Origin of the sequence: Sphingomonas pseudosanguinis (assembly GCF_014196255.1) — a bacterium.
In the GTDB taxonomy this organism is placed as follows: domain Bacteria; phylum Pseudomonadota; class Alphaproteobacteria; order Sphingomonadales; family Sphingomonadaceae; genus Sphingomonas; species Sphingomonas pseudosanguinis.
Genome location: NZ_JACIDH010000024.1, coordinates 1 through 42409, shown reverse-complemented (window position 1 = coordinate 42409; position 42409 = coordinate 1). Strand labels below are relative to the sequence as shown.

At 63.0% G+C, this 42409-nt stretch carries 44 protein-coding genes, 1 pseudogene and 1 other annotated feature; of the genes and pseudogenes, 28 read left to right on the top strand and 17 right to left on the bottom strand.

Annotated features, from left to right (window positions below; translation table 11 throughout):
- The first annotated feature begins 105 nt into the window (after positions 1 to 105).
- On the top strand, positions 106 to 300 hold the full coding sequence (locus GGR48_RS16625; RefSeq protein ID WP_183952954.1) for a hypothetical protein: 195 nt from the start codon (positions 106 to 108) through the stop codon (positions 298 to 300).
- 121 nt (positions 301 to 421) lie between these two features.
- On the opposite strand, the pseudogene GGR48_RS16620 reads toward GGR48_RS16625, so the two are convergent.
- The 5 genes and pseudogenes from GGR48_RS16620 to GGR48_RS16600 form a co-directional block, all read right to left on the bottom strand.
- Positions 422 to 1173: pseudogene (locus GGR48_RS16620) on the bottom strand (IS5 family transposase).
- 340 nt (positions 1174 to 1513) lie between these two features.
- Positions 1514 to 2320, bottom strand: a complete 807-nt coding sequence (locus GGR48_RS16615; RefSeq protein ID WP_183952952.1) for a hypothetical protein — start codon at positions 2318 to 2320, stop codon at positions 1514 to 1516.
- Positions 2317 to 4887, bottom strand: a complete 2571-nt coding sequence (locus GGR48_RS16610) for a S8 family peptidase (protein WP_183952951.1) — start codon at positions 4885 to 4887, stop codon at positions 2317 to 2319. Before GGR48_RS16610 ends, GGR48_RS16615 begins: the two co-directional genes overlap by 4 nt.
- A 65-nt stretch (positions 4888 to 4952) precedes the next feature.
- Positions 4953 to 5945: an AAA family ATPase gene (locus tag GGR48_RS16605; protein WP_183952950.1), complete on the bottom strand. Its 993-nt coding sequence runs from the start codon at positions 5943 to 5945 to the stop codon at positions 4953 to 4955.
- 1308 nt (positions 5946 to 7253) lie between these two features.
- Positions 7254 to 7661, bottom strand: a complete 408-nt coding sequence (locus GGR48_RS16600) for a MerR family transcriptional regulator (protein WP_183952949.1) — start codon at positions 7659 to 7661, stop codon at positions 7254 to 7256.
- Between the two features lie 180 nt (positions 7662 to 7841).
- On the opposite strand from GGR48_RS16600, the gene GGR48_RS16595 reads away from it, so the two are divergent.
- From GGR48_RS16595 to copM, 16 genes are all read left to right on the top strand, one after another.
- Positions 7842 to 8171 carry a hypothetical protein gene (locus GGR48_RS16595; RefSeq protein ID WP_240455943.1) on the top strand — a complete coding sequence of 110 codons (330 nt, stop codon included), beginning with the start codon at positions 7842 to 7844 and terminating at the stop codon, positions 8169 to 8171.
- Between the two features lie 53 nt (positions 8172 to 8224).
- Complete coding sequence (locus tag GGR48_RS16590; RefSeq protein ID WP_183952948.1) at positions 8225 to 9502, top strand: TolC family protein; 1278 nt, start codon at positions 8225 to 8227, stop codon at positions 9500 to 9502.
- On the top strand, positions 9502 to 10668 hold the full coding sequence (locus tag GGR48_RS16585) for an efflux RND transporter periplasmic adaptor subunit (RefSeq protein WP_183952947.1): 1167 nt from the start codon (positions 9502 to 9504) through the stop codon (positions 10666 to 10668). Before GGR48_RS16590 ends, GGR48_RS16585 begins: the two co-directional genes overlap by 1 nt.
- 3 nt (positions 10669 to 10671) lie before the next feature.
- The gene (locus GGR48_RS16580; RefSeq protein ID WP_183952946.1) at positions 10672 to 13917 is read left to right on the top strand and encodes an efflux RND transporter permease subunit; all 3246 of its coding nucleotides are present in this window, start codon (positions 10672 to 10674) and stop codon (positions 13915 to 13917) included.
- A gap of 54 nt (positions 13918 to 13971) precedes the next feature.
- Positions 13972 to 14460 carry an SRPBCC family protein gene (locus GGR48_RS16575; protein WP_183952945.1) on the top strand — a complete coding sequence of 163 codons (489 nt, stop codon included), beginning with the start codon at positions 13972 to 13974 and terminating at the stop codon, positions 14458 to 14460.
- Positions 14457 to 14831, top strand: a complete 375-nt coding sequence (locus tag GGR48_RS16570) for a hypothetical protein (protein ID WP_183952944.1) — start codon at positions 14457 to 14459, stop codon at positions 14829 to 14831. Before GGR48_RS16575 ends, GGR48_RS16570 begins: the two co-directional genes overlap by 4 nt.
- A gap of 45 nt (positions 14832 to 14876) precedes the next feature.
- Positions 14877 to 15218, top strand: a complete 342-nt coding sequence (fliE, locus tag GGR48_RS16565; protein ID WP_183952943.1) for a flagellar hook-basal body complex protein FliE — start codon at positions 14877 to 14879, stop codon at positions 15216 to 15218.
- 31 nt (positions 15219 to 15249) lie between these two features.
- Complete coding sequence (locus GGR48_RS16560) at positions 15250 to 16134, top strand: bestrophin family protein (RefSeq protein WP_183952942.1); 885 nt, start codon at positions 15250 to 15252, stop codon at positions 16132 to 16134.
- Between the two features lie 53 nt (positions 16135 to 16187).
- Positions 16188 to 16526, top strand: coding sequence for a hypothetical protein (locus GGR48_RS16555; RefSeq protein ID WP_338110487.1), 339 nt, complete (start codon positions 16188 to 16190; stop codon positions 16524 to 16526).
- A 3-nt stretch (positions 16527 to 16529) separates the two neighbouring features.
- Positions 16530 to 17216, top strand: a complete 687-nt coding sequence (locus GGR48_RS16550) for a ZIP family metal transporter (protein WP_183952941.1) — start codon at positions 16530 to 16532, stop codon at positions 17214 to 17216.
- A complete protein-coding gene (locus GGR48_RS16545; protein ID WP_183952940.1) occupies positions 17213 to 17821 on the top strand; it encodes a cation efflux transmembrane domain-containing protein in 609 nt (202 codons plus the stop codon). The genes GGR48_RS16550 and GGR48_RS16545 overlap by 4 nt, the downstream gene beginning before the upstream one ends.
- The gene (locus GGR48_RS16540; protein ID WP_183952939.1) at positions 17818 to 20319 is read left to right on the top strand and encodes a heavy metal translocating P-type ATPase; all 2502 of its coding nucleotides are present in this window, start codon (positions 17818 to 17820) and stop codon (positions 20317 to 20319) included. Before GGR48_RS16545 ends, GGR48_RS16540 begins: the two co-directional genes overlap by 4 nt.
- Entirely contained in the window at positions 20316 to 21236 is a 921-nt protein-coding gene (locus GGR48_RS16535) for an NAD(P)/FAD-dependent oxidoreductase (RefSeq protein WP_183952938.1), read from the top strand. Before GGR48_RS16540 ends, GGR48_RS16535 begins: the two co-directional genes overlap by 4 nt.
- Positions 21233 to 21985 carry an HAD-IIB family hydrolase gene (locus tag GGR48_RS16530; RefSeq protein WP_183952937.1) on the top strand — a complete coding sequence of 251 codons (753 nt, stop codon included), beginning with the start codon at positions 21233 to 21235 and terminating at the stop codon, positions 21983 to 21985. The genes GGR48_RS16535 and GGR48_RS16530 overlap by 4 nt, the downstream gene beginning before the upstream one ends.
- A 15-nt stretch (positions 21986 to 22000) precedes the next feature.
- Positions 22001 to 22597, top strand: a complete 597-nt coding sequence (locus tag GGR48_RS16525; RefSeq protein WP_183952936.1) for a VTT domain-containing protein — start codon at positions 22001 to 22003, stop codon at positions 22595 to 22597.
- Positions 22598 to 22927: 330 nt separating this feature from the next.
- Entirely contained in the window at positions 22928 to 23308 is a 381-nt protein-coding gene (copM, locus tag GGR48_RS16520) for a CopM family metallochaperone (RefSeq protein ID WP_240455946.1), read from the top strand.
- A 364-nt stretch (positions 23309 to 23672) separates the two neighbouring features.
- Here copM and GGR48_RS16515 read toward each other — a convergent pair whose 3' ends face one another.
- From GGR48_RS16515 to GGR48_RS16485, 7 genes are read right to left on the bottom strand one after another with little or no spacing between them, the layout of a single operon-like run.
- Positions 23673 to 24140: a RidA family protein gene (locus tag GGR48_RS16515; protein ID WP_183952935.1), complete on the bottom strand. Its 468-nt coding sequence runs from the start codon at positions 24138 to 24140 to the stop codon at positions 23673 to 23675.
- An 11-nt stretch (positions 24141 to 24151) separates the two neighbouring features.
- The gene (locus tag GGR48_RS16510) at positions 24152 to 24883 is read right to left on the bottom strand and encodes an amino acid ABC transporter ATP-binding protein (RefSeq protein WP_183952934.1); all 732 of its coding nucleotides are present in this window, start codon (positions 24881 to 24883) and stop codon (positions 24152 to 24154) included.
- A complete protein-coding gene (locus tag GGR48_RS16505; RefSeq protein ID WP_183952933.1) occupies positions 24880 to 25962 on the bottom strand; it encodes an amino acid ABC transporter permease in 1083 nt (360 codons plus the stop codon). The genes GGR48_RS16510 and GGR48_RS16505 overlap by 4 nt, the downstream gene beginning before the upstream one ends.
- Entirely contained in the window at positions 25959 to 27071 is a 1113-nt protein-coding gene (locus tag GGR48_RS16500; RefSeq protein ID WP_183952932.1) for an amino acid ABC transporter permease, read from the bottom strand. Before GGR48_RS16500 ends, GGR48_RS16505 begins: the two co-directional genes overlap by 4 nt.
- Positions 27071 to 28096 carry an amino acid ABC transporter substrate-binding protein gene (locus GGR48_RS16495; RefSeq protein WP_244954872.1) on the bottom strand — a complete coding sequence of 342 codons (1026 nt, stop codon included), beginning with the start codon at positions 28094 to 28096 and terminating at the stop codon, positions 27071 to 27073. The genes GGR48_RS16500 and GGR48_RS16495 overlap by 1 nt, the downstream gene beginning before the upstream one ends.
- Before the next feature lie 22 nt (positions 28097 to 28118).
- Positions 28119 to 29354 carry a cystathionine beta-lyase gene (metC, locus tag GGR48_RS16490; protein ID WP_338110488.1) on the bottom strand — a complete coding sequence of 412 codons (1236 nt, stop codon included), beginning with the start codon at positions 29352 to 29354 and terminating at the stop codon, positions 28119 to 28121.
- Between the two features lie 23 nt (positions 29355 to 29377).
- Complete coding sequence (locus GGR48_RS16485) at positions 29378 to 30271, bottom strand: LysR substrate-binding domain-containing protein (protein WP_183952930.1); 894 nt, start codon at positions 30269 to 30271, stop codon at positions 29378 to 29380.
- 178 nt (positions 30272 to 30449) lie between these two features.
- Between GGR48_RS16485 and GGR48_RS17985 the strand changes: the two genes are divergently transcribed.
- Positions 30450 to 31247, top strand: coding sequence for a TonB-dependent receptor plug domain-containing protein (locus tag GGR48_RS17985; RefSeq protein ID WP_206362444.1), 798 nt, complete (start codon positions 30450 to 30452; stop codon positions 31245 to 31247).
- Positions 31244 to 33079: a TonB-dependent receptor plug domain-containing protein gene (locus GGR48_RS16480; protein ID WP_206362445.1), complete on the top strand. Its 1836-nt coding sequence runs from the start codon at positions 31244 to 31246 to the stop codon at positions 33077 to 33079. The genes GGR48_RS17985 and GGR48_RS16480 overlap by 4 nt, the downstream gene beginning before the upstream one ends.
- 687 nt (positions 33080 to 33766) lie before the next feature.
- Here GGR48_RS16480 and GGR48_RS16475 read toward each other — a convergent pair.
- Positions 33767 to 34429: a hypothetical protein gene (locus tag GGR48_RS16475; protein ID WP_183952929.1), complete on the bottom strand. Its 663-nt coding sequence runs from the start codon at positions 34427 to 34429 to the stop codon at positions 33767 to 33769.
- Entirely contained in the window at positions 34426 to 34713 is a 288-nt protein-coding gene (locus GGR48_RS18345; protein WP_183952928.1) for a zincin-like metallopeptidase domain-containing protein, read from the bottom strand. The genes GGR48_RS16475 and GGR48_RS18345 overlap by 4 nt, the downstream gene beginning before the upstream one ends.
- Between GGR48_RS18345 and GGR48_RS16465 the strand changes: the two genes are divergently transcribed.
- Positions 34629 to 35857, top strand: a protein-coding gene (locus GGR48_RS16465) for an IS3 family transposase (RefSeq protein ID WP_183952927.1) whose coding sequence is annotated in 2 segments (ribosomal slippage) — positions 34629 to 34917 and positions 34917 to 35857 — 1230 coding nt in all. Because the reading frame shifts where the segments join, the coding sequence is not laid out codon by codon here. The genes GGR48_RS18345 and GGR48_RS16465 overlap by 85 nt on opposite strands.
- Positions 34910 to 35026, top strand: a sequence feature (AL1L pseudoknot). Its footprint overlaps the gene before it by 117 nt.
- Positions 35858 to 35918: 61 nt before the next feature.
- On the opposite strand, the gene GGR48_RS16460 is transcribed toward GGR48_RS16465, so the two are convergent.
- Together GGR48_RS16460 and GGR48_RS18340 are read right to left on the bottom strand one after the other, a co-directional pair.
- A complete protein-coding gene (locus GGR48_RS16460) occupies positions 35919 to 36305 on the bottom strand; it encodes a type II toxin-antitoxin system VapC family toxin (RefSeq protein WP_183952926.1) in 387 nt (128 codons plus the stop codon).
- Positions 36305 to 36595: an AbrB/MazE/SpoVT family DNA-binding domain-containing protein gene (locus tag GGR48_RS18340; RefSeq protein WP_183952925.1), complete on the bottom strand. Its 291-nt coding sequence runs from the start codon at positions 36593 to 36595 to the stop codon at positions 36305 to 36307. Before GGR48_RS18340 ends, GGR48_RS16460 begins: the two co-directional genes overlap by 1 nt.
- A 233-nt stretch (positions 36596 to 36828) precedes the next feature.
- Between GGR48_RS18340 and GGR48_RS16450 the strand changes: the two genes are divergently transcribed.
- The 8 genes from GGR48_RS16450 (at position 36829) to GGR48_RS16415 (ending at position 41580) form a co-directional block, all read left to right on the top strand.
- Positions 36829 to 37446: a recombinase family protein gene (locus GGR48_RS16450; RefSeq protein WP_183952924.1), complete on the top strand. Its 618-nt coding sequence runs from the start codon at positions 36829 to 36831 to the stop codon at positions 37444 to 37446.
- Entirely contained in the window at positions 37430 to 37990 is a 561-nt protein-coding gene (locus GGR48_RS16445) for a hypothetical protein (RefSeq protein WP_240455944.1), read from the top strand. Before GGR48_RS16450 ends, GGR48_RS16445 begins: the two co-directional genes overlap by 17 nt.
- A gap of 70 nt (positions 37991 to 38060) precedes the next feature.
- Positions 38061 to 38741, top strand: coding sequence for a DUF805 domain-containing protein (locus GGR48_RS16440; protein WP_206362446.1), 681 nt, complete (start codon positions 38061 to 38063; stop codon positions 38739 to 38741).
- Positions 38738 to 39364, top strand: coding sequence for a hypothetical protein (locus GGR48_RS16435; RefSeq protein ID WP_183952922.1), 627 nt, complete (start codon positions 38738 to 38740; stop codon positions 39362 to 39364). Before GGR48_RS16440 ends, GGR48_RS16435 begins: the two co-directional genes overlap by 4 nt.
- Positions 39365 to 39382: 18 nt before the next feature.
- Positions 39383 to 39709 (top strand): hypothetical protein, encoded by a 327-nt coding sequence (locus tag GGR48_RS16430; RefSeq protein ID WP_183952921.1) that lies wholly within the window; start codon positions 39383 to 39385, stop codon positions 39707 to 39709.
- 134 nt (positions 39710 to 39843) lie between these two features.
- Entirely contained in the window at positions 39844 to 40461 is a 618-nt protein-coding gene (locus GGR48_RS16425) for a recombinase family protein (RefSeq protein WP_183952920.1), read from the top strand.
- A 166-nt stretch (positions 40462 to 40627) separates the two neighbouring features.
- Positions 40628 to 40801 carry a hypothetical protein gene (locus GGR48_RS16420; protein WP_183952919.1) on the top strand — a complete coding sequence of 58 codons (174 nt, stop codon included), beginning with the start codon at positions 40628 to 40630 and terminating at the stop codon, positions 40799 to 40801.
- 5 nt (positions 40802 to 40806) lie between these two features.
- Positions 40807 to 41580 carry a hypothetical protein gene (locus GGR48_RS16415; protein ID WP_183952918.1) on the top strand — a complete coding sequence of 258 codons (774 nt, stop codon included), beginning with the start codon at positions 40807 to 40809 and terminating at the stop codon, positions 41578 to 41580.
- 133 nt (positions 41581 to 41713) lie between these two features.
- Here GGR48_RS16415 and GGR48_RS16410 read toward each other — a convergent pair whose 3' ends face one another.
- Positions 41714 to 42256 carry a hypothetical protein gene (locus GGR48_RS16410; protein WP_183952917.1) on the bottom strand — a complete coding sequence of 181 codons (543 nt, stop codon included), beginning with the start codon at positions 42254 to 42256 and terminating at the stop codon, positions 41714 to 41716.
- Positions 42257 to 42409 lie beyond the last annotated feature (153 nt).

Here is a 42409-nt window from a genome sequence, read left to right as displayed (position 1 = left end):
CGCGAACGGTGCACCCGTCATACCCGTCACGCTGCTCGACGAAGGGGGTCCCTTTTGGACGCCGATAGGGGGTCCTTTTTGGACGCCGATTGACAGAGCATGGGCATGGAGCACGATCTTCAACTGCGGGCCGCCCCGCGCGCGAGCGAGGACGGGGCGCCGGTCGGGTTCGACGACGCTGAGAGGTTCGGTACGGTCCGCTATCGGCAGGCGGTGGGCGACGCGCAGAAGGAGCGCGTTCTGCTGGCGCATCGGCCGGTGCAGCCCAGGCTGTTCCTGATGGATGCGTTGTATGCATGACACGATGACGTGATCGAGAAGATGAAGTGGCTCACGCGTCCGCACCCGGCCGGAGGGACGAGGTGCTGTCGCTCGGCCTCGTCGCCGTGCCGGCGCGCGAGAGCCTAGGGCTGAGACTCAATCAGAGCCAGAATGCGAGCGCGGTTGCAATGGCGACGCCTGACAGGAAGTTGGCGGCGAGTTTGTCGTAGCGGGTGGCGACACGGCGGAAGTCCTTGAGGCGGCAGAAGGCGTTCTCGATCAGGTGGCGGCCACGGTATCTGTCCTTGTCGTAGCGGATGGTGCGTTTGCGGTTTCGACGGCCGGGAATGACAGGGACGGCTCCAGCATCGCGGAGCGAGCGGCGCAGCCGGTCTGCATCATAGCCCTTGTCAGCAAGGAGGTAGCGCATGCGGCCAGCCCGTTCGAGAAGCGCAGGCGCCTCCTTCACGTCGCTGACATTGCCGGCCGTCAGCATCAGCGCATAGGGGCGGCCGATGACATCGGTGAGCGCGTGGATCTTGGTCGTCCAGCCACCGCGCGAGCGACCGATCGCCTGGATCTGGCGCCCCCTTTTGCGCCGAAGGCCGCGCGTTGCGCCTTGATGTAGGTGCTGTCGATCGCGGTACTTCTGGTGACCACGCCGGCATCCACCAGCGCGTCGAGCAGGTTGAGCCAGAAGCCACGGCGCGACCAGCGGTTGAACCGGTTGTAGATCGTCGTGGATGGCCCGTAATCGGCTGGGCAGTCGCACCAGCGGCAGCCGATCTTCAGCACATGCACGATCCCGGAGATAACCCGCCGGTCGTCTACCCGTCGGGCACCGGGCTGGTTCTTGGGCAGATGCGGCTCGATCGCCGCCCACGCTTCATCCGACAACCAGAACAGCGCCATGCCTCACCTCTCCTGATCCACACCCCAATGAATCAGGAAACCTGTCATCCCTCAAGATGCTGATTGGGTTTGAACCCTAGGGTTGTGGCTATCCTCGACCAATTCAAGTCGTCCACATCCGCGCTGGTGAACGTCCGGTTCTGACGAAAGTTGCCGTTCGGTTTGATCGAAGCAGACGATCCGCAACGGGCCCTGCTTGCATTCCGAACTGCTTGACCGATCCTGAAAGCTGCCTTTCTTTCGCTCGCCTGTGAGCCCGTCGGGATTAGCGACTTTGCTGCCTGTCAGCGTCCAAAGAAGAATCGAGGAAACTTGCCGCTCGATCTGCTAGTCGTCGCGATCACGGCGTTAGGCGTTGCGTCAACATGCGCATGAACGCGCGGGTGTTGTCGAAGATCATCTTCGCTTCCTCCGCCGAGAAGGTACGCTCGGGATGCATTGCCGGATTGCGGAAGGCGTCCTTGACGAAATTGAGATATGTCCCGGTTTCCGATGCCCATGCGCGCAGCTGAGCATCGCCCCTGATCCGTGCTGCATCCTTCAGCGCCTCATTGATGTTGGCGATCGTTCCGCCCCAGGTGGTGCCGCGTTTTACCGAAAGATGATCGGCGAGCGCGCCCACTCCAGTTTCCGCGACGCGCATCATGTGCATAACGCATGCGGTCCAGAGCTCATACGCAAGACACGCCGCGCCGGCCGAGATATCCACGCGGGTGTCGGGAAATGTCTGGACAACCTCCAGCCCGAACAAGCTGATGCCATTGTCGATCAGCGCGCCTTCACGCGGTGCCACTACATAGGTGTGATGGCGCCCGAGTTCATCGCCAAGCGAGGTTGTGATCTGATAGCAGGTGCCGCTGAGCTGCTCTCCGCGCTCGCGGTTTATCAAAATGCGTTCGCCTTGGAGCCAATAGCGGACCAGTCCATGGCACCGATCGCACGCTGCAGCGGTCGCCGGGAGATCGAGCCACTTCGCGGTATCCGACACATAGGCCAAGCTCGCCATGAACGTGCTGATCATCCGGTCTGGCGGAAGCTCGGCATGACCATGCGTGCCGAGCCCGCGCGTCTGCATGACTAGCTTCTCCGCAAACATGGCGATGTTCGTGGCGGAGGACAGCAGATTGGCGAGATCAATCCGCTTCACGCCGCTGCACCTCCCGCGCCAGCCTCCACGGCCACCTCGGCAGCGATACGCGCTTCGATTTCAGCCGTGATTTCGGCGTAGAGATCGACATCCTGTTCAGGGGCGGTGATCGAGATCCCCAGCGCATAGCGTGCAACGTCATTCATGCGGCGCTGCCCGACATGAGACTTCCACCAGCCGCCGACCGGATAGATCGCGATCTGGTCATGCCGTGCGAGATCGATCGCGGGCCCGCGCCACAGATCGCAGTGCAACGATCCTGCTTGGACCGCCTGTGGCCCGAGCAACCAGTAATCCGTCTCTTGTCCAACTTCCTCCCGCTCGCCGGCGAGAGCACTCAGCCGGCGGCGAAACTCGTTCGCGGTCTCCTGGCGCTTCTTCATCGCAAACCGCAGGCCGAAGGAGCGGTATGTATCCGGGCGCGTGCCCGCCCTTCCGGTCAGGTTTGGCTCGACGAAATAGGAGAGCGTCACGCGCATCACGACCAAGGCATTTTCTAGAGCCTCCAACGCCGCGCGAGGCCAAGGCAGCGCGTAGAAATGAACCTCATTGAAGACGGCTGATCGCCCGTCGGCAGACGCTGCATAGGGCTGGATATTGGACTCGACGAACAGCGTCACATCGTTTTTGGCGGATGCGATCGCTTTGCCGAGATTCGGGACACCGTAGCCGACGTCGCGCAGGAGCCGCTGCTTCTTGCCCTTCGTCAGCGTTTTCCAGCTTCGTCCGCGCCCGATCAGCTTCGAGCGGATCGGCATCGGCCACTCCGCCGAATGCACGGTCAACGCACGGTACGTCTCAGGCCATAGATTCGGTAGTGCCGCGTTCAGCCGGCCGACGAAGTTTCCGGCCATGCCCGACGCGGCGCTGGTCGCCCAGAACGGCGTCAGCGGTTCATTGACCACATCCTTGCCGGTGGTCACCAACGAAACGGCGGTATGCCAGTCGCAATTGTCGGCCGCATCGACCATCATATTGCCGGCTTCGAACAGAACTTCTGGTTTGATCGGCGTGAGGTCGGGAGGTAGCAGTTGCGAGCCGCAGCTGAACGGGCTTTTCTCATTGGCGGCGGCCAACGGCACGAGATGTGGCTCTGCGGCCGACAAATCCACTTTCGCCGTATACCCTCCGATCGAGAGGGCATTCCAGCTCTGTGAGGGGTCTTCCAGCGAGTGATGCTGGAGAACATCGGCCTTCGGCCCACCTATCATATTGCCGGTGGCGATCACGACCAGCCGCTTCGGATGGTCCTTGGCCGCTACGTTGTTCTGGCGCTCTCCGAGCATCGACCCCGCACAGATTTGATCGAGAGCGCCGCTCCAGCTGGAGGGCGCTTCCGGGCTGAAGTGCGCCGATGACGTTGCCATGCAGAAGGAGCGGGGAACATTTGGCCGCTCCGTCTCGGCCACCGCCACCGCCGCCTGCGTGATGATGCCCCATCGTGCCGGTTCGGTCGCCGGAAAGCCGAGAGGCGGAAGGAGCTTGACCGACTCCGCGGCATGACCGAGTGCGACCTTGCGATCGTCGCTGAGTGGGCCGACGAGATCGCCATGAAGGACAAGGCCGGCCATGCCGGTTCCGTGTCCGCCATGGGGGGCATGGTCGTCGCTGTTCCAGGCGGCATTGACCGCCCATGCGCCGGCGAGACCCGGCGCGATCAGTGGATGCGCACTGGAGACGCCAGTGTCGAGGATACACACGACCGGCGCATCATCTTCAGCAGCGGTCAGGCGACCGGCATAATGATCAACCAGTTCCTGCTGCCCCAGACCGCCTTTGTCGGTCAGAAGCAGTTCGATATTCCCTGCCGCTTGGCGAATGTCCGTGATCGTGCCGCGCACCCGGTCGGCGATCGCAAGCAGGTTCGCCAAGTTCGCGTGAACGAACAGGATTGCCGTATCCGGGAACCGCAGGCGATCACTGTGCACCTGCAAGCCGGCCTGAGTGAAGATCGCGACGACGGCATCGGCAATCGCATCTGGATGTTGGCCGTTCGAACGACGGAGCCAAAGCTCCCACCAGAATTCAGCGTCGGCATCGCTCAATCCGGTCGAAAGCAACGCGCGGCTGTCGGCGGGTTGAAAATGCTCAATCACCTCGAACCGGTCAATATCGGGGCGGGGCTGGTTTCCCAGATTTTCACTGCCGTAGGCAGTCAGCTTGTCGTTAAGAAAATTGCGCGCATCATCGGGGACGAAAACGATCGCCTTCTCGGTACGATCTTCAAGCCGCTCGGACTTGAGAACCGCGATCCCATGACCCGGAAAATCGAGCGCCGGAACCTTGGTCGCCTTTGCGCGCTCGCCGGGCGTTATTGTATCGAGTTCAACCAGCACACCCCGTTTCAACCCATTGATCGCGATACGATTATCGGCGTTAGGGGCGGGCACGTCGCCAAGCGCCGTTGCGAGCTGCTGCAACAAGCCTTCGGCATGAGCATGATAATCGTCACGCCGCTCACGGCGTTCGCGACGCGTCTTGGGATAGGTATACTGTGCGCTCTCGCGCCAGCGATGGATCGGAATATGCGGCAGATCGCGCGCCGCGCCTGGATTATTCTCGGGCATGCCCCCTCACACTCTTCTCACCGCTACCCCGAGCGGTCCTCTTGGTTCGCTCGTCTCCCAGGACACTAGCGATGGAAGCGCTGACGAAATGCCTGCCGATCTTCAAGCGCCTGGATTAGGCGATCCGCAGACGGTGCCTTCGCGTCTTCGAGAATGGCGTCTTTCACGACCATATCGGCGGCACGGACCAACTCACCTTGGCTTAGCCCCTCGGCAAGCGGCGCCACGCGCTGCCAAGCTTTGACCGTGAGTTTGAATTTGCCCATCCGCCGCGACAAGAGCGACCGCGCGGCATCGGCGCCGGGCGGTGCATATTCGATCACTTCGTCGAAGCGACGCGCCAGTGCCTTGTCGAGAATCTCGACATGGTTGGTCGCCGCGATGACCAGGCTATCCGACGCGTTGGGCTCCTCCATGAAGGCGAGAACCGAGTTCAGTACCCGCCGGATTTCGCCAACGTCATTGGGGTCACCACGCCGCGCGCCGATCGCGTCGAACTCGTCAAGCAAATAGACGCCGCGGGTTTGTGCGATCTGGTCGAACAGTACGCGCAGCTTGCCTGCAGTCTCGCCGAAGAACCGGCTGAAAAGGGAGTCCAGGCGAACCGTAAACAACGGCAACCGCAATTCGCCCGCCAGCGCGGACGCGGTCATCGTCTTACCTGTCCCTGGAGGGCCTATCAGCAGAAGATGCGTGGCCGGAACCTGGCCGTGCTCGCGCAAGCGCGCACGTTCGGATTGCTGACGCACTACGCGGAAAAGACGCTCGCGGATGCCATCGGCGAGCTCCATCGTATCCAGCTTGATTTTGGGATAGCCGCTCTCGACTAATCCCTGAAGTTCGGACCGGGGCCGAGCCAGCGGCACAGGCGATTGCACGGCGGAGGAACCCACGATGCGGTCGCGTGCCTTCTGAACCAGGCGCTTGAGCTTGGTAGCCTCCTCGGCATGGCCTTGGCGCGCCTGCTGCGCCGCATATTGCAGGGCTATGGAGAGGAACTGCTCTTCGTCCCCCTCGATGTGCGAGTTGAGGAGAGCGACAATCTGATTTGTGGACATCAGCCCTCCTTTCCAGTTACGTACATTGGGCCTTGTCCGACAGATCCTCGAACTTTTTCCCCTTCGACAGCCTACAGGAGGGTGCGCGATGGTGCCAGATTTTATTGGCACCGATGGTGCAGGCCGACAGCACAGACCCGAGTTGATCACAGCCAGCGCGCCGTGATTGATCGAGGTTTGAGCCGTCAGGCCGCTCTGGAGCGTTCCGTAACCTTGCCTTCACGGCGCTCTACGAACGACCGGTTTCGGCGTAGCCGGACGTTCCCATTCGCGTCGGCGACCGGCAGTAATGTCCCAATCTCGTCCGGTCAGCATCGGGAACGGCCTGGGCCTTCGAACCCGATTCAGAACATGAATGAATGGCAGGAGTTTGGGAGCGGGGATGGCGGTCTGAACGGCCGAGTTTGGGTCGTCGGAGACGAGCCCTGCCCGTAACGCCAGGCAAGTGCAAACACGCACAATCGCACGTGTGCACAAGGCCCCTCGCACAAGATCGTGCTTTCAAGCGGAAAACTCACATCATCAGACGTATACACCTACCTGAGAAGCAACGGCTTGGATCGTAAGGTGAGTTTAGTGCGCCGTCAGCGTGAACGCTTCTCACAAGTTGGAGCGTAAAACGTGGCAGGAGAAGACCGCCAATCGGTCTTTCGACCGTGGTCCTCTTGAAGTATAGCTAACCAGCACGCTCTCGGTCGTCCTTTGCGCTCATACCCCGACGTTGAGAAGCGTTGGTTGGGGTGACGTGTTACCATGGGATGTGACCACAGCAAAGTGAAGTCCGCCTTGAGAAAGAGACGGACAGATGAAGAGGAGCAGACTTCGGACGAGCAGGTCACCGCGATCGTGAAGGAGCAGGAGGCCGGCGCGAAGACGCCGACGTATGCCGGAAGCATGGCAAAGGCGACGTGATCTTTCTACAGTGGAAGGTCAAGTAAGGCCTGGAGATTGCCGAAGCGCGATAGCTGAAGGTGCTGTAGGACGATAACGTATGCCTGAAGCGATCCTGGGCGGATTCCATGCTCAACGCTGCCGCGATGAAGGAGATCGCGGGAATAATTGGTGATGCCCGACGCGAAGCGCCGAGCGGTCCATCTCATCCGTGAGCGGCTTGGGCTCAGCGGGCGGCGTGCCTGCGACATTGGCGGCTCTGCGCTTGGGGCGTCCGGTATGAGGCGGTGCGGCTCGACGACGGCACCCCGCGTCAGCGCTTGCGAGAGCTGGCCGGGGAGCGCCGTCGGCTCAGCCCGTGTCCGGCAGGTTCGCACGCGCCTGCTTCGACTCAAGCCCAATCTGGCGAGATAGGCTTCAGGTCGTTACACTCGCTCTGGAGGATGTCAGCGCGTCCATCACCTTGCATTCGGCGATTGAAGAAGCCTTGCACGATCCGCCCCATGTGACGATCTCGCTGCGCAAGGCGTTCAGGTCGGCGAGCTTACGATCGATGACCGCGATGTGCTCTTCGGCGATGGCGTCGACTTCGTCGCACGATGCCCTTGGATCGTCCGACAGTCGCAGGAGGGCCCGCACTTGATCCAGGGTGAAGCCAAGATCCCGCGAACGCTTAATGAAGGAAAGACGGTCCAGGTGGGACCGACCGTAAAGCCGGTAATTGCCTCCGCTGCGAAGCGGAGGATCGATCAAGCCTTCGGCCTCGTAGAAACGAACGGTTTCGACCTTCAATCCGGTTTGCTTGGCGATTTCGCCGATCTTCATGGAAATGCCTTGACCCTCTAGTGGGATGAGGGTTCATATAGCATGGCGAACGCTCGAATCGAGAGAGCTATGTCAGCGAACGGGTTTCCAGGACAGTGCGACACGCCCGCCGGCTTCGGCGACCGTCAACGCGTGTTCGTCAATGACCTCGTAGCAAAATTGCGCTAGGGCGTCCCCACCTTGAGCCGTCTCATCCGCCTCTTCCTCGTGCTGATCGCGTCATCGCTGGTGATGTCGGCGACCGTGCACGCGCGCGAGCTGCCGGGTGTGACGACGATCGAATGCAGCGGGGCGGTGCACAGCGATGGCGACGCCGATCAGTCGCAAGGCGACAGTGACAAGGCGATGCCGCATCATCACGGCACCTGCCACAGCTCGGCGATGCAGATACCCTCGACCGACGAGCTGCCACCCTCGCTGGACGGTGCGCGGATGCGTCCGCTGGCGGGTGCCGATCAGGTTCTCGCGTCCAGCACGGTCGCGCCAGGACTGAGGCCGCCGAACGCCTGACGAACGCCGCTGGCCGGATTCCGGCCTGATGCTGTTTGTCAGGATGATCCATAATGAAAATGTTGCTCGCGGCCCTGTTGGCCGCGGCGTCGTGCGCCACGGTTGCGCAGGCGCAAACGGGCGTGCCGGTGCAAAATGCGCCGACCGGCCCGGTCTACACGCTCGATCAAGCCGTCGCAGCGGCTGGCGGATCGGCACCGGCATCGGAGGCGGCGACTGCTGCGGTTCAGGCCGCGCAAGCCGGTCGCACCGTCGCTGGGCTGCGCCCTAATCCAGTCGTCCAGGGCCAGATTGAGAATATTATCGGCTCTGGACCCTATCGTGGGCTGCGCAGTGCCGAGTCCACAGTCGGGTTCGCGGTGCCAATCGAACTAGGCGGCAAGCGTGGCGCGCGTGTGGCGGTCGCCAACGCGCAGTTAAGCCGTGCCGAAATCCAGGCAGCGATCATTGCCGCTGACGTGCGGCTGCAGGTGACACAGCTCTATGTCGAAGCGGTCGCAGCCGAACGGCGCGTCGTGACGGCACGCGACCAGGCGAGGATCGCCAGCGATGCGCTGCGCGGTGCCAGCGTTCGCGTACAAGCTGGACGGGCATCACCGCTCGAACAGCAGCGAGCCGATGTGGCGAGGATCAACGCAGATGCGAACGTAGAGCGTCAGCTTCGCTTGGCTGAAGCGGCCCGCGCAAACCTCGCCCGCAGGATCGGACGACCGGTCGATGGTACGCTGGATGACACGCTTCTCGACCAGCTTCCCGGAGCGACGGTCTACGGCCCGATGGCACCAGTAGAGACGGCGGGCACGCTAGCGTTGGCGGCGGCTAACGCCGACTTCACGATCGCGGAAGCGGGTGTCCGGCTTGCACGGGCCAACCGCGTACCCGACCTCAACGTAGGCCCGGCGCTGCGCCGGCTCGAGGCCACCAACGATACGGCGGCCGTATTCACCGTCTCAATCCCGATTCCGCTGTTCAACAATGGCCGGGCCGCGATCGCACAGGCGACCGCGCAGCGGACGCAAGCGGACGCGCAGCGCCGCGTTACCGCGCTCGACATCGAACAGGCGATCACGGACGCACAAGCGCAGGCGGCGAATGCCGCGACGACGGCGCGGGCCGCATCGGGTCCGGCGCTGGCGGCGGCGCAGGAGGCGGCGCGGATCGCGCGCATCGGCTACCGGGAGGGCAAGTTCGGCCAGCTCGAATTGCTCGATGCCGAACGGACGCTGGCAGAAACTCGCGTCGCCGCGATCGACGCTCTCGCCAATTATCAAAATGCCCGCGCGCAAGTGGAGCGGTTGACCGCCCGTGCGCCAAATGGGGGGAACCAGTGATGAAGAGCTTTTATCTCGCGGGCGCAGCGTCGCTCGCTCTCCTGCTGACGGCCTGCGGTGGCGGCAGCGATGCCGGCAACGAAGCGGCGGCAAATGAATCGGCCGCCGGTGCGGAGAAGGCCGGCAACGAGGCCGCTCATGCCGAGGAAGGTGCTGTGACGCTCACCGCAGAGCAGATCGCCGCGGCGGGCGTTCAGGTCGGACGCCCGATCGTCGGCGGTGCTGGCACCATCGAACTGCCCGCGATCATCGAAGGCGATCCGCAAGGGACACAGGTGGTCTCGGCGGCGATCGCTGGTCGAGTGGTCGCGCTCACGCGCAATTTAGGCCAGTCGGTTGGTCGCGGGCAGACCATCGCGGTGATCGAGAGCCGCGAAGCGGCGCAGATCAAGGGCGAAGTTGAGGCGGCACGTGCCCGGCTCCAGCTCGCCAACTCCAATCTCGCGCGCGAGCAGCGGCTGTTTTCCCAGCGTGTTTCGCCCGAGCAGGATCTTATCGCAGCCCGCACGGCCGCGACCGAGGCGCGAATCGCACTGACGCAAGCGCAAAGCACAGTATCGGCCGCTGGTATGGGCGGCGGCGGGCTCAATCGGCTAGGCATTGCCGCGCCGATCTCCGGGCAGATCATCGCTCGTCCGGTGACGCTCGGCCAGACGGTGGCGGCTGATGCGGAACTCTACCGTATTGCCAATCTCGGACAGGTCTCGATTGCGCTCAACCTGAAACCGGAGGACGCCGGGCGTATCCGGCCCGGCAATGTGGTGACGGTGAAGGCAGCAGGCCGTCAGGCGACCGCGCGGGTGACGTTCGTGTCCCCCGCGCTCGATCCACAGACGCGGCTCGTACCGTCGATCGCGACGCTCGACAATCGCGGCGGTCAGTGGCGCGTCGGCGAGCCGGTCACGGCCGCGGTCGAGCTTTCGGGCAGCGGCGGCAGCGGAGCGATCCGGGTCCCGACGACGGCGGTCCAGACGAACGAGGGCAAGTCGGTCGTGTTCGTGCGGACGCCCAAAGGCTTCCAGGCGACGCCGGTCGAGCTCGGTGATGCGTCGGGCGACACCGTCATCATCCGCTCGGGCCTGAAGGGCACCGAACAGATCGCCACCACTGGCAGCTTCACGCTCAAGGCCGAACTCGGCAAGGGCGAAGCCGAGCATGAGGACTAAGCCATGATCGCCCGCATCGTCACATGGGCGGTCGAGAAGCGCTGGCTCGTCCTGCTGCTCACCGCCATCGCCGGCGTCATCGGCGCCTATTCGCTTTACCGGCTGCCGATCGACGCTGTTCCGGACATTACCAACAACCAGGTTCAGATCAACGTGCGCGCACCTGCGCTTTCGCCCGAGCTGGTCGAAAAGCAGGTGTCGTTCCCGATCGAGACCGCGCTCGCCGGGACGCCGGGTCTCGAATATACCCGATCGCTCAGCCGCAACGGCTTCGCACAGGTCACGGCGGTCTTTTCTGACGCGACTGACATCTATTTCGCCCGCCAGCAGGTTGGCGAACGCCTGCAGGGCGTGCAGGAGAACCTGCCCGACGGCGTGAACCCGGAAATGGGGCCGATCGCGACGGGCCTGGGCGAAGTGTACATGTACACCGTTCGGCTCGAACATCGGAACGACGACAACCACAAACCGGGCGAGCCCGGTGTCCAGCCTGACGGCAGTTATATCACGCCGGAAGGCGAACGCCTGACGACGATGGAAGACAAGGCGACCTACCTGCGTACCGCGCAGGACTGGATCGTGACGCCGCTCCTGAAGAACACGCCCGGACTGGCGGGCGTCGACTCGATCGGCGGCTATGCCAAGCAATTCCTCGTCGTGCCCGACGTGCAGAAGCTCGCTTCGCTCGGCATTACACTAACCGAGTTGGGTACGGCGCTGGAGCGCAATAACACCAGCGTCGGCGGCGGTTTCGTCAATCGCAATGGTGAGGGTCTGGCTGTTCGCTCGGATGCGCTGGTGCGCAATGCCGGCGAGCTTGCCAGGACCGTGATCGCGACACGTAACGGCGTGCCGATCACGGTCGAACAGGTTGCGACCGTAAAGACCGGCCAGGCGATCCGCATGGGCTCGGCTTCGGAGAATGGCACCGAAGTCGTCGTCGGCACCGCTATCATGCGGATCGGTGAGAACAGCCGCAACGTTGCGACCGCGGTTGCTGACAAGCTGAAATCGATCAACGCCTCACTGCCGCCCGACGTGGTGGTGCAGCCCGTTCTCGACCGCACCGAGCTGGTCAACTCGACGATCAAGACGGTCGCCAAGAACCTCAGCGAGGGCGCGGTTCTCGTCATCGTCGTCCTGTTCCTGCTGCTCGGCAACTTCCGGGCAGCGCTGATCGCGGCACTGGTCATCCCGATCACCATGATGCTGACCGGCTTCGGGATGCTAAGGGCAGGCGTATCGGCCAATTTGATGAGCCTGGGCGCCTTGGACTTCGGGCTGATCGTCGATGGCGCGGTCATCATCGTCGAGAATGCGCTGCGCCGGCTCGCCGAACAGCAGCACCATGAAGGGCGCCTGCTGACCGTACAGGAACGCCTCAAGACGGTCGCATCGGCCGCGCGGGAGATGATCCGTCCCTCGGTCTACGGGCAGGCGATCATCATCCTTGTCTATGTCCCTCTGCTCACGCTGACTGGCGTGGAAGGCAAAACGTTCGTGCCGATGGCGCTCACCGTCATCATCGCGCTCGTCTTCGCTTTCATTCTCTCGCTGACCTTCGTGCCCGCCATGATCGCGATCTGGCTGTCGAAGAAGGTGGAGGAGAAGGATGGCCGCATCATCACCTGGTTGAAGAAGCGCTACGAGCCGGGCCTCGATCGGGCGATGAAGCGGCCGACGGTCACGATCGGCGCGGGCGTGGTCAGCCTCGTCCTCGCGGCGGCCGCCTTCACCACGCTCGGACAGGTATTCCTACCCCAGCTCGACGAAGGAGACCTGCTGATCCAGTCGCTGCGCATCCCCGCCACCTCGGTTCAGCAGAGCCAGGCGATGCAGGTGCCGATCGAACGGATGATGTCGAAGCAGCCGGAGGTGGAGTTCGTCTATTCGAAGACGGGCACCGCCGAGCTGGCATCTGACCCGATGCCGCCCAACGCGACCGACATGTTCGTCGTCCTCAAGCCGCGCAAATCGTGGCCGGACCCCGAATTGCCCAAGGAAGAGCTGGTGAGCCGCATCGAGGGTGAGTTGGCGAAGATCCCGGGCAATGCCTACGAGATCACCCAGCCTATCCAGATGCGCTTCAACGAGCTGATCGCGGGCGTCCGCGGCGACATCGCCGTGAAGGTGTTCGGTGACGACTTCGCCTCCATGAACCGGACGGCGGAGCAGATCGCGAGCGTGCTGCGCAAGACGCAGGGCGCGGCCGACGTGAAGGTCGAACAAACTACGGGCCTTCCAATGCTCGACATCCGCGTCAATCGCGACGCGATGGCCCGTCTCGGCGTCACTGCACAGGACGTGCAGGACACCGTGACCGCCACGCTGGGTGGACGAACGTCTGGCCAGATCTTCGAGGGTGATCGCCGCTTTCCCGTGGTGATCCGCCTGTCGGAGGCACAGCGTGCCGATCTCGGCCTGCTCGAACAGGTGCAGGTGCCGGTGGCGGGCGGGTCCTATGTGCCGCTTTCCAGCGTCGCCGACATCAAGGTCGTGGATGGTCCGAACCAGATCAGTCGCGAGAATGGCAAACGTCGCGTCGTCGTGCAGGCGAACGTGCGTGGCCGTGACGTCGGTTCGGTCGTGGCGGATGCGCAGGCGACGATCGGGAACCAGGTCCGGCTTCCTTCGGGCAGCTATCTCGAATGGGGTGGCCAGTTCGAGAACCTGCAATCGGCGAGCGAGCGGCTGAAGCTGGTCATTCCGGCCTGTTTCATCCTCATCCTGTTCCTCCTCTATGGAGCGCTGGGGTCGGTTCGGGATGCCGCGATCGTGTTCACCGGCGTGCCGTTCGCACTGGTCGGTGGCGTGCTGCTGCTGTTCCTGCGCGGAATGGACTTCTCGATTTCGGCGGCGGTGGGCTTCATCGCCCTGTCGGGCATCGCGGTCCTCAACGGCCTCGTCATGGTCAGCTCGATCCACGACCTGATCCGATCAGGCATGTCTCGCGAGGAAGCTGCGCATGTCGGCGCCATGCAGCGTTTGCGCCCCGTCGTGATGACAGCGCTGGTCGCCTCGCTCGGTTTCGTGCCGATGGCGCTCGGCGAGGGCGCGGGTGCGGAGGTGCAGAAGCCGCTCGCAACCGTCGTCATCGGCGGGCTCATCTCGGCCACCTTGCTGACGCTGTTCGTGCTGCCGACGCTCTATGCACGCTTTGGACAGAGGGTGATCGGAAAGGCTGAGCACTACAACGAGGAGCACGAAGGGGACGACCATGGTCAGACCTTCGCGAACCACGCAGTCTGATGGGGAGGGGCGGCCCACGGCCGCCCCTCCGCCTCTTGCAGGTGGGGAAAGTCCATGCCTCAAACCGTGACCCGCATAACTCTGCACGGCGGCCCGCTCCGCATCTGGTCGGCCTTGACCGATCCCGGTCATCGTAAGGCTTGGAGCCCGCTCGTCCTTCTGGATGCCTCCGACGAACTCGGCGATACTGAGTGCGCATTCGCAATTACCGGTTGGTCGAAACCGGTACGAACGCCTGCGCGCGTAGATCGGCTCGATAAGCCGGACAGCTACGCTTGGTCGTGCGGCATCCCGTACCTTTTTGAATTTGAGGAGCGGTTCGACCTGTCCGGCGACGACGGCGGGACGCAACTCACGCACACCGTCACCCTGCGGGGCGCACTCTCGTACCCGATGGGGACGGTGATGCTGCGCCGTCTGCGCACGCTCATGGTCGAGGCTGACGATCGCCTCGCCACCTACCTGCGCTGGCGGGTGGGCCATTCTGTCCGTGGGACCAACCGTCAGCGGGTTCCTCAGCGCTACAGGAGTGAAGCTCGATGACGACATGGATAGGGGCTTTGCCCGTCGCCGTCCTGGCCGCGATGTTGGCAGCTTGTTCCGAGAGCAAGAGGGATGTCCCGCCGACAGAACAGCAAGTCCATTCGTCTGATAGCGGCGTGGCCAGCGGTGAGCTGGGGCGTCATCCCTATCGGTGCAGAGACGGCACCAAGCTCTTCGTAGACTATAAAGATAACGGCCTACAGATCGACTTGCGGCGCACTGCCGATGGTCCGCCGACAACCCTGACCGCGCCTGCGCAGGGCCTCCAGTATGTTGGCGATACGGCCTCTGCGACCTTCAAGGGGCCACAGCTCATGATCGAGGAAGGCGATGGGCGAACCCAGACCTGTGTGAAGGAGGGGAGCCAATGACGCGCGCTGCCCTTTCGCGGTCCAGCCTGCGTCTGGAGAAGGCCGATGTCTGACGCTTCGATCACGAACGTGATGGCGATCCGAGCACAGGTGATCGCGCGCAGCCGTGCCCTGCAGGAGGTACAGCCTAGTGCGCCGCCAGGCGTCACACCGAGCGCGCCTGCGGGCAGCTTCAGCGACACGCTCAATGCCGTAGTTGCAAAGGTAAACGCGACCCAGGAACAGGAGGATGTCGCCACGGAAGCCTACGAGCGTGGAGAAACTACAGACATCGCCACGGTCGCTTTGATTCAAAACCGGGCTTCGGTCACATTCGAAGCGACACTTCAGGTCCGTAACAAGCTTCTGTCCGCCTACAAGGACATTATGAACATGCCGCTGGGCTAGGAATAGCCGAGCGAAGAAGGACATAGTTTCGATGATTGTTGGTGCAACGCCGCGATTCAGGCAGATCATTCTGGAGGTTTGGAAGCCGCTCACGATCCTGTTCGTGTGGGACGTGGCCGTGACGGTGTTCCACTTCAGCTTTCCCATCAAGGAACCCCCATTGCCGACGGCACTGTTCGGCACGGCGATCGCGCTGTTCATGGGGTTTCGCACCAATGCTGCCTATGCGCGCTGGTGGGAAGCACGCACGCTTTGGGGTGCCCTCATCAACGCGTCGCGAAGCCTCGCCCGCATTACGCGTACCCTGACGAAGTCCGAACCGGACAGCGAGATGCGGCATGGCGTGATCCTGCGGCAAATCGCGTTTGCCCATTCGATCCGCCATCAGCTTCGACGCGACGCGCCTTACGAAGACATCGCACGTCTTGCGGGTCAGGATGTCGCCGATCGGGCAGTGGCCCGACAGAACCCGGCCAACCTCCTGCTTGAGGAAATAGCTGAGATATTCGGCGATGCACAAGCCGAGGGGCGGATCGATGCCATCCAGCAGGCGACGGTCGAGCGCGTCCTCATCGACATATCCAATGCGCAGGGCGGCATGGAGCGGATCAAGAACACGCCGCTCCCGAATGGCTTCCGGTTCTTCCCTAACCTGTTCACCCGGCTCTTCTGCATTCTACTGCCCATCGCGCTCGTGGAATCGCTGGGCATCGCCACGCCGATCGGCTCGACCCTGATCGGCCTCGTATTCCTGGCGGTGTTGAGCATCGGCGAGGACCTGACCGACCCATTCGCCAACAGCGTCCACGACGTGCCGCTGACCGCGATGTGCCGGACGATCGAGATCGATCTTCTCCAGACCGCCGATCTCCCGGCGCCGGAACCGCTCAAGCCGGTCCACGGGGTTCTCTGGTGACAGGGGCAGGCACCTCCCGGAGTCGGCGAGGCTATCCGCGCAGACGCGCTGGCGTGATCGCGCTGGCGAGCCTCGTGGTTGGTGCCTGCAATGTTGCGCCCAGCCCACCTGCCGAAGCCGTCCACAACGAAGGGGACATGCCCGGGCTCATCGCCCAACGAATGATGTACTGCGACGACGGCTCCCGGGTCGATGTCGACTTCATGGGCGATGGCCTGCGGATGGCGGTGACCTGGTTGCCGAAGGGCAAAACCGAGTTGCTGAGCGCTGGCACGACCGGCGACGAATACCGCGGCACCACCTTGCGAGCGGTCGTCGCCGGAGGTTCGATCGCATTCACCCGCGCGGGCGGTGACATCCGCATCTGCCATCGTAATGCGGAGGGGAAATAAGACATGCGAGCATTGCTCTACACGCTTGCGCCCGTCATCGCCGTCATCCTCGGTGCGATCATCGCGAGCCGCACCAAGCTGAAGCCGGGCATCGTCGCCGGATTGCAGCATTTGGCCGCCGGCGTTGTCTTCGCGGCAGCCGCAACCGAGATCTTGCCACAGGTCAAGCATGAGGCGTCGCCGAGCGCGACGCTGATCGGCGGGGCGGCGGGCGTCGCCACAATGCTGGCGCTCAAGGCCTTTGAGGCGCGTTTCAAGGGGCCGGTTGCGCTACTGGCGGCGATCGGCATAGACATCCTCGTCGACGGCCTAGTGCTCGGCCTCGCTTTCGTGGCGGGCGAGAAAGCCGGTTTCCTGCTGACGATCGCGCTGACGCTCGAAGTTCTGTTCCTCGGCCTGACGCTGACCGACGAGCTTGCGGAGACCTATCGCTCGCGGCTGCGCATCGTCGTGATTGTCTCGGCGCTGGCGCTGCTTCTTCCGGTGGGGGCGCTGGCCGCCATTCCGGTCGCGACCCTGTCGCCGGTTATGATCGCGGGATTCCTGAGCTTCGGCCTGATGGCGCTCCTCTACCTCGTCACCGAGGAGCTGTTGGTCGAGGCGCACGAGAAGCCAGACACGCCACTCATCAGTTCGATGTTCTTCGTCGGCTTTCTGGCCCTGCTGACACTCGAGGAGATCATGGCATGAGCGTGAACAACGATACCGCGAGCGCGCAGGAGCGGCACACGCTTTGGATCGTGCTGTTGCTCAATGCGGCGATCGCGGCAGGCTTTTTCGTGTCGGGACTCTTCGCAGACTCGAGCGCGCTCATCGCAAACGGCGTCGACAATCTGTCTGACACGGCCGTCTACGCGCTGAGCCTTGTGGCGCTCAGTCATGGCAAGACGTGGAAGACTCGCGCCGCGATGGTCTCGGGGATCATGCTGCTGATCTTTGCCGGCGGCATCCTGCTCGATGTTGGGCGGCGCTACATTCAGGGCAGCGAGCCGATCGGTCCCACCATGATGGTCATGTCAGCCATCGCCGGCGTCGTGAACTATTGGTGCCTGCGGCTGCTCCAACGCCTCAAGGACCCGGACGTCAACCTGCGCGCGGCCACGACTTTCAGCTTCAACGACTTCATCTCGAACGGGGGTATCCTTATCGCCGGCGGACTAGTTCTGTGGCTGGGCAGTAACTGGCCGGACCTGCTGGTTGGCCTCGCCACCGCGATCATCGCCATCAAGGGCGGCTTTGAGATCCTGCGAGACACCCGCGCCGAAATTAAAAAAAGCGAAAGGAGGTCGTCATGAACGACAAGCTTGAACTCGATATTCCGGTCCTGTTACCCGACCTCCCCGACGCGGCTGATGCGTGCCTCGACCGGCTGGTCTCGACGCTGTCGGCCAAAGACGGCGTCGACCGGGTGCACGTCATCAACGTCGATGGCGATGCGCCTGCGGGGTTATGCATCCATTTCGATGCGGGCAGGCTACCGCTTCCGCGCCTGCGCGAGATGGTGCGGGCAGCCGGCGCCGAGATCACACAGCGCTACGGCCATGCCACCTGGCAAGTGTCCGGCATCAACCATGAGCGTCGCGCACGCACGGTCGGGGAGACGCTCGGCGCTATCCCTGGCGTCGTGCACGCGAGCGCGAGCCCTGGCGGCACGGTCCAGGTCGAATATAGTCGCGAACAGATTAGTGAGGACGAGATTCGCGCGGCACTGCGCAGGCTTAAGGTCGGCTTGGGCAAGCGGGTCGCGGCCGACGACCATGCCGGACACGATCATGAGCCGGGTGGAAATGGGCAAGGCGAGGACAAGCATGGCCCCGGCGATGGCCACGACCATTCCCATGCGGACTTCCTGGGTCCGAACACGGAGCTGATCTTTGCGCTCGCCTGCGGCGCGCTGCTCGGCATCGGCTATGCCATCGAGAAGCTGGTCGCAGGAGGACCGGGATGGCTGCCGACGGCCTGCTACATCGCCGCCTATTTCTTCGGCGGCTTCTTCACGCTGCGCGAAGCGATCGACAACCTGCGCCTCAAAAAGTTCGAGATCGACACGTTGATGCTGGTCGCGGCCGCAGGTGCCGCGGCGCTGGGCGCGTGGGCGGAAGGCGCGCTGCTACTGTTCCTGTTCAGCCTCGGCCATGCGCTCGAGCATTACGCGATGGGCCGCGCCAAGAAGGCGATCGAGGCGCTGGCGAAGCTCGCGCCCGAGACCGCGACCGTGCGGAGAGACGGACAGACGAGTGAGATCCCGGTCGAACAACTGGTGGTCGGCGATATTGCAATTGTCCGCCCCAACGAGCGGCTGCCCGCCGACGGTTTCGTCATCAAGGGCAACAGCGCGGTCAACCAGGCGCCGGTCACCGGTGAGAGTATTCCGGTCGACAAGGTGCCGGTGTCCGACGCAGGAGCTGCGCGCGCCAAGCCCGATGCGGTTGAAGCGGAAAGCCGCGTCTTCGCCGGCACTATCAACGGCGGCGGTGCGATCGAGATCGAGGTAACGCGCCGCTCAAACGAGACCGCGCTTGCCAAGGTCGTCAAGATGGTGAGCGAAGCCGAGACGCAGAAGTCGCCCACGCAGCGCTTTACCGACCGTTTCGAGCGCGTCTTCGTGCCTGCGGTCCTGGCGCTCGCCTTCGTCCTGCTGTTCGCATGGGTGGTCGTCGACGAGCCGTTCCGCGACAGCTTCTACCGCGCCATGGCGGTGCTGGTCGCGGCGAGCCCGTGCGCGCTTGCGATTGCGACGCCGAGCGCGGTGCTATCGGGCGTCGCCCGCGCGGCGCGGGGCGGCGTGCTGGTGAAAGGCGGGGCACCGCTCGAAAACCTCGGCTCGCTGAAGGCGATCGCCTTCGACAAGACGGGGACGCTGACCGAAGGTCGGCCGCGTATCACCGACGTCGTGCCCGTCGACGGCACCGACGAGGGCGAGCTGCTGGCGCTTGCGGTAGCCGTGGAAGCGCTCAGCGATCACCCGCTCGCGCAAGCGATCGTCAAGGATGGGCGTGAGCGGCTGAAGGACCGTGCGCTGCCTGATGCCGGCGACATGAAGAGCCTGACCGGGCGCGGTGTCACGGCCAAGGTGGACGGGCAGACAGTGTGGATCGGCAAGGCCGAGATGTTCGGCACCGATGGCGTCCCTGCGCTCGGGCAGGGGGCGACCGATGCGATTGCCCGCCTGCGCGAGAGCGGCCGCACCACGATGGTCGTGCGCATGGGCGACCGAGACCTCGGCGCGATCGGCCTGATGGACACGCCGCGCGAGGCCGCCAGGACGGCGCTTCGCCGCCTCCACGACATGGGCGTGTCGCGGATGATCATGATCTCCGGCGACCACCAGAAGGTGGCTGAGGCGATCGCCAACGATGTCGGCATCGACGAAGCCTGGGGTGATCTGATGCCCGAGGACAAGGTCGCGGCGATCAAGAGGCTCGCCGGCGAGGACAAGGTCGCGATGGTGGGCGACGGCGTCAACGACGCGCCGGCGATGGCGAGCGCCACGGTCGGCATCGCCATGGGCGCGGCAGGCTCCGACGTCGCGCTGGAGACAGCCGATGTCGCCCTGATGGCCGATGACCTGGCGCATCTGCCGTTCGCAGTCGGCCTAAGCCGTCATACCCGCGGCATCATCCGGCAGAACGTCTTCGTGAGCTTGGGCGTCGTCGCCTTCCTCGTGCCGGCAACCATCCTCGGCCTGGGCATCGGACCGGCGGTGGCCGTTCACGAGGGATCGACCTTGCTGGTCGTCGTCAATGCGCTGCGGCTGTTGGCCTACCGTGATCCGGCAAAGCTGGCAGCATGACGACAGAACGCCTCGACGCCTTGATCGTCGGTGGCGAACCGGCGGGCCTCACGGCGGCGATCTATCTTGCCCGCTTCCTGCGCCACGTCGTCGTGATCGACGACGGGCACGGCCGTGCCAAGTGCATACCGGTCTCGCACAACCATGCCGGCTTCCCTGAAGGGATCGCTGGCAGCGTGCTGCTGGAACGGGTGCGGAAGCAGGCAGAGCGCTACGGCGCCTCGCTCATCGCAGGCCGGGTCGAGACCATTGCCGGTGAAAAAGACAGGCTCGAGGAGCCAGGGCAGGGGATCGACCTTCGAGCCCGCGCGGTACTGCTGGCGACCGGTGTCGAGAATCGTCGTCCCGCGATTGAGGGAGACGCGCACCGCGATGCGCTCGACCGCGGGCTGCTGCGCTATTGCCCGATCTGCGATGGATATGAGGCACGGGGGCAGACAATCGGCGTGATCGGTGCCGACAGCCACGGCGTCGCCGAGGCGCTGTTCCTGCGCACCTTCTCCGACGATGTCACGCTGATCGCCCATACCGCCGTGACGCTGACCTCGGCTGATCGGGCCAACCTCTGGCAGGCAGGCATTCGTGTTATCGACACGCCGATGGCCTCCATCGCATTCGAGGATCGCACCGTCATCACCCTGACCAGCGGCGATACACATCGCTTCGACACCGTGTATCCGGCGCTGGGTTCGGACAGTAACAACGCGCTCGCACGACAGCTCGGTACAGAGCTGAGCGACGACCACTGCATCGTCGTCGACGCCAAGCAGCGAACCAGCGTCCAGGGCGTCTATGCCGCCGGCGACATCGTCATGTCACTCGACCAGATCAGCGTCGCCATGGGCCATGCCGCGGTCGCCGCGACCACGCTGCACAATGATCTCCGCAACCGCGACGGGGAAGGAACCGGCTCATGAAATGGCTAATCGCATTCGATCTCGACGGGACGCTTGTGGAAAGCAAGCGTCCGCTATCGAACGAAATGGCGGAGTCCCTGGCCCGCCTGCTCGACGTCGTTGACGTGGCGGTGATCTCGGGCGGTGACTGGCCCCAATTTGACAAGCAGGTTGCATCGCGGCTCCCGAAGGGTGCCGCGCGCGAACGACTATGGCTGATGCCCACCACCGGGACCAAACTCTACCGCTTCGTCAACGATGCGTGGCGGACCATCTATGCCGAGCTGTTCGACGATGCGGAGAAGGCAAACATACGCACTGCCTTCGACCGCGCGCTTGCCGACGCGGGCCTCGCCGACGAGCGCATCTGGGGCGAGCGGATCGAGGATCGGGGAAGCCAGATCACTTTCTCCGGTCTGGGGCAGGCTGCTCCGCTCAAGGAAAAGGAGGCGTGGGACCCAAACCGGGCCAAACGAACGGCACTGCAAAAGACGCTGCGCGGTGCGCTGCCGAACCTGTCGATCAACCTCGGTGGCACGACGTCGATCGACGTAACGCGGGCCGGGGTCGACAAAGGCTATGGCCTTAACCGGCTGAGCAAGGAAGCCGGCGTTCCGTTGGCCGGAATGCTCTTCATCGGCGATGCGATCTACCCCGGCGGGAACGACTATCCTGCCGTCGAGGCGGGTGTGGACACGGTCAAAGTCCGCGATGTGGCCGAAACCCAAGCCGTGATGGCAGCGATCATCGCCTGCCTCAAGCGCCCTTAGAGCCAGGATATACCCGTGCTCAGCGTCATATCATCGATCCTCTCGGCACTCGGCGGCTTTGGCATCTTTCTGCTGATGCTCGCCGAGAACGTCTTCCCGCCCATCCCATCGGAAGTGATCCTCCCGCTCGCGGGCTATACGGCCGCGCAAGGTCGAAGTGCCCTCTGGATCGTGATCGTCGCGGGTACGCTCGGTTCGGCTGCTGGCGCGCTGCTCTGGTACTATGTTGGCCGGTCGATTGGCGTCGATCGGTTGAAGCGGTTCGCATCGCGGCACGGTCGGTGGCTGACGCTGACGCCCCGTGAAATCGATAATGTCGACCGCTGGTTCGATCGTCACGGACGTTGGGCCGTGCTGGTCGGCCGCATGGTGCCGGGTGTACGGACGCTAATTTCGGTGCCCGCGGGGGTCAGCGGAGTGCCACTGGTGCCGTTTCTGGTCGCGACACTGGCCGGTTCTGCGATCTGGACGACGGTGCTGGCGCTGGCAGGCTACGAACTGGGCGAGCGCTATAGCCAGGTGGGCAACATCATCGGGCCGGCCAGCAATGTGGTAATCGGCGCGGCGGTCCTCTGGTACATCTGGCGGGTCGTAACTTTCGGCCGCCATTGATGAACCCTCATCCCCTGTGGCCTGCCTTGCCCGCCGGAGTCTGGCTTGTGGCAGCTTCGCTGCTGGTGCGAGTGACCCGCTTCGTGCGCGCTTATGGCTTGATCTCGCCTGCTAGCGCACTTGTTCTCGTCAAATGGATCGGGGCTTTGCATCGAACCGGCTTTCGAGCGTGGCGCCATAACGGCGGGAAGTGGCGTTGGTCTGCAGCGCCAGTGCGAACGACAAAATGGTAACTGGAACCCGACGTATGTCCCGCTGCCAAGACCAGTGTTTGTGGCGCGATTACCGCCCGCCCGAAGCGGTAGGCAGGATAAGAGGAGACTAGATTTGATGGATACCCGAATACAAGCTGCCATGCTGGTGGGAGCCGGCGCCGTCCTGATCGCGGCCGCCCCTCTGGCGGCACAACATGCCCGGCACACACCGGCGGCAGCCGCCAACGAAATCGCAGCGACGAAGGCGTATCGCGCAGCCAATGCAAAGATGCACGGCAGCATGGACGTGCGGTTCAGCGGCGACGCGGATGCGGACTTCATGCGCGCCATGATCCCCCACCATGAAGGGGCAATCGCGATGGCGGAAGTTGAGTTAAAATATGGTCGCGATCCGGAAGTGCGCCGGCTCGCCGCAGAGGTGATTGCAATGCAGCGCCGGGAGATCGGGCAGATGCGGGCCTGGCTGGCTCGGCGCGAACGGCAACGGCAGCGCTGATGCTCAATCGGGAGAGACGACAGATGGCCATAGGAACCGCGCGCACCGTGCTTGCCTTTGTGACGATCGCGGCATTGTCCAGCTGCGGGGTAGGGGGGCCACGCGATGCTGGCTACTTCGTCACCCACGCAGACGAGGCGAAACTTGTCGTCACACGATGCGAGCGGGGGCAGGAAACTGGCAACGACTGTGCGGCGGCGGCTCAAGCCGTCGCCCAGATCAAGGACAAGGCGGCGCGGGCAGCGACGCCCCCAGGACTGAACCCGTAAGCAGACTGGACTTGCGCCGGAAACCGCCGCCCGGCGGCTTGAGCTTTTAAAAGCGGAGCTCGGGGAGTGAGATCCCCGAGTAACTACGGCAGCATTCAAGCCCCTGATGCCACCTCTATAACGGCATCGACCTCAACGGCATACCCGAGCGGAATGCGGTAAACGCCGACCGCCGAGCGCGCATGACGACCGCGGTCCCCGAAGACGTCCACCATCAGGTCCGATGCACCGTTGATAACATCGGGGATCGCGTCAAAACCAGGTCCCGCCTGCACGAAGCCGCCAAGGCGGAGCACTCGCGACACGCGTTCCAGGTCGCCGTCGCACGCCGCCCGGAACTGCGAGATGAGATTGATCGCGCACAACCGCGCGGCCCGGACGGCGGTCTCCAGATCGACGTCCTGACCGACCGTGCCCCGAATATCTTCGCTTCCACGCGAAAGCTGGCCGGAGATATGGACGATCGTGCCGGAGGCGGCGAAGGGCACGTAATTGGCGACGGGGGCAGCCGCTTCGGGCAGGGCGATACCGAGTTCGGTCAGGCGAGCGGCGATGCGGGACATGGATTCCTCCGTCAATGGATGAGCTGGCCGAGAAAGGCGCGGGCGCGATCGTGCTTTGGCGCCGAGAAGAAGGCGGTGGGCTCACCGATCTCGACGATCTGTCCGGCATCCATGAAGACGACGCGGTCGGCGACCTCGCGCGCGAAGCCCATTTCGTGCGTCACGCACAACATGGTCATGCCGTCGGACGCGAGCGCGGTCATGATGTCGAGCACTTCCTTGACCATTTCGGCGTCGAGCGCCGAGGTCGGTTCGTCGAACAGCATGATCTCGGGCCGCATGCACAGCGCGCGGGCGATGGCGGCGCGCTGTTGCTGGCCGCCGGAAAGCTGGCCGGGATATTTATCCTTCTGATCGCCGATCCGCACGCGGTCGAGCAGGGCGTGGGCACGTTCGCGCGCCTCCGCCGGCGACGCCTCGCCGACGCGGACCGGTGCCAGCATGCAGTTTTCCACGATCGTGAGGTGCGGGAACAGGTTGAAGCTCTGAAACACCATGCCGACCCGAATGCGCACCCGCTGGAGCGCGCGGGCGTCCTCGCGCACTTCCTCGTCGCCGATGGCGATACGACCCTGGTCATGGCTTTCGAGGCCGTTGATGCACCGGATTAGGGTCGATTTGCCCGATCCCGAGGGACCGCAGATGACGATGCGCTCGCCCGGCGCGATGTCGAGGTCGACGTTGCGCAGTGCGTGATAGTCGCCATACCATTTGTGGACGCCCGACAGCGTGATGGCGCTCATCGCCGTACCTGGCCGAGCGTGCGCTCCAGATGCAGCGCATAGCGCGCGAAGGCGTAGCAGATCGTGAAGTAAATAAGTGCGATCATCAGATAGGTCTCGGCATAGGGGGCGGGCCAGTCGGGATCGCTGAGCGCGACCCGGCCGGCACTGAGCAGGTCGAACAGACCGACGACGAGGACGAGGCTGGTGTTCTTGACGATCACCACCACGGTATTGGTGAGCGGCGGGATGACGTTGCGAATCGCCTGGGGCAGCACGACCAGCCGCATCGCCTGCGCCCAGCTCAGCCCCAGCGCGCGCGCCGCCTCCTCCTGTCCGCGCGGCACACCCTGCAGGCCGCCGCGCACTACCTCGGCAAGATAAGCGGCTGCGGAGAAGGTGAGGGCGACTAGCGCGCGGAACAGATTGTCGATGGTCACGCCGTCGGGCAGCAGTAGCGGCACCATGATCGAGGCGACGAACAGCATCGACAGAAGCGGCAGCCCGCGAACCAGCTCGATGAAGCCGGTCGACAGCCAGCGCAGTGCGGGATGGGGCGACCGGCGACCGAGCGCCAGCAGCACCGCCGCCGGAAAGCCCAGCGCCAGCGACAGCACGGTGAGCAGGATGGTGATCGGCAGCCCGCCCCAGGCGGATGTCGGCACCTCGGTCAGTCCGATCGTTTTGCCGCCCATCAGCAGCAGCGCCGCGACGATACCGGCGATCCAGCCGAAAAGGGTGGCGCGCGTCCAGTGTTTGCGCGGCAAGGACCAGATGGTCAGAACGACGAAGATCCCGACCGCCACCATCGGGCGCCACCGCTCATCCTCGGGATAGATGCCGAACAGGATGAACGGGGTCTTGGCGCGCAGGAATGCCCAGCAGGCGCCGGCATCGCGACAGGCTTCGCCATCGCCGACCCACACGCCGTTCGTGACCGCCCAGGCGAACAGATGGGGCAGGGCGGCCAGCGCGACGAGGGTGATGAACACGGTCGCGAGAGAACTCGCGGCATCGCCGAACAGCGATGCGGCCAGCGATGGCCGCGCGACGACCGGCGCCGGCAGGATGGCTTCGGGGGCGGTGCGGACGTAGCTCATCGTTCCACCAGCGCGATCCGCGCGTTGAGCCGGTTCATTAACAGCGAGATGAGCCCCGACAGCATGAGGAAGGCGATCATCAGGATGGCGATGCCCTCCAGCGCCTGCCCCGTTTGGTTGATCGTCGTCGCGGTCACGAAGTTGAGTTCGGGATAGCCGACCACCAGCGCCAGCGTGCTGTTCTTGAGGATGTTAACGAATTGGCTGGTCATTGGCGGCATCATGATGCGCAGCGCTTGCGGCATGACGATCAGGCGTAACGTCTGTCGTTCGGACAGGCCGATCGCGCGCCCCGCCTCCCATTGCCCCTTCGCCACCGCATCGATGCCGCCGCGGATGATCTCCGCCGCAAAGGCGCTGGCGTAGAGGACTAGCCCGAGCAGCACGGCGACGAACTCGGGCGTCAGGGTCAATCCGCCGGAGAAGTTGAACCGACCCAGCACCGGCGTATCGCGCTGCAACCCCAGTGCGCAGGCCATCACCACGCTTATCATGACAGTCGCGAGCGTGGTGATGCTGGCTTGGCGCAGCTTGCCCCGCCACGCGAGAATAGCGGTGGCGACCAGGCCAGCGGCAACGGCCAGCAACATCGGCAGCGCGCTACCGACCAGGCCGAACGTCGTCAGGTAGAGCCCGCGATCGGTGAAGAATATACCCGCCATCGGCTGCCACGCCTCGGCCGAGGGCGGAAGGCCGATCGTGACCGCGCCGTACCAGAACAGCAACTGGACGACGAGCGGCGTGTTGCGGATCAGATCGACGAAGCCGCCACCCAGCGCCTTGGCAAGCGCATGGTCGGATCGGCGGGCTAGTGCGATCGGCAGGCCGAGCAACGTCGAGATCGCCGCGACCAGCACGGACAGAAACAGCGTGTTGCCCAGCCCGACGATGATCGCCCAGGCGAAGCTGTCGACCGGCGAATAGGGAAGGATGCTCTCCGAGATCGGAAAACGCGCCGCCCGATCTAGGAAGCTGAGGCCGGTAGCGATGCCTCGCCGCGCCAGATTGTCGGCGACATTGGCCGCCAGCCATGCGAGGCCTGCCACCACCATTGCGAGCAGCCCGATCTGCGGCAGCCACCACCGCCAGCGCGCGCCCCCGCGCGCCATCAGAAGAAGCCGAGCGGCAGCATCAGCCCGCCGTCGCGCTGAAGGCGGTTGAGGCCACGCGGAATCTTCAGCCGGCTGTCCTTGCCGACATTGCGGTCATATACCTCCCCGTAGTTTCCAACCTGGCGCACCACTTGGTAGGCGAAGTCGTCGGGCAGTCCGAGCGCATGGCCGTTGCCCGGCTCAACGCCGAGGAAGCGCTTAATCGTCGGGTCATCCGACTTTCGCATCGCTTCCGCATTGCTGCTGGTGATACCCAGTTGCTCGGCGACGATCATCGCCTGGATAGCGAATTTCACGACGTCGAACCACTGGTCGTCGCCGTGACGCACGGCAGGGGTCAGTGGCGTCACCTCTTGATCGGCGGGGAAGATGATGAAGTCGTCGGGCTTGTCGGCCTGGGTCGCGCGAACCGACGCCAGCGCGGAGGCATCGGTGATGAGCGCATCGCAACGACCCGAGAAGAAGGCCTGCCGGGTGCCCTGCACGTTGTCGAATATGACCGCGCGCATGTTGAGCCCGTATTTCCGCGACACATCCGCGAACGTCACTTCGGGCATAGAGCCGGTCTGCACGCAGACCGATGCGCCGGACAAGTCACGCACGCTCTTCGCGCCGCTCACCTTGCGCACCATGAAGCCGGTATAATCAAAGAAATTCGGAATGGTGAAGTTGACGCCGTTGGCGTCGCGCTGAAGCGTCCAGGTGGTCGTGCGCGGCAGGAGGTCGATCTCGCCGGTCTGAAGCGCCGTCAATCGCTGCTGACCGGTCAGCGGCACGAACCGGGCCTTTTCCCGGTCCCCCAGGACGGCGGCGGCGACGGCACGGCAGGTGTCTACGTCCAGCCCGCGCCAATAGCCCTTGTCGTCGGGGGCGCCGAAGCCGACCGTGTCCTTGTTCGAGCCGCACCGAACGTAGCCACGCGCTTTCACGGCCGCCAGCGTTCGACCAGTGGGCGAGGCAGCGCCACTGCCGCTTGGTGCGCCGCTGCAACCCGTCAGCAGCAGCGCCGCGGCGGCGAGCAATGCTGTTCCCCGCCGCATCGGATCAGGCGCCTTTGCCGGCGGGGACTAGTGCATCGAACAACGCTGCGATGTCGGTCCATAGATCCTCGGGATCTTCCAGCCCGACGCTGATCCGCAAAATGCGGCCTTCCTCTGTCCAAGGATTGACGGTGCGATCCCCCTCCACCGACATCGGCGCGATCAGGCTGCGTGTGCCGCCCCAGGACGCGCCTATGGCGATCGTCTTCATCGCCGACAGCGCATCATCGAGCCCCGCGTCGAGGCCGGGCTTCAGCACGACGCTGAACACGCCGCTAGCGCCCTTGAAGTCGCGCTTCCAGAACTCATGACCTGGACAGTCGGGCAGGGCCGGGTGCAGCACGCTTGCGACGGCGGGGTGCGTCTTCAGCCGCTGCGCGAAGTCGGTGGACACCCGGCCCATATGCGTCAGGCGCACGCCCATAGTCTCCAAACCGCGCAAGGCCAACGCGCAGTCGTCGGGCGACACGCCGATGCCGATCATGCGTGTCGTGTCCTTGAGCTTACGGTGCCAGGCAACGTCGGCAACCGAAATCGAGCCAAGCAGGATGTCGCTGTGACCGCCGACATACTTGGTCAGCGCCTCCATCGAAAAATCCATGCCGATGGCGAGTGGCTTGAACAGTAGCGGAGTCGCCCAGGTGTTGTCGCAGCCGGTCAGCACGCCCTTGTCCTTGGCGGCAGCAACTATGGCGGGCAGATCGCCCACCTCCATCGTCGTCGAACCCGGCGATTCGGTCCAGACGAGCTTCACGGTGTCGTCGATCAGCTCGGCGATGCCCGCGCCAATCATCGGATCATAGACCCGGTGATGAATGCCGCGTGGCTCCAGATAGTTGGCGCAGAAGCCGCGGACAGGCGGATAGGCATTGTCTGGGATTAGCACCGTGTCGCCCTGCCGTAGCACCGTCAGGAAGACGATCGTGATGCCCGCCTGCCCCGACGGCACGATCACCGTGCGCTCACCCTGTTCCAGCGCGGTGAGCTGCGCTTCGAGCGTCTTGGTGGTAGGCGTGCCGTGTAGGCCGTATGTGTAGCCGTCGGGCCCGCGGTACTTGCGGTTCGCATACGCCTCGGCGTCGTCGAACACGATGGTGGAGGCGCGATAGGTCGGCACCGTCAAGCTGGCGAACCCCTCATGGCTCACCTTCGGGTGGTGCACGACTTGAGTGAGATCCTTCATGATTGCCCCTTCTGCATTCGGACCATCATGAGCGCGAGAAGATAGAAGCTCAATCACCCGTCAGGCACGCCTCTATGAGTTTAAATTATAGGATTGCGATGGCGAGCCGCGAGAAGGGCTGCGGTAAAGTCCTTGACGATCTGAGCGCGTTGCGCGTCCGGGCGAAACAACAGCAAGGTCTTGAAGAAGATCTCGGGCTCGAACGGCCTGAGGACGAGTCCCCGCTCTGGAAAGCCGTCGATCGCGCCGGGATTGACGATACCGAGCCCGACCCCTTCCAGCACGAGCGCGCAGACGGTACTCGTATAGGGCGTTTCGACCAGGATGCGTGGCTTGGAACCTGCTTTCTCGAGTGCTTGAGTCAGGCGAGCGCGGGCCCTGTCTTCTGGAGAGAGCGCGACGAAGGGCTGACCGTCGAGATCGGCGGGAGTGATCGCCTTTCGACTCTGCAGGGGATGACCGGGTGGCAGCGCGCACAGGGCGCGGATGCTTTGAAAGGGCCGATGCTCGACACCGGATACGTCGATCTCGTCGGCTGCGAGCCCGACATCGAATTGCCCGCTCGCGACTGAATCTCTGACGGCAGAGGAAAAGCGGACCTGAAGCGTGATGGCTATTTCGGGATGCTGCTTGTTGAAGGCGCTGATGGCCCGCGGCACCAGCGTCGAGCCTAGTGCGGCTAGGCTCGCCACGCGGATCCTGCCCGATCCGAAATCCCGAATACGCGCGGCAGAAGATCGAAGCGTGTCCAGGCCGACGAAGCTCGCTATCACATCGCCGAAGAACATCTGGCCCTCCGGCGTCGGAACCAGCCGACCGCGGACTCGATCGAACAGCGCGAACCCGACCGATTGCTCGAGGTCTGCAACTGAACGGCTGACCGCAGGCTGAGTGATATTGAGCAGTTCGGAGGCGCGCGAGGCAGACCCGCTCATCATCACGGCGCGATAAATCTCCAACTGACGAAAGTTCATTGAAGCGCTAGCTCCTATAAGTTCTACGTATGGACTCGTTCCCAGACGTCTATAGCGTTTTTAGGTCCAGCTTCCATGATTGGTGACAGGGATGTGACACGGGCACTGACCGCGCCCAGTTCAAAGGGCCGTGCACGCTCCCAGCAGGAGGCGCTTCACGCGCAAGAGGGGAGAGTTCATGACCCGCACTTTCAGGTCTTTCCGCGTCGGGACATCAGTCACCGCGGTGTCACTTTCGCTAGTGTGGGCCACGTTGGCTCAGGCTCAAACCGCACCAGTCGAGTCCGACGAGCAGGCAAGCGCCGACATCGTCGTCACCGGCAGTCGCTTCGGCGGGCGGGTGGCGACTGAATCGCTGAACCCGGTAGATACGATCAGCAAGGAGGAGCTGACGTCCAGCGGTGCCAGCGAACTCCAGGACATGCTGAAGGTGGCGGTACCCAGCTTCAGTACGCCGCGCCCGGTTGCGGTAGGCGTTGCCGACTTCCTCGCCTCGCCGACGCTCCGTGGACTCTCAACGGGACAGATGCTGGTGCTGGTCAACGGCAAGCGGCGCCATACCAGCTCCCAGCTCAACCTCGGCAACACGATCGGTCGCGGCGACATCGCCTATGATTTCAATGCGATTCCTGCAGGTGCGCTTGGCCGCGTCGAGGTGCTGCGCGACGGTGCATCAGCGCAATATGGCTCTGACGCAATCGCCGGGGTCATCAACATGCAGCTCGACGATCGTGTTGGTGTCGATGGAACGATCAGCTACCGGCAGACGACACGCGGCGACGGGGAAACGTATGTCGCTTGGGCAGGCGGCGGCATGCGGCTGGGCAGCGAGGGCGTGTTGCGCGTCACCGCGCAATATCAGAAGCAGGAGATCACCGACCGCGCACGACCCGACACGAGGCAGCAGTATTTCGGCCGCAACGCAGCAGGCCAGCCCGTGCTGCCGAGTGGGAATTTGGGTCGGGCATCGGTTTGACCCCCTCCAACGGAACGCTCGATCCGCGCGAGGCAACGGTAAATCGCGACGTCTGGGTTTTCGGGCAGCCCGCCTACGAGAACCGTCAAATATTCGCCAACGCCAAGCTGCCGCTGGCTGGCGATCGTGCCGAACTCTACGCCTTCGGTGGCTACAGCAACCTCGAAGGCACGGCGTACAACTTCTTCCGCCGTGCCGGGCAGGACGAGACGGTTCGTGCGATATATCCTGATGGCTTCCTGCCCCTGCAACGCATCACGATCGAAAACTGGTCCGGTGCTGGTGGCGTTCGCGGCGCGCTCGGCGAGCTGCGCTACGATCTCTCCTCAACCTTCGGCAACGCGCTTGAGTCGCTCGCCTACCGCGACTCCCTCAACGCGTCGCAAGGAACGGCGAGCAAGCGTGAGTTCGATCGCGGCAGTACCCGCTTTCGCCAGTGGACCAGCAACCTCGACCTTTCCCTGCCAATCGATCTCGGCGACGGCGCGCCACTCAATGTCGCATTTGGGCTCGAATATCGGAAGGAGTTCTTCCGCATCTTCGCCGGTGAACCGGACAGCTATGCCAATGGCGGTGTACCGATCCTCGATGGGCCCAATGCGGGAAGGCCCGCGCCCGTTGGTGCGCAGCCAGCTGGTGGCTATGCGCCGTTCGAGACAGTGGATGCGACCCGCAACTCGAAGGCTGTTTATGCCGAGGTGCAGAAGGAGTTTTTCGATCGACTGACGCTCGACGGAGCGCTGCGATACGAGGACTTCTCCGACTTTGGCGACACCTGGAACTGGAAGGCCGGCACGCGTTTCGAAATCATCAAAGGCCTAGCCCTGCGCGGCGCCTACAGCACCGGCTTCCGTGCCCCGGCGTTGCAGCAGAGCTTCACCAGCAACACCAACATCATCTTCCTAAACGGTGAACCACGGCGAGTTCGCGTCATTCCGGTGTCGGACCCGGTTGCACCGCTGATCGGCGGGACGCCGCTTCAGCCCGAGCGATCGAGGAACATGACCGCCGGCGTGGTCATCAGTCCGCCGGGTACGCGGCTGACCTTCTCGATGGACTATTACAATATCCGGATCGACGATCGCATCGCGCTCTCATCCACCTTCACTGCGACCGCACTGACCAACCTGCTCGCCGCCAACGGCCAGCCCGGCTATCAGTCCGTTTCCTATCTGACGAATGCCGTGGACACGACGACCAAGGGGGTCGATGCGACGTTGACCTGGCGTACGCCGCTCGCTGGCGGCAACCTGAGCGCCACGCTGGCCGGCACCTTTGCGCAAACCAAGTTCCGCCGCATCGCTGGCACGCCGCCGGCGCTCTCGGCGTTGGGGATTTCGACCGTTCTGTTCGACCTGACCCAGCAGGTTCGCTTCACCAACTCGATCCCGCAGGACAAGGTGACGCTCGATCTCAACTGGCGTTCCGGACGCTTCGCGGTGGGACTGAACAACACCTATTTCGGCGAGGTCTCCCAGGTCGCGCTCACCGGCCGAACCGCAGCGCAGGTCGCAGCGCTCACACCCGGCTACAACACCACTGTCGTTCCAGCCAATGCCGCGGGCACCAGCTTTGACATCATCCAGCATTTCCGTCCCGCGGTTATTACCAGCATGGAAGTCAGCTACGATGTCACCGAATATGCCACGTTGATCGTGGGCGCTGACAACCTGCTCGATGTCATGCCCGAAAAGCAGATTGCATCGACGGCCGCCAGCGTTGCCGCTGGCAGTACCGGGGCAGATAACAACGGAATCTTCCCATATGCGAACATCGCACCGTTTGGGGTTAATGGCGCGACGCTTTATGCTCGTCTTCGTTTCCGCTTTTAATCGAGGGGCCTTCGGGATCACCGGCAACACCTTGCAGATTGGACTTTGACCATGATTCTTGTCTCGCTTCTTCTTGTCCAGGCCGCTCCCGCTGCAGCTGCCCCTTTGCCCGGCATTTGGAGTCTCAGTGAGAAAGCGAGTTGCTCGGCCGGCGAAGCATGGGTCTTCACGGCAGACGGCTATTATGCTGAGGTGACATTACCTGCATCGGAGATCCACGCGGTCGGCATCTGGGAGGATCGAGGAGCTGCAATCGACTACACACATGCCCACCCACCGTTTGCCTCCTTTGCGACCCAGCAGGAGCGTCGCACCTATAAGGTAATTGCCCGATCTGCTGATCGGATTGACGCGACAAATTACAAGGGCGAACGTCGTGTGTTCCATAGATGCCCCGCAGGGGCGCTACGCGCAGCACACAAGTAACTGTCGAGGCGAAATAACTACGCGTCGTAGCGACCCTAATACCGTTAGATTACCCGACGGCGAAACTGCCGCGCCTTGGCCCGGAAGGCGCTGACGACGCTGCCTACATTTCAAAGGCCGGTGAAGGTGCCACGCCGAGGGATACTCCCGACCGCGTGTCTCAGTTGATCGGTTCGCCAGTAAGATGGCGCGCGCTGGCATCCTCGAAGTTGACGCGCAGATGGGTGAGCGGCGTTAGGGTTATTACATGATGAACAAACCTTAAGACGGCGATTGGATGGAGGAAACGGGTACCAAGAGCTTGTCGTCGATCGGCTCGACGTCGCGCAGGTCCACCATCGCGATCTTTTCGGCGCGCTCGCCCCCGACCGGATCGAGATAAACATAGGTGTGGTCCCCAAAGACAAAGCTGCACAAACGCCAGATGACGCCCTTGCGCCCGACCCGGCGCTCCGATCGACCGTCATAGGAGGCGAACGATCCGACGATGCGGACGCGCTGCGCAATGCGAAGCCAGTTTGCCGCGCCGTCGATGACGGCGCGGCGCTCCTCTGGCGATAACGCCGGTCGGCCGATGCCGAACGTCGCTTGCGGGTCGCGCGCGATCCGCGCCAGCTTCACCTCGAGGGGTTCGGGGGTCCAGTCCGACACGGGACCGGGCTTGGTGCGGTGCACGTGCGTGACGGACTTCGCGCCGAACAGATCAGGTTGAACGCCGACCAACCGACGCGCGAACATCGCCTTGTGATAAGCGCGTCGCCACAGCGTCTCGGGTGTGGGCGGCCTCCTGAGTCGCCCGTCGCGCATCAGCGCGACCAGCTCGTTGAATGTCGCCTCGTCGACGGTCGCGATGCGGGAGTCATAGACCAACCGGCTCGCGACCGCCCGGCCCCCTTCGGGACCGGTGTCGTCGTCCTCGATCATGCCGCCTCCTCAAGCTCGGGGGCGGTCTCGATTGCCATGCGGCTCAAGAGCCAATCGGCTGCGGCCTGCGCCTGCGTCGCGGCGGTGAAGATGCAACGCTTGTCGTTGCGGAGGGCTTGAAGCCAGCTCGCCAGATAGGCGGCGTGTGAACCGCCCCGGGTTTGTCGGAGGCTCCAACTCCTGAGAAGGTGGAGCCTGTATGAGCAAGACGACGAACAAGTTTGCGCCTGAAGTCCGCGAGCGAGCGGTACGGATGGTGCTGGACCACGAGCGCGATCACCCATCGCGATGGGCAGCGATAGTTTCCATTGCCGAGAAGATCGGCTGCGTTCCGCAGACGCTGCATGAGTGGGTAAAGAAGGCAGAGGTGAACAGCGGCAAGCGCGCTGGCGTGCCGACGGAGGTCGCCGACAAGGTAAAGGCGCTGGAGCGCGAAGTCCGCGAGTTGCGCCAGGCCAATGAGATCCTCCGCAAGGCATCCGCATATTTTGCCCAGGCGGAGCTCGACCGCCCGTTCCGGCGATGATCGCCTTCATCGACGATCACCGTGAAGCCTATGGGGTCGAGCCGATCTGCCGCGTCTTGCCGATCGCCCCATCGACGTATTTCGAGCGTGTCGCGCAGCGGCAGGATCCAATGCGCCTATCGGCGCGGGCGCAGCGGGATCAGGTTCTCAAGCCCGAAGTGGCTCGCGTGTTCGCCGAGAACTTCGCGGTCTACGGCGTCCGCAAGGTCTGGCGGCAGATGATGCGCGAGGGCTTCCCGGTCGCCCGCTGCACCATCGAGCGGCTGATGCGCGATATGGGTCTACAGGGCGTGATCCGGGGGAAGCCGGTTCGCACGACGATGAGCGACAAGGCAGCGCCGTGCCCGCTGGATCACGTCAACCGCAGGTTCTATGCGCCAGCGCCGAACATGCTGTGGGTGTCGGACTTCACCTACGTCGCGACCTGGGCGGGCTTCGTCTACGTCGCCTTCGTCATCGATACCTACGCCAGGCGGATCGTGGGGTGGCGGGCGAGCAGAACGGCGCACGCCAGCTTCGTCCTCGATGCCCTGGAGCAGGCTCTCCACGACCGCCGGCCGGCCCATCGCGGCGGCCTCATCCATCATAGCGACCGCGGGTCGCAATACGTGTCTATCAAGTACACCAAGCGCCTCGCCGAAGCCGGGATAGAGCCATCGGTCGGCAGCGTCGGCGACAGCTACGACAACGCTTTGGCGGAGACGATCAACGGCCTCTACAAGGCCGAGGTGATCCACAGGCGTGGGCCGTGGCGCAGCTTCGAAGCCGTCGAATATGCCACGCTCGAATGGGTCGACTGGTTCAACCATCGTCGCCTGCTGGAGCCCATCGGCAACATCCCGCCTGCCGAAGCCGAAGAGCAATATTATGCTGCCGCGGAGAACCTCGATATGGCAGCGTAACTCACAACCCACGGCCTCCGGCAAACACGGGGCGGTTCATAGTCACGCCTGAACCCTCAAACTAACGGATATGCTCAAGCTTCAAGTTATTAACCTTCACCTTTTTCCACTCACGATCGGCGGTGAGGGCAGGGACCCCAAGCTGCACAGCGAGCGCGAGACATGATCGGTCACCTAGTCCACGACCATATTGGCGCGTCTGGGCATGGAGAGCCGCGGCGGCATAGGCCGCTTCGGTATCGTGGGCGTGAACGTCTAGTCGAAGCTCGTCGAGCAATTCGCGGGTGGTCGGCTCGTCGAGGCCACTGAGCAGCAGCTCCTTGATCACCTCCTGAAGATTGACCGCCGATATCGCTGCGCGCCCGATGTGGGGGGCGACCTTGTCGGCACCGGGTTCATCTCGGACCAACGCCAACACTGCGGATGCGTCGAGAACGACGGATGCCATTATGCGTCTCGATCCGATGCAGCGGACGTGTCCTCACCGTGATCAGCGGCAGCTTCCGCCTTCCGATCTTCCAGGAAGTCGTCGGTCGTGCGGGCATGTTTGGCATGTGCTCGATAGAGTGCCTGCGCGCGTGATACGCCATGACCAATGGGGGACAGGCGCACCTGATCATCCTCGACCGTTAGGATGATCTTCGTATCGCCATGTAGACCCATCGCCTTTCGTACCGATGCTGGAAGAACCATGCGGCCATTACCGGCAACGTTGATATCTATGGATTTTGATGTCACCTTCGCACTCCTTCCAGTCGGTATCGAGCTAGGAACATGCCAGAAGAAAGAATGTGACACAACTAGGCTGTGGGAAGATACTTCCAGGGTGTCATCGTGCATATGTCAATGTAGGTATACCGTGATGGGACACGGCCGATGAAACACCCGCAGCGTCCGATCAGGGTCGTTTGCAGCGATATTGAACAGTTGCCGCCGAGGGTCTAGAAGCTGATCGAACAGAAAGGGCCTCCATGACACTTTTCGGCTATGCGCGCGTGTCGACGCTCGATCAGGATCTGGGCATTCAGGAAGCCGCGCTGCGAGCGGCTGGATGCCAGACGATCCGATCGGAGAAAAAGTCGGGCACCGATCGCGGCGGGCGGACCGAGCTGCAGATCCTGCTCGACTTCCTTCGCGAAGGTGACACCCTCGTCGTCACGCGTATCGACCGGCTGGCACGATCGATGAAGGACCTGCAGGACATCGTCCATGAGCTGAAGGGCAGGGGCGTGGCACTCAAGGCCACCGAGCAGCCGATCGATACGACGACGGCGGCTGGCAAGGCGTTCCTCGACATGCTGGGGGTGTTCGCGGAGTTCGAGACGAACCTGCGCAAAGAGCGCCAGGCGGAAGGCATCGCGGCGGCCAAGGCGCGCGGCGTCTATAAAGGCGGCAAACCGCGCATTGACCCGGAGGCGGTCCGGCAGCTGGCGGCTGGCGGCATGCGCCCGGCGCATATCGCCCGCGAGCTCGGCATATCGCGCGGGACGGTCTATCGATTTCTACCTGCCGCAATTGCTGGCGCGGTGGGGTCCATGGCCAGCGTGCCTGAAATGCCGTCGGAGCTGGCCGATGCCGATCCGGCCTGAGCATGTCTTTCTCTATCCCATAGACTGGAAGCACATCTCCCGCTTCGTTCGCTTTGTCCGGGCCAAGGGATGCTGCGAGCATTGCGGACGACGGCATAACGAAAGGGTGTTCCACCTTGGCGATGGGCGCTGGTGGGACTCACAGCGTCTCTATTGGCGAAGCGGGGAGGGGCGCCGGATTCGCCGCCCGGCCGAGGACATCCTGACAGTCGGCAGATGGACATCGGTAGTGCTGGCCTGCGCGCACCTTCATCATGATCCAAGCGATAGCCGATTCGAAAAGCTCGCCGCGCTTTGCCAGCGCTGCCATATGATCCACGATGTACCCAAGCATCGGCGACGTCGCTGGATGAATGCTCATTACCGGCGTGCGTTGGGTGACCTTTTCTACGGCCCCTATCCCCTCCGCGGTGCTGACTGGATTACGCCCACGCCAGCCAGCATGCTCGACGATTCCAGGCTACTTTATCAACCGATCCGAAACGGCATCGACAATTTGCAATCCATTGTCACGGCCGATGATGCTCATGATGGTATTGATTAAATATAACAGCAAAGTCTTTGCGTCCCTTTGATATGCTATACGTTCTGACCCAGAAGCTGATGTAAGGAGCGTGGCATTGGGTTTGATCCGATTTTTCTCCTTTGCTGCGCGCGCCTCTCGGATCCGGTGGATGGCGTGGTTCGCCATGGCGCTTGGACTGACCGTAATCGCCGCCAACTTGCTCGCCCACCTGGGTGGTTATGCTGTGGCCGGCATCTATGCTGCGCTGGGATTGATCGCGGCGAAGCTCATCACTGAAACCGTCCGGCGCGTTCACGATTGCGATCAGAGCGGCTGGCTGGTGCTCGCCGTTGGCCTGGGTATTGCAGCATTGTTGGTCACTGCCGGGATCCGCTGGCTCGGACACGGCGGTGATGCCGTTGTGTGGAGTTCGCTGGGTCTGGCCCTTGTAGGCGGTGCAGCCCTGGTCGGACGCCCGGGAACCGCAATCGCCAACCGGTTCGGTCCACCCCCTCCGCAATTCAATGTGCATCCTGTAGGCGAAACTTATCCGGGAGCGCTTGTGGCCGCATGCTTCATTCTTGCCGGTATCAGCGCCGGCGTAGGGGTGCGGGCTTGGCAGGATGCCTTGGCGGAAGAGCGTTTAGCTCGGGTCCAACGGACGGCGCCAGCGGTTGCCGAGTCACGAGGGCCGTCCGACGTGGCCAACCAATCGCATGATCCCCTTGACAATGATAACGCTGCCCTGTCGAACCGCATCGACGATCTCCTGAGGGAGAGTAAGCCATGATCAGCGGAAACGCAGCCCGGTTGAAGGCCGCGCAAGCGTTACTCCTGCGCTTCATCGAGATCGGCCGCGTGAAAGACATCAAACGCCATGCCGCGTTACAACGCAGTCCTGCCGGCTGGCCAATCACCCGCGACGATTTTGCCGGTCAGATCAAAGCGCGGCTCGATGGCAAGCTGCCCGATCAACTCGAAACATCCTATTGCGGGCCTGCCGTCTTTTTATACTGCCTGATCCATGATCGGCCGGACATCTATGTCACCTATGCGATCTCGTTGTGGGAACGTGGTCGTTTCCGGTTTGGCAATCGCAATGCGGCGCTCAGTCTGTCGAGTGCCGATGGCGAAATTCCGGCGGCTATCAAACTGCGCCAAGCCCGTGCGGCCACTCCGCGCCGGCGACATATCAACGATATCGACTGGATGACCATGTCTTGCCTGAGCGCATCGACCCGGCCGGTTGATGTCGGCGCAGTGACACCGAGGGATGAATTTGGATCGATTACCTATCCACGCGTCTTGCGTCGATGGTTCGTCGCAGCCGGTGCGGCGGTACGCGCCGACACGATGGGCGCAGGCCTCTTAAAGAGCCCTTTGGCCGAAACACTGACATTGATGAAGCATTGAGGCGATAGCTGGATCATTTTGCAGATCGACTCCAGCTTGCTGCAAGGTGGCAGCACCAACACCTTTGCCAAGCGCCATTGGGTAGCAGTCGACCCACACCGTCAACCCATGGTTCGAAAGGGTGCAGTTGGCCCCGTGGTGCCTTTGGCCGATGTCGCACCAGACATATGGAAAATCCCGCCAGGTCAAAGCACACCCAATCTTGAAGGCCATCACATGGCGGACTGGGAAACGAATCTAGGCATCGTGACTTGGGCGAATGAGCATCACGAAGTTCATAATCGAAAGCTGGGCCAGACCATTGGCCGTATCTACGGCGGCTATGCATTTTCGAGATTTAAATAATACGTCATCCCCCCGTACGGCTTTAATAGATCGATTTCGGACACTCTGTAGCGGGTATGTCCATAAAATAGCTTTGCAGCATTCTGGACAGGCAATATGATCCGGACATCCTTTTCGGACAGGTAAAACCACTCTTGGCACGCACTTTCGCATACGTCCGGGTATCGACCGTTGGTCAGACAGCCGAAAACCAGGTCCAAGAAATCACGGCAGCTGGTTTCGTGATCGAGCCACATCGGATCATTGCGGAAACCGTGTCTGGCAGCGTCGCTGCTCGCGCGCGAAAGGGATTTGCCCGCCTGTTGGACCGCCTCGAAAAGGGCGACGTCCTAGTGGTGACCAAACTTGACCGCTTGGGGCGAGACGCAATCGACGTCGGCACGACCGTCCGCCAACTCGACGACATGGGGGTTCGGGTTCACTGTCTGGCTCTGGGCGGAGTCGACCTCACCAGCTCGGCCGGTCGCATGACAATGGGCGTGATCAACGCAGTCGCCCAGTTTGAACGCGATCTCCTTATAGAGCGCACGCAATCCGGTTTGGCTCGAGCGCGAGCGGAGGGGAGGCGGCTGGGCCGATCCCCATCAATAGACGACCGTAAACGGTCACAGATTTTGGAAGCCCTTGGCCGGGGTGAAAGCATCAACTCACTCGCATCCCGCTTCGGCACCAGCCGTCAGACTGTCATGCGCATCCGCGAAGCTCATGACCAATCCGGGGCGGTACATAGAACGGACCCAGATATACGCTAACAGACGCTCACTCAGTCAGGGTACCGTCGACAGTCCCAATTGGGACGGAGTTTTAAGTGCTTCTAGGCAGACACCCGGTAACCGCTGCACGAGAGTGTCCTGTGTGCCCTCAGCCTGGGTGGACGCTGGGTGAACCAACATGTATTTCGGATGTTGGAGAATCAGGATGCGCGTGAATACCAGCACTTCGATGCGTTTGGCCCGCCGGGTCAAAAGCAGGTACGGCACATGGCAGGCCGTGCGACAGGCGTCGCGCGTCGAAAACGGCGTGTACGTCGTGAGCGCTAATGCGGCCGCCGATAGCGACAAGCAGGACAGCTCGATTCCTGTCACGGCATAATTGGCTTGGCCTTCAGCTACTCGCTTTTTCTCGTTCTGCTGCTGATCTTCCCGGGCCTGTGCTTCTGGGCTGGCTGGCGTGCCGGCGAACGAACTGACTTCCTGAGCCCGTCGCCGGATCGACCAAACTCCACCCTGACGCTGTTCATGGTGGTCTTCGGCACCATTGTAGGACATCTGCTAGGAACGGGCTTCTTCGCTCTGCAAGCGGCTTGGTGCCAGACAACTGGCTTCTGTGTTGGTGTCGACTTCGATCCCAACATATACCGCGCCTTATTGCGGGGTGCTTCCGATGCCCGAGGCGCGACGGACCTCGCATTGGAGGCATGGCTCTCGGCGATGCTCCTCGTCGGCGTGGTAACAGGCGTCATCGCCCAATGGATCGTGCAGCGCGACGCCGTGAGTGGCAAGACGGACCCCATTGCGTTCGGATGGCTCAATCCCGCCGTGCAGGCGGTCAAAAAAGGCGACTCCTTCGTCGTCGCCTATGTGCTCACCAAGACCAGCCACGACGGCTTTATCGTGGCTTATGAGGGCACGGTTCAGCAGCTCGCGCTCGACGAGGACCAGTCTATCAAGCTGGTCATCCTCAACGATGTCGACCGTTTCCTGGTCAAAATTTCTGAGAGCGGCCTTGACCGGGTCGACACAAGCTCAACGCCGATAACCCAGTTGCAGGTGACAGCGGCCGAGATTGCAAATGTGGCACTGGAGGTCGTGCAGGCGCCAGCTGCGGATGTTGAGGCCGTCGCACAAGAGGACGCGGCTGAACGGAGCTGATTAGCCTCACGGCTAGCCGAACCGCGCTGGCCAAATCCCACTCAAAAAGGATCGAATTTCGGGAATGCCCTCGATCGGGCGATAGAGTCCATCACGTCATCCACCGATCAAACGGCCGGGATTGGGTATGTGGTTACGGTTTGAACGGGTCTTCGCCAGCTTTGCATATGCTTGAAGGCGGCATGTAGCCGTCCGGGTGGGCGTCGCAGTGAGGACTGCCCCAGCCAATCACAACAAGGTGTCTATAGCGGATAGTTTCGTTTACGTAGTATTGCTCAATAGATTTAAGTTCGTATGAAATACTTTCGACTTGTCGAGCGGCCAAGTCTCGATCGTGTAATGATCCGTTTACAGCGACATCTTCCATGAGGTCCTGTTTATCACGTAAAGCCTGTCGCTGTTCCTGACAAGCAACGAGCGCGGCCTTCAATGCTACGGTTGCTTCCTCCCACGCGGCAGAGTGTTGTGGGGTGCCGAACGCTTCAACAGCCCGTGCGTTGCTGCGAGCGCGGGCATCACCACACGTCTCGTAAGATGCGAATACTCTCATGCCTTTTAGACGCGCAACAGCTTCGACATCAGCAGAGAAAGGCGGGAGCGGCTTGGGCGCGGGTGGAATGCCGGGAGACGCAGCAGCCTGGACCTGTATAGCCGCTGCAAGAATAGCGAAAAACATCAGATGGTTTCTCCTCGATTTACATCGTCTCACATTCTGAAAGCGGCGTCGCGCTGATTGGCCCCTGTGCATTATCGGGCCACGGATTCACGGTAGCGGCTTGGCGAGCAGAGGCGTGAAGCCATCGGTGTCGAGTTCGAGGTTTTCGGCCCA

Excerpts from the sequence above, each read along its gene's own strand:
- GGR48_RS16475 (WP_183952929.1), bottom strand. The coding sequence starts at position 34,429 with ATGATCGAGGACGACGACACCGGTCCCGAAGGGGGCCGGGCGGTCGCG.
- GGR48_RS16570 (WP_183952944.1), top strand. The coding sequence starts at position 14,457 with ATGACGACATGGATAGGGGCTTTGCCCGTCGCCGTCCTGGCCGCGATG.
- fliE (WP_183952943.1), top strand. The coding sequence starts at position 14,877 with ATGTCTGACGCTTCGATCACGAACGTGATGGCGATCCGAGCACAGGTG.
- GGR48_RS16590 (WP_183952948.1), top strand. The coding sequence starts at position 8,225 with ATGAAAATGTTGCTCGCGGCCCTGTTGGCCGCGGCGTCGTGCGCCACG.
- GGR48_RS16610 (WP_183952951.1), bottom strand. The coding sequence starts at position 4,887 with ATGCCCGAGAATAATCCAGGCGCGGCGCGCGATCTGCCGCATATTCCG.
- GGR48_RS16450 (WP_183952924.1), top strand. The coding sequence starts at position 36,829 with ATGACACTTTTCGGCTATGCGCGCGTGTCGACGCTCGATCAGGATCTG.
- GGR48_RS18345 (WP_183952928.1), bottom strand. The coding sequence starts at position 34,713 with ATGGGTGATCGCGCTCGTGGTCCAGCACCATCCGTACCGCTCGCTCGC.
- GGR48_RS16550 (WP_183952941.1), top strand. The coding sequence starts at position 16,530 with ATGCGAGCATTGCTCTACACGCTTGCGCCCGTCATCGCCGTCATCCTC.
- GGR48_RS16435 (WP_183952922.1), top strand. The coding sequence starts at position 38,738 with ATGATCAGCGGAAACGCAGCCCGGTTGAAGGCCGCGCAAGCGTTACTC.
- GGR48_RS16460 (WP_183952926.1), bottom strand. The coding sequence starts at position 36,305 with ATGGCATCCGTCGTTCTCGACGCATCCGCAGTGTTGGCGTTGGTCCGA.
- GGR48_RS16420 (WP_183952919.1), top strand. The coding sequence starts at position 40,628 with ATGCGCGTGAATACCAGCACTTCGATGCGTTTGGCCCGCCGGGTCAAA.
- GGR48_RS16510 (WP_183952934.1), bottom strand. The coding sequence starts at position 24,883 with ATGAGCGCCATCACGCTGTCGGGCGTCCACAAATGGTATGGCGACTAT.
- GGR48_RS16505 (WP_183952933.1), bottom strand. The coding sequence starts at position 25,962 with ATGAGCTACGTCCGCACCGCCCCCGAAGCCATCCTGCCGGCGCCGGTC.
- GGR48_RS16500 (WP_183952932.1), bottom strand. The coding sequence starts at position 27,071 with ATGGCGCGCGGGGGCGCGCGCTGGCGGTGGTGGCTGCCGCAGATCGGG.
- GGR48_RS16560 (WP_183952942.1), top strand. The coding sequence starts at position 15,250 with ATGATTGTTGGTGCAACGCCGCGATTCAGGCAGATCATTCTGGAGGTT.
- GGR48_RS16515 (WP_183952935.1), bottom strand. The coding sequence starts at position 24,140 with ATGTCCCGCATCGCCGCTCGCCTGACCGAACTCGGTATCGCCCTGCCC.
- GGR48_RS16605 (WP_183952950.1), bottom strand. The coding sequence starts at position 5,945 with ATGTCCACAAATCAGATTGTCGCTCTCCTCAACTCGCACATCGAGGGG.
- GGR48_RS16410 (WP_183952917.1), bottom strand. The coding sequence starts at position 42,256 with ATGTTTTTCGCTATTCTTGCAGCGGCTATACAGGTCCAGGCTGCTGCG.
- GGR48_RS16445 (WP_240455944.1), top strand. The coding sequence starts at position 37,430 with ATGCCGATCCGGCCTGAGCATGTCTTTCTCTATCCCATAGACTGGAAG.
- copM (WP_240455946.1), top strand. The coding sequence starts at position 22,928 with ATGGATACCCGAATACAAGCTGCCATGCTGGTGGGAGCCGGCGCCGTC.
- GGR48_RS16545 (WP_183952940.1), top strand. The coding sequence starts at position 17,213 with ATGAGCGTGAACAACGATACCGCGAGCGCGCAGGAGCGGCACACGCTT.
- GGR48_RS16485 (WP_183952930.1), bottom strand. The coding sequence starts at position 30,271 with ATGAACTTTCGTCAGTTGGAGATTTATCGCGCCGTGATGATGAGCGGG.
- GGR48_RS16585 (WP_183952947.1), top strand. The coding sequence starts at position 9,502 with ATGAAGAGCTTTTATCTCGCGGGCGCAGCGTCGCTCGCTCTCCTGCTG.
- GGR48_RS16540 (WP_183952939.1), top strand. The coding sequence starts at position 17,818 with ATGAACGACAAGCTTGAACTCGATATTCCGGTCCTGTTACCCGACCTC.
- GGR48_RS16535 (WP_183952938.1), top strand. The coding sequence starts at position 20,316 with ATGACGACAGAACGCCTCGACGCCTTGATCGTCGGTGGCGAACCGGCG.
- GGR48_RS16575 (WP_183952945.1), top strand. The coding sequence starts at position 13,972 with ATGCCTCAAACCGTGACCCGCATAACTCTGCACGGCGGCCCGCTCCGC.
- GGR48_RS16530 (WP_183952937.1), top strand. The coding sequence starts at position 21,233 with ATGAAATGGCTAATCGCATTCGATCTCGACGGGACGCTTGTGGAAAGC.
- GGR48_RS16580 (WP_183952946.1), top strand. The coding sequence starts at position 10,672 with ATGATCGCCCGCATCGTCACATGGGCGGTCGAGAAGCGCTGGCTCGTC.
- GGR48_RS16625 (WP_183952954.1), top strand. The coding sequence starts at position 106 with ATGGAGCACGATCTTCAACTGCGGGCCGCCCCGCGCGCGAGCGAGGAC.
- GGR48_RS16600 (WP_183952949.1), bottom strand. The coding sequence starts at position 7,661 with ATGAAGATCGGCGAAATCGCCAAGCAAACCGGATTGAAGGTCGAAACC.
- GGR48_RS17985 (WP_206362444.1), top strand. The coding sequence starts at position 30,450 with ATGACCCGCACTTTCAGGTCTTTCCGCGTCGGGACATCAGTCACCGCG.